The organism is Hyphomicrobiales bacterium (genome assembly GCA_017642935.1).
GTDB lineage: Bacteria > Pseudomonadota > Alphaproteobacteria > Rhizobiales > MH13 > MH13.
In genome coordinates, this window is record JAEPOK010000002.1 from 1,271,714 (window position 1) to 1,328,266 (window position 56,553).

Sequence of the window (56,553 nt, forward strand, 5' to 3'; positions counted from 1 at the left end):
ATCCTGCCCAACGACCAGGACGGTGCATCGAAGCCTGTCACGCCAGTGGCTGGTGATATCGGCCACGTGGTATTCGATCACGTGTCATTCCGTTATGGCGATCTTGGCGGATCGAACACCAGCCAGCCGGTCCTGCGCGATGTGTCGTTCGAGGCTTTGCCCGGTAAAACGGTGGCGCTGGTTGGGCCTTCCGGCGCGGGCAAATCGACGGTGCTTCAACTGCTGATGCGTTTTTACGATGCCGAAAGCGGCGACGTGTTGGTCGATGGCAAGAAGGTGGCGGCGATAGACCCAGTCGCGCTGCGCCAAAAAATGGCGCTGGTGCCGCAGGATGTTGCGATCTTTGCCGCCAGCGTACGCGACAATGTCGCTTTTGCCCGTCCTGATGCCAGCGAGGACGATATTCAAGCTGCCCTGGCCGCAGCCAATGCGTCCGCGTTCGTTTACGGCATGCCGGACGGCATCAACACCATGCTTGGCGAGCGCGGGGTGAACCTGTCAGGCGGTCAGCGCCAGCGGATCGCCATTGCTCGTGCCGTGCTGCAGGATGCGCCCATCCTGCTGCTTGATGAGGCTACCAGCGCCCTTGATGCCGAGAGCGAGCATCTGGTGCAGGACGCGTTGGAACGGTTGATGGTGGGCCGCACGGTGATCGTGATTGCCCATCGATTGGCCACGGTGCGTAGTGCCGACCAGATCGTTGTGCTGGACGAAGGCAAGGTGGTTGAGCGCGGCACGCACGCAGAACTCGCCGCTTCTAATGGGCTTTACGCTCGCCTGGCAGATTTGCAGTTTTCCGATGTGCCGGAGAAGGCGGTGGAAAGGGTTTAAGCTGAATGTCAGCTCCAAGTCCGTAGGCACCGCCAACTCCTAAACGGCCAGGCCCTCGATCAGCTCCTTCAGCGCTGCCGATGCTAATGCAAAACGGTGCTGGCCGTCCGCATCGGCTGCAATCCAGAGTGCGGCATCAATCATCGCGCCATTGATAAGCACGGCGAATGCCATGGCATTGCCTTGTTTGATGATGCCGCTGATCTGCATGGCTTCGATGGCGTCGCGAAGTGGCTCGATGCTGCCCTCCTGATCGATCTGCCGAAGGCGCTGCCCAAGAACGGCGGGACCATCCTTGAACAAGATTTGCTGCACCTCTGGTTCGAGGGCCATCTCAAGATAGGCGACGCAGGTCTTGATGAAACCGTTGAGGCTCTCATCCGTCCCGGCAAGGGTCAGCAGTCGTTCTCCCACCTCATGGTCTATCTGGCGGACAACGGCTTCAAACAGGCCCTCTTTACCGCCGAAATTGTGATAGAGCGCGCCGCGCGTAACGCCAGCCTCGGCGCATAGCTCATCCATCGATGTGCGTGCATAGCCCCGCTCCAGGAAGCTCTTTCTCGCTGCCGCAATCAGCCGGGCAGACGTCTCCGCCTTCTTCTGTTCACGCACCTTCATATCGGTCTCTCTTGACATACGGCGTGTATGTTATATTTTACATACGTGGTGTATGTTAACGACGGAGCGTGTGAAGTGCAATCGATCAGGAAGCGCAAGGGCACAATCGATGATGCCGCGTTTTTAGCGCGGATGGATTATGAGGCCTCGCTGCCGCCGTTCGACCAGTCGTTCTGGGATGAACTTGTCGGCCCAACGGGCAGCACCACGCTGACTTTCCTGGAACAGATGTTCCGCAACAACGCATCCAACTGGGGCAATGCGGAAGACTTCATCATCCTGGAGTTGGACGGAGAGCCGGCAGCGTGCTGTGCGGTCTTCAGGCCGCTGGAGACGCCGCCTTCGCAAGGACTCTTCAATCTCGACAAGCTCCCCCAGATGGCTCGCCATTTGGGTTGGACGGAGGCTTCGAAACAAGCGTTCCGCGCAGCCTATGAAAAGGTGTGGAGCGGAGACACCGGATTTCTGAAGCCACAAGCAGACGTGATCATCGAGACGGTGGCCGTCTCACCTGATGCGCGCGGCAAGGGTCTCGGTCATGCGCTTATGAATGCAGCCTTTGAGGAGGCTCGCGGCATGGGCGCGTCAAGCATCGGCATCATGGTGATCAATGGCAATGATGCTGCGAAGGCTCTCTATGAGAAGCACTTCGAACCCTATGCGACCTTCCACGCTTCGTACTTCGATCACGAATTCCCGGGCCTCACCAAGTACCGGGCGACTCTTGCCGACGAAAGGAACAGACACATGGCAAACACCCCCGCACAGTCCCCCAACGATACGATGATCGTGATGTACAATCTTGCACCCGAACAAGGGCAAGAGGATTTTGAAAAATGGCTGCAAGAGGTCGACCTTCCTGGATATGAGAAGGTCTCGTCTATGAGCGATCCGGTCTATTATCGTGCCGAGGAAACCTTGGAAGGTGGCAAGCCACCGTTCCAATACGTGGTCGCGATCAAATCAAAGCCCGGTGAGCAGGTCGATGAGGAAATGGGCGGCCCTGAATGGGAAGGTTTCGTCGCCGACTTCGAAAATCGCACCCGCGATGCTGTTTACATCAGCGCATCGCGCATCATCGGCTGATGCTTATATAAAGACAAAGCGGGCGATGATCTCTGCTCGCTTTGTTTTTTCCACCTGCCCTTGCCCTACCGTTCGGTCAGCTTGAACTCGATACGCCTATTCCTGGCGAGGCTGTCATCGTCCTCGCCTTCTGCGATGGGCTGAAACTCGCCGAAGCCTGCCGCCATCAGATGTTCCGGCGCGACCCCCTGATCGACCAGGAAGCGCACCACCGAAGTCGCGCGGGCCGTCGATAGCTCCCAGTTGGTGGCGTAAAGACCGGTGCCGGAGAGGGGCCGCGAGTCCGTGTGGCCATCAACGCGGATCACCCAATTGATCTCTTCGGGGATCGCCGCTTCCAGTTCGCGGACGGCCTCGGCAAGGCGAGACAGTTCATCGCTGCCGCCTGGGTTGATGTCGGCGGAGCCGGAATCAAACAGCACTTCGGACTGGAAGACGAAACGGTCACCGACGACACGAATGTCGGAGCGCTGGGAGAGGATTTGCCGCAAGCGGCCGAAAAAGTCGGAGCGGAACTGCGAGAGTTCTTGGACACGCTGGGCCAGCGCAACATTCAACCTGCGGCCAAGATCGGCGATCCGGGTCTGGCTTTCGCGGTCACGGGTTTCTGAGGCATCAAGCGCGTCTTCAAGCGCGGCGATCTGGCGGCGCAGGGCCGAAATCTGCTGGTTGAGAAGCTCCACCTGATTGAGCGCCTCACGGGAGATTGCCTGTTCTTCATCGACCTGGTTTTGCAGCCCGGCAATGATCGACCCGCTGGTGTCTTCGGTCTCTGGGGTTTGCAGAAGGCCGGTCAGACGATCCTGTTCTTCGCGGGCGCTTTCAAGGCTCGCGGTCAGCGTTGCCAGACGGCTTTGCAGTTCCTGGCCGGTCGCCCGTTCCAGCGCCAGCAGTTCAGTAAGCTCGGCGATCTGCGCGTTGAGGCGGTTCAAAACCGTGTCACGCCCGGTGATCTCCTGGCTCAGAAAAAACTGGGCCAGCATGAAGATCGAGAGAAGAAAGATGATGACCAGGAGAAGCGTGGCCATGGCATCGACGAAGCCCGGCCAGTAATCGACCGCTCCGGAGCGCCGACGGGATCGGGAAAGCGCCATATCACCTATTCGCCCGGTTCCTGGCCGCGCCCGCCATTGGACATGGTGCGCGAAACATCTTCCATGACGGTCGCCAGGCGCTTGGTGTGTTCGCCCTGGTCTTCGACCCAATCGCGCAGCATCTGCTGCTCGGAGCGCATGTGCTGGACGAGCGATTGAACGCCGGCCGCGAGGCTATCGATGGATTGTTTGACGGCGGCTTGGTCGCCGGTGCTGGCGGCACTGGAACCGGTCGACGACCCGGTCTGCGAGGAGGATAGTTGGTTCTGCGCCGCAATCTGACGGGCCAGGCGATCGACCGACCGCTCCAGCGATACGATCGCGGTTTCGGTGGAACTGGTTTCCGCGCCTGCCTGTGAGACGTCAACGCCGGCCATGTTGGACATCCAGTCCTCAAGCTCGGTGTAGAAACGGTTCTGGGCTTGGCCGGCCTGCAGGTCGAGGAAACCAAGGACAAGCGAGCCAGCCAGACCGAACAGGGAGGAGGAAAACGCCGTGCCCATGCCGTCGAGCGGGGCGGACAGGCCGGTTTTGAGGTTCTCGAAAATGGTGCCGAAATCGCCAGAGGTGACATCGAGGCCGTCGATCGTGTCCCCCACCGAGGCAATAGTTTGGGTTAGGCCCCAAAACGTACCGAGGAGGCCGAGAAACACCAACAGGCCGATCATGTAGCGCAGGATTTCGCGCCCTTCATCGAGGCGTGTGCCAACCGATTCCAGGATTGAACGCACCGTCTGGGTCGACATGGTGGGGCCGCTGACGCCTTGGGAGTCGCGCAGATAGCTGGCGAGCTGGGACAGCAGGCGCGGATTGGGCTGGTCGAAGCCCGCGCCATAATCGACCAAACGGAAGCCATTGACCCATTTGATCTCCGGCATCAGCCGGATGACCTGAAACACCGCCAGAACGATGCCGAGGATCAAAACGCCGATGATCAGGCCGTTCAGCCCTGGATTGGCGGCAAAGGCAGTTGCGATTGGGCGGTAAAGGATAAGGACGAGAAAGCCGGCTAAGCCAACAAACACGGCCATCAGCGCCAAATAGATCGTCGGGCGGGATAGGCTGTGGGGATCGGCACTGTCAGCCATCGGCATGCCTCATGCTCAACTGCGGTCTTAAGGTCGTTATCGATTCGCGTCCTGGGTCAGCGACCCTGACGCAACCCCTCATAGCGTGTTCTCGGTCCAGACAGAACCTTCAATTGTGACCATCCTTGGGTGGTGCTTAATTGCGGCTCTTTCCATGGATCAGGCGCCCTTTTTGGCGTTGGCGAGCTTGGCCTGCGCCTGCCGGGCTTCGCCGAGCACTTTCAGGATCTGACCAACGATCAAATCATTACCGGCAACGACCGATCCGGTGTCGAAAATCGCCGTACCACCCATCGTGTCGCGGGTAATGCCGCCGGCTTCGCGCACGATTAAAAGACCGGCCGCCATGTCCCAGGGCGAGAGGCCCGCCTCCCAGTAACCATCGAGGCGACCGGCGGCGACCCAGCAGAGATCCAGCGCTGCGGCGCCCATGCGGCGCAGGCCGGCGACCTTGCGCATCATGGTGGCCACTTCGCGCAGGAACAGCGCATGATCGCCGCGTCCGAGATGCGGCATGCCGTTGACGATCACCGAATCTGACAGTCTGCGGCGAGCGGCGACGCGCAGGCGCTTGTCGTTGAGGAAAGCGCCCTGGCCCTTTTCGGCGGAGAACATGTCGTCCGAAATCGGGTTATAGACGAGACCCGCCACCATCTCGCCATCGCGCTCCAGCCCGATGGATACGGCAAAGTGCGGCATTCCATGCAGGAAGTTGGTGGTGCCATCGAGCGGATCGACAATCCAGCGATGCTGCTTGTCCTTGCCTTTGATCTCGCCGCCTTCTTCACCCAGGAAGCCCCATGTCGGGCGCGCTTCCTGCAACACTTCATAGATGCGCTCTTCAGCGCGGCGATCAGCGTCGGACACGAAGTCGCTCGGGCCCTTGGTGGAAACCTGCAGGCGTTCCACCTCGCCAAAATCGCGCGTCAGACCACGCCCGGCCTTGCGCGCCGCGCGTTCCATTACGGTGAGAAGGGCTGATTTTGCCATTGTGGTTGTTCTAGTCCGCGCGCTTCACATAGGTGATTTCGGCGGTGTCAACGATGATCCGCTCACCGGACTTGATGAAGGGTGGCACCATAACCTTCAGCCCGTTTTCCAACATGGCCGGCTTATAGGACGAAGACTGCGTCTGGCCCTTGACGACAGCGTCGGCCTCGACAATTTCCAGCGTCACTTGGCTTGGCAGTTGGAAGCCGATGGGCGTTTCATCGTGCAGCTCGACCATCACCTGCATGCCGTCCTGCAGGAACGCGGCGCGGTCGCCGACAAAATCCTTGGACAGATTGATCTGCTCATAGGTTTCAGAGTCCATGAAGACGAGCATGTCACCCTCTTCATAGAGATACTGAAAATCCTTGGTGTCGATGCGGGCACGCTCAACGCGCTCGTCAGCGCCGAAGCGGTTGTTGAGCTTGCGGCCATCGATCAGGTTTTTCAGCTCAACCTGGTTGTAGGCCGGGCCCTTACCGGGCTTCACCGCGCCGGTTTTCACCACCGCCCACAGGCCGCCATCGTACTCGATGACCATGCCAGGCCGGATTTCATTGCCATTGATTTTCATGGGAACTGTACTCGTTGCTGGGATGTTCGTGCGCGATCGCGCCGGGCTTTGTGGGCTGTGGACCACACTCAGCCATGCAAGGCAACTCTTGTTGCCGTGCCGGTGCGCGTGTGGCCGCGTCGTGTTGGGTCAGTCCAGAGGGTTGTCTGGCGCGCGGTCGCGGGCGATGCGGTCCTGGGCCTCTTGGCGCTGCGCTTCCGGCAAGGCGCTGACAAAGGCATCCAGACGCGCATCCGACAAGCCACCAGCCACGGCGCGGGCGTGATAGTAGGCCGCTTCAACCGGGTCGAGCGGAACGCCGAACCCTTGGCTGTAGGCATGGGCGAGGCGGTTTTCAGCCACCGGATTACCTGCTTCGGCGGCCCGGCGGAACCAGAAGATCGCGTCCTCGGTGCGCCGTTCTTGTGTGAGGTCGGGGTCGCCTGCATCGCCGGTCAACAGGCCAAGGGCCAGTTCGATCTGCGCCTCGGTGTTGCCGCGCCGAGCGGCGCGGTCGAACCATTCATAAGCCTCGCGGGTATCCTGACGGACGCCTGCACCTTCGGCATAGAGAATGCCGAGCGTATAGATGGCGGTGACATTGCCTTCGTCAGCCGCCTCGCGCATCAGCTGCGCGCCGCGGTTCAGGTCACGCTCAACGCCGCGGCCTTCCAAATGCAGCATGGCAAGCATCTGTTTGGAGTCGGTGTGCCCCTCGGCGGTCGCCGTTTGTAGAAGGCTGGCGGCTTCCTCTTCGTTGCGCTCGATGAACGCGCCATCAAGGATCATGGTGGCGAGCAGGAACTTCGCTTCTACATCGCCGGCCTGCGACGCCAAGCGGTACCACTGGGCAGCTTCTTCCTGGTTTGCATCGACTCCGAGCCCAGCTGAATACATCTGACCGAGCAGTCGCATCGACGGGGCATCGCCGCGCCCGGCAAAGGTGACTGCCAAGTCGAAGGCGCGCGGGTAGTTGCCAGCAAAAAAGGCTTCGAACGCAACCAACGGGTCGAGCGCAAAGATGTCTTCGGCTTCCGTCTCGGCTTCTGTTTCAGCCTCCAGATCGACGGGCTCCGGATTGGGCGGCGTTTCGGTGTCCTGCGCCATGGCAGGCGACGCCAGCAGCAAAAGGGTAAGAAGGGTGCGCAGCATCAGGCAGCCGCCTCCGCGCGCTTGTGGGCGATAGCGTCGAGTATCGTGTTCAACCGTGCTACTTCGGCGCCAGGATCTTCGGCGGTCCAGATCTGCTCACGCACGGCGAGAAATTCCACGCCGGCTTCAGCCAAGGCGGTGAATGCCTCATCGGATGTGCCGGACAGCGCCACGCAAGGGATTTTCATCATCTGCGCCCACCAGGTGGCAAGCGTCACGGTTTTGGGATGAGTTTCTTCGGTAGCGTCGCGGTCGGTGCGACCGAAGAACAGATAATCCGGCTCGCGCTCGCCGACCTGTAGTGCCAAATGACGGGTGTTGATGCCGCCAATGCCGACGATCATGCCGCGATCGGCCAGTTTGGCTTGCCCGTCTTCATCCAGCTCCTTTGGATCGGTGAGGTGGACGCCGTCAGCATCGAGGCGATCAGCCAAACGGCTGTCGTCGGCGACCAGCACGGCGACATTGGCGCTTTGCGCGGTCTGCACATACGGCGCGGCCATGTCTTGGAAAGCGCGTTCGTCACTTTGATCGCCGTCTAACAGCAGGCAGCCAATGTCTCCACCGGCGAGGGCGCTGGCAAACCGTTCAGAGAAATCCTCCGGAAGGTCACGCAGCGTGATCAAAAACAGGCGGGAGCGGAAGTCGAGAAAAGCCATGAATGGTCCTGGTGGTCATTTCTGGCCAAAAGAGCGGGAATGAGGGCGATTTTGTGGAAGTCGCGGGATCACACCACTGGCGTCATTCCTGTGGGTCCGCTAGCCGCGGGTCTCGCTTCCATCACAGGAATCCACTCCACCAGCCTATTGGTGCGTTTTGCAACGCTGAGCGCGATGGAATGGAACTCCGTGATAACGGCAAGGGCGAAGCCGCCGTCTTATCCAGCCACTGATGCAGCGTAGATCGAGTCGATGGTCGCGGCGATGGTGCTGTTGAACTCGTCGTCGCTCTGCTGTGCCGAAAGCCCTTCGCTGAGCGCGCGCGAGAAGCTTGCAATCACGCCCGTGTTCTTGGCGAGGATGGCATTGGCTTCGTCGCGCTCGTAGCCTCCCGAGAGCGCCACAACCCGCATGACCTTGGGGTGGTCAACCAGCGGCTTGTAGAGGTTGGTTTTGGTGGGCAGGCTGAGCTTCAGCATCACCTTCTGACCGTCCGGCACACCGTCCAGATGTTTGATGATAGAAGCCAAGAGCAGGTCCTCTGCCTCAGCCTTGTCGGCGATCGAGATTGTGACTTCAGGCTCGATGATCGGCATCAGACCATGAGAGAGAACCTGGGCGCCCAATTCGAACTGCTGGGCGACGACAGCGTCGATACCGCTCGCTGACGCCTTGTTGATAACGGAGCGTTCCTTGGTACCGAAGATGCCATGATCGACCGCGCGTGACAGCAGGTCGTCCAAGCCCGGGATTGGTTTCAACAGCTGGACGCCGTCTGCCTCATCCGCCAAACCCTTGTCGATCTTCAGGAACGGTACGACGCGGCGATCTTCCCAGAGATACTGGGCCGATGGCTTGCCGCCCATCTCGCGATCCATCGTCATTTCGAAAAGGATCGCGCCGATCACCTTGTCGCCGGTAAAGGCTGGGGCGCTGGCGATCCGGGTGCGCATGGCATGGACGAGGTCAAACATCTCAGCCTCGGACGAATAGGCGTCCTCTTCGATCCCATAGAGCTTAAGCGCCTTGGGCGTTGACCCGCCGCTCTGGTCGAGCGCGGCGATGAAGCCCTGGCCGTTGGTCATCTGTTCGGTCTGTTGGTCGTTGGGCATTGGTTCCCCCGATGTTTGATTGTCTTGAAAGGTCGTTTTTTTTAGCGCTTAGACGCTGGGTCAGTCTGTCTGCGCCGCTTCCAGCGCCGCTACCCCCGGCAGTGTTTTGCCTTCCAGCCATTCCAGGAAGGCTCCACCGGCGGTCGAGATGTAAGTGAAATCATCTGAAACACCGGCATGATTAAGCGCAGCGACGGTGTCGCCGCCACCGGCCACCGAAAGCAGCGTGCCGGCCTTAGTGGCTTCGGCCGCGCCTTGGGCAGCCGCCACCGTGGCGGCATCGAAGGGTGTGATCTCGAACGCGCCGAGTGGTCCGTTCCAGACCAGGGTCTTGGAGGCCTTGATGGTGGCCACGACGTTGGCGACGGTCTGCGGGCCTGCATCGAGGATCATCGCATCGGGGGGGCATTCATCGACGGGAACCGTCTTGTTCCAGGCGTTGGCGGCAAATTCCTGCGCGACGACGATGTCGATCGGCAGATGAATGGTGCAGTTTTCGCTCTCCGCCTTGTCCATGATGGCGCGGGCGGTGTTGGCCAAATCGTGCTCGCAGAGCGATTTGCCAACCTCGACCCCCTTTGCGGCGAGGAAGGTGTTGGCCATGCCGCCGCCGATCACAAGATGGTCGACCTTGGCGAGCAGGTTGGAGAGCAGGTCGAGCTTGGTGGAGACTTTTGCGCCGCCGACCACAGCAACCAGCGGATGCTCCGGTGATTTCAAAGCTTTGCCGAGCGCGGTCAGTTCGGCCTCCATCAAGCGACCGGCACAGGCCGGCAGCATCCGCGCGACGCCCTCGGTGGAGGCGTGGGCGCGGTGAGCGGCGGAAAACGCATCGTTGCAATAGACATCGCCAAGCGAGGCGAGGAACTGCGCCATTTGCGGGTCGTTGGCTTCTTCCATCGGCGTGAAGCGGGTGTTTTCCACCAGGATAACTGCGTCGGCCGGCGCGGCTTCCAGCGTTGCACGGTCTGGACGTTCGATGAACGTAATCGATTGGCCGAGCGCGGCTTCGAGCGCCGGCACGGTGATCCGCAGCGAGAACTCCGGCTTCGGCTCGCCCTTGGGCCGACCGAAATGGGCAAGCAGCACGGGCTTGCCGCCCATCTTTTGAATGTCCTTGATGGTCGGCACGATACGCTCGATGCGCGTTGCATCGGTTACCTTGCCATCTTCAACCGGCACATTGATGTCGACGCGGGTCAGGACAATTTTGCCGTCAAGGTCCATATCGTCGAGTGTATTGAAGGACATATTGCCTCTCGCTTCCAGTCGTTTTTTGTTGGCTTCGCGTTCAGCCAGCGTGTCGCTCAGGCGATCCAACTTGCCAAAAGAATGGCTAAGCAGGCGAATGACGAGCCAGGAATAGAAAAGGAGCGCGACAATGCCTGCGCCAATCAGAATGTTCTGCAGCATTGCCTAGTCTCCATCACCGCCATCGCCCCGGTCAGGTTTGTGCATGGTGTCCTTCAGCATGAAAGCGAAGGCGCCAATGAAAACCAACGCAATGACCAGTTTGATCGCAAGGTATGGTTCCATCCGGCAACCCTAAAGAAAACGGGCGCGGCTTTCGCCACGCCCGTTCGGTATTGCACTAGATGAGTTTTGCCATCGCAACGGCGGTGTCGGCCATGCGGCAGGAGAAGCCCCACTCATTGTCGTACCAGGAGAGGACCGAGACGAACGTGCCGTCCATGACCTTGGTCTGGTCCATGTGGAAGATCGAGGAGTGTGGGTCGTGGTTGAAATCAACCGAAACCAGCTTCTCTTCGGTGTAGCCCAGAATGCCTTTGAGCGGACCCGATGAGGCGGCCTCTTTGATGGCGGCGTTCACGGCTTCCACCGATGTGGCGTTCTTGGCGATGAACTTCAGGTCGACCACCGAAACGTTGGGCGTTGGCACGCGCATGGCGAAACCATCCAGCTTGCCGTTCAGTTCTGGCAGCACCAGGCCGACCGCTTTGGCAGCGCCGGTGGAGGTTGGGATCATCGACATCGCCGCAGCGCGGGCGCGGTAGAGATCCTTGTGCATGGTGTCCAGCGTTGGCTGGTCGCCCGTGTAGGAGTGGATCGTGGTCATCATGCCTTTTTCGATGCCGATGGCATCGTTGAGCACTTTGGCGACAGGCGACAGGCAGTTGGTGGTGCAGGAAGCGTTGGAGACGACCAGATCGTCGGCGGTCAGAACATCGTGGTTCACACCGTAAACGATCGTCTTGTCGGCGCCGGCCGCCGGAGCAGAAACCAGGACGCGTTTTGCGCCAGCCTCAAGATGCAGAGAGGCTTTGTCTTTGGCGGTGAAGATGCCGGTGCATTCCATCACGATGTCGATGCCCATTTCGCCCCAGGGCAACTTGGCCGGATCGCGTTCGGCGAGCACTTTAAAGCTGTCGCCGCCTTCGATTTTGATGGTGTCGCCATCGACTTCCACCGCTTTGGGAAACTTGCCGTGCACCGAGTCGTAGCGCATCAGATGGGCATTGGTTTCCACCGGGCCAAGATCATTGATCGCGACGACGTCGATGTCCTTGCGGCCTGATTCATAAATGGCGCGCACGACATTGCGACCGATGCGTCCAAACCCGTTGATGGCAACTTTAACCGTCATTCCTTGTCTCCTAGACCCTTAGTGTTGGTGTTCTTGGTGAGGCCGATTGTCAAAACCGCTTCCGGTGCTCCGGCGCGCGGCGTCAGCTCACTTTTGCGCCCACAGTATGACGCCTTTGCATGACAATAAAGGGCTGATCGCGCGCGCCAGCTATGCAGCACGCGACCAGCAAAGCCGTTAATCCTCGGCCAGGGCGGCCTTGGCAGCTTCGGCGGCCGCTTCGGCGGTGATGCCGAAATGGGCGTAGACTTCCTTGTAGGGGCCAGAGGCGCCGAAGGAGTCCATGCCGATGAAGATGCCGTCGGTGCCGATAAATCGATCCCAACCCATACGGATCGCCGCTTCGATGGCGATGTTCACTGGAGCCTCGCCGATGGTTGAAGCCTGGTAATCGGCCTCTTGCGCTTCGAAAAGCTCAAAGCAGGGCACGGAGACCACGCGGGCGTTGATGCCAGCGTCGCGCAGCAGTTTGCGCGCCTCCATCGCGATCTCAACTTCGGAGCCTGAGGCAAAGAGGCTCACCTGCGCGTCGCCGCCAGCCGAAGCCAGTTCATAAGCGCCCTTGGCAGAGCGGTTCTTGCCGCCATTGTCGGTGCGCAAGGTCGGCAGGCCCTGGCGGGTGAGGGCATGGACGCTGGGGCCGTCCTCATTGAGCAGCGAGAGATGCCAGCATTCGGCCGTCTCCACCACGTCTGCCGGCCGGAAGACTTTCAGGTTCGGGATCGCGCGCAACGCTGCCAGATGTTCCACCGGCTGATGGGTCGGACCGTCTTCGCCAAGACCGATAGAATCGTGGGTGAGGACGTGGATGACGCGTTGATGCATGATCGCCGCCAGACGGATGGCCGGGCGCGAATAGTCGGAAAACACCAGGAAGGTGCCCGACATCGGGATGATGCCACCATGCAGCGCCATGCCGTTCATCGCAGCGGCCATGCCGTGCTCGCGGATGCCCCAATGGACGAAATTGCCGGCGTAATCGCCGGGCGCAATCGGCACCATGGTGCTGGTCAGCGTGTTGTTGGACCCGGTGAGGTCGGCCGAGCCGGACACCGCTTCGGGCAGGTGCGGGATGATGGCTTCCAGCGCCATTTCGGACGCTTTGCGGGTGGCGACTTTGGGCGCATCCTCGGTCACCTGCGCAATGAAGGCTTCGACAGCGCCATCCAAGTTGGCCGGTAGGTCACCGCGCATGCGCCGGTCGAACTCTGCGCGCGTTTGCACATCGGCGGCGTCGTGACGCTTGTCCCACTCGGCGCGTTCGTGCACGCCTTTCACGCCAACGATCCGCCAAGCATCAAGCGTATCCACTGGTACCTCGAAGGGTGGGTGATCCCAGCCCAGTGCCTCCCGTGTGGCGGCGATCTCTTCATCGCCGAGCGGCGATCCGTGGGCTTTGGATGTGTCTTCCTTGTTGGGCGCGCCAAAGCCGATCTTCGTTTTACAGGCGATCAGGCTTGGCTTGTCGCTGCCGCGCGCACGCTCGATCGCGGCTTCAATGTCGGCGGCGTTGTGGCCATCGATACGCACTGTGTCCCAGTTGGCGGCCTCGAAACGCTCCAGCATGTCGCCGGACTCCGACAGGGTGACGCGGCCATCAATAGAGATGTCGTTATCGTCCCACAGAACGATTAGCTTGTTCAGCTTCAAATGCCCGGCGATAGAAATCGCTTCGTGGCTGATGCCTTCCATCAGGTCGCCATCGGAGGCGAGTACATAGGTGTAATGATCGACCAGGTCGTCGCCGAAATCGGCCGCCAGCATACGTTCGGCCAGCGCCATGCCGACAGAGTTGGCCAGGCCTTGGCCCAGCGGTCCAGTTGTGGTTTCGATCCCACCGGCAAACCCATACTCAGGGTGGCCAGCGGTTTTGGATCCGAGCTGGCGAAAGCTTTTCAGATCATCCAGCGTCATATCCTCGACGCCAAGAAGATAGAGCAGCGAGTAGAGCAGCATCGAGCCGTGACCGGCTGAGAGTACAAAGCGATCACGGTCAGGCCAGTTGGGCTCGGTCGGATCGAACTTCATGAACTTGGAAAACAGCACGGTGGCGATGTCCGCGGCGCCCATTGGCAAGCCTGGATGGCCGGAGTTGGCCTTTTGAACGGCGTCCATGGAAAGAAAACGGATGGCGTTTGCCATGGCCGTATGGCGGTCGGTCTCGGTCATAATGGTGATAAGCCGTCTGATCGTGCGCGGCCTGAGCCGACGCTATTTGCGTTTTCGCTGGATGCGGAGGCGTCTTAAAGGAGCCGGGCGCGGTTGAAAAGACATGCCCGGAAAGACTGGCACGCCGAAGTGCCGAAATCCGCCTGCGATCCGTTGACGGCGCTTAGCGCTGCTCCCTACATTGGCGGCGGCGACGCAAAGGATGGCGCAATGCACACTTGGCGGTTCTGTGAACCTTGGCGGAGAGGAATGCGCAAGATGGGCGAATGTGATGGCAGGCAGTGATCTTCAATCGGCGTTTGAGCGGCTCGATCGAGCGATCACCGCCGTGGAAGCCGAAACCGGACATCGCCGTGCTTTGCTGGAAGAGCGCGAAAAACTCTATGCTGAGGTGGCGCGCCTCTCTACGGACCGGGCGCATCTGGCGCAACTGCTGGACAGCGCGCGAGCTGAGACGCGTGCCATGGAAGCGGCCAACCAGGCTGTCTCGCAGCGGCTGTTGGATGTTATGGAAAACATACGCACCGTTTTGGCTGGCGATTCGACCGCTGGTGGGCCAGCGGGGTCACAAGGCGCAGCCGGCTGATCGGTCGCTTTGCGTTGACGTGTTTGTAGGACGGGTATGGGTCAAGTTGTCGTCACCATTGCCGGGCGTTCGTTCCGGTTGGCCTGCGAAGATGGCGATGAGCCGCGTCTGACGGCCTTGGCACAAACCTTTGATGCGACCGTTGATGAGCTGCGCGGATCGTTCGGCGAGGTGGGTGACACACGCCTTGCCGTCATGGCCGGGCTCGTCATGACCGACAAGTTGGGCGATGCCCAATCGCAAATCGAGCGGCTTTCGGCGCAGATCGCAGAGTTGCAGGCCAATCTGTCGCTGGCGCAAAACAGCAATGCTGGAACCGACGACAAGGTGCGCCAGAAAGTAGAAGAACTGGCCGGACGGTTGGAACACATCACGCAATCGGTGCAATCCTCTTAAGGCGCGACCGAATTGCATTGAAGTTCGGTTGGCCGAAGCTTATCTTCCGGTTCGAAGCTGCGCTTCTCGTGCATCGGCATTTTCCCTGGGGCCTTACCGATCCTTAAGGGAGCTGTCCCTGGACCGGTCCGTGGACCGGACTACACGGCGCCCACCTACTTTGTAGGTTTCCCAGGATCGACGCTGACACGGTTGTTGCGGCTTCACTTTCTTCTTTTGGCGGTCGTTCCATGCCGCAGGCATTTCCAAGTAAATCCGAACTGCGTGGTAGCGCACTTGCGCGGCGCGACGCTTTGCCTGTCTCGGGCCGTCAGAGCGCTGCCAAGGCGCTGGCTGAGCAGACGTGGTTCAAGGCGGGGGATCAGGTGGTGTCGGCCTACTATGCCATCGGCTCGGAGATCGATCCTGCGGCTTTGTTGGAAGCCCTGAACAAGACAGCCGCTCAGCTCGCCCTACCGGTGTTGCTCGATGCCGAAACCATGGTGTTTCGGGCGTGGGATCGTTCCAAGCCGCTGGTACCGGTGGGTTTTGGCACGTTGGGGCCGGATGCTGACCAACCCGAGGTCTTACCCAATCTAGTCCTTGCGCCGCTGGCGGCATTTTCCTCCACGGGCCAGCGCATCGGCTATGGCAAGGGGCACTATGATCGGGCGCTGTCAAAGATGCAGGCCCAAGGCCACCGCCCTGCCTTTGTCGGACTCGCCTTTGATGAGCAAGAAGTGCCGTCTGTCGATGCCGAGGCCCATGACGTTCCGCTTGATGGTGTGCTGACGCCCTCCGGCCTGCGTGTTTTTGACCATGGCCGCGAGGCGCTTCAGCCCTTTCTGGTCTGAGTATTGCCTGCTAAGGCGCCTCCATGAGTTTCAATCTTCTTTTCCTCGGCGATGTGGTGGGCAAAGCCGGCCGTGAGGCCGTTGCTGACCATCTCCCGGACCTGTTGGCTCGCTACCCGATCCACTTCGTCGTCTGCAATGGCGAGAATGCCGCGCATGGGTTCGGCATCAACGAAAACATCTGCGAGCAACTGTTCGATCTTGGTGTTGACGTCATTACTCTGGGCAATCACGCCTTCGATCAGCGCGAAACACTGGTTTACATCGAGCGCCTGCCCAATCTGCTGCGTCCGGTGACCTTTCCATCTGGAACGCCCGGGCGCGGGGCGGGTCTGTTCAAGGCGCGCACGGGCGAAAATGTTCTGGTGATCAATGCGATGGGCCGGCTCTTCATGGATGCAATGGAGGACCCGTTTGCCGCCATCGACCGTGAGTTGGACGCCTGTCCGCTGGGCACGGTTGCCGATTTTGCGATGATCGATTTTCACGCCGAAGCGACATCGGAAAAGCAAGCCATCGGCGCTCATGTCGATGGACGGGCCACTTTGGTCGTCGGCACGCACACCCATGTGCCGACTTCCGATCATCGGGTGTTGCCGGGTGGCACGGCTTATCAGACCGACACGGGCATGTGTGGCGACTACGATTCCATCATCGGCATGGACAAGGGCGAGCCGGTCCAGCGGTTTCTCACCAAAGTTCCGCAAGCTCGGTTTTCGCCGGCCGAAGGCGATCCGACATTGGCGGGGATTGCCGTTCAGGCAGACCCGAAAACTGGGCTCGCCCAGGCTTGCGCCCCGGTACGGATTGGCGGGCACTTGGAGCCCGCCATTCCAAGATTCTGGAGTGTATGACCGGCCGGTTAAATGGCGCGAACGGTATTGATGAAGTTGGCGATGGCCGTGTTCATATCGTGCGCCTGCTCGCCGAGCTGACCGGCGGCCGTCTCCACCTGGTTGGCTGCCGCTCCGGTTTGATTGGCGGCATCTTGCACCTCGACCATATTGGCCGACACATCGCGCGTGCCTGCTGCCGCTTCGGTGACGTTGCGGCTGATCTCGGCGGTCGTGGCGCTCTGTTCTTCCACGGCTGCCGAAATTGAGCTGGTGACGTTGCTGATCTGATCGATGGTGGTCGAGATTTCCTCGATCGCTGATACCGCATCCCCGGTGGCATCTTGGATGGCGCTGATCTGCGTCGTGATCTCTTCGGTTGCCTTGGTGGTCTGACCGGCAAGGGTTTTGACCTCGCTTGCCACCACCGCAAAGCCACGCCCAGCTTCGCCGGCTCGGGCGGCTTCGATAGTGGCGTTAAGGGCCAGCAGGTTGGTTTGTTCGGCGATATCGGAGATCAGTTTCACCACGTCGCCGATGCGCTGCGAGGCGTTGGAGAGCTCACGTACCGTCTCGTTGGTGGTCCGCGCCCGTTCCACTGCGCTTTGCGCGACCTCTGAGGATTTGGCCGCCTGTTCGGTGATCTCGCCGATGGAGGCGTTCAACTCCTGTGCGGCATGGGCTACCGTTTCAACATTGACAGTTGCTTCCTCGGCGCCGGCAGCGGCGCCAGTGGCGCTGTTTGTGGAAGTCTGAGCGGTCTGCGTCATTTGAGCCGCCGCCGCGCTCATTTCGGTGGCAGCCGTTGTCAGATGGGACAGTGAGGTTTGCGTTTCGGTCTCAAAGCCATCGATGGCGTTGGTGAGTTCGGTCATCACAGACCAGGTGACCATCGCACCGGTGTAGTTGCCCTGCTCGTCGTGCAGCGCACCGACCTTCAGCGCGAGCGTTTCCGGACCAAGTTTGATCTTGGCGTTCCACGGAAGATTGCTTGGATCGGCAAGGATCTTGCGCTGATGCTGCGGGTTCTTGTGGAAGATATCGATGTTGACGCCGTCCATATTGTCTGGATCGACGCTGCCCGGCAGCAGATGGCGGATCGTGTGCAGCGTCTCCCGACTGGCGTCGTTGGCATAAATGATATCGCAGGTTTGTGGATCGGCGACCATGACGTTGATCGGCATCTGATCCAGCATCGCATTGAGTACGACCCGTTGGTCGCGAATATGCAAAGAAGTGGGTTCAGGCGCGCTCTGCGCCTTGCGTGAAAGTCCAAACATTGTTTCCCCCGAAACTCGGATGGCTTGGCACCCCCGCGCCAAAGCCAATCCGTAATAGTGCGTATAAAATAACTCGCAATAGTTGCAGTTATGGAAACAAGTTGTGCTCCTGATACGTTAACGGAACGTTGTTCTCACTTAATCAAATCGCATCTGGGCTGCGGCAAACGTTTGCCAATTGAGCTGGACCAGTGCTCTTGGCGCCGCAGCCCGAGCGGCAGCGAGGCGACTGGATTTTCGGCCCAAGCCGTTTTAAGAGCCGAACCCAAGGCGCAACGCCATTCCCATTCCTATCGTGTTGAAAGTTGAGGCTTCGATGGCCGGACACAGTCAGTTCAAAAACATCATGCATCGCAAGGGGCGGCAGGATAAAGCGCGCTCCAAACTGTTCTCCAAGCTCGCCAAGGAGATCACGGTCGCAGCCAAAATGGGTATGCCCGACCCGGACATGAACCCGCGTCTACGCCTGGCGGTGCAGAACGCCAAATCGCAGTCCATGCCGAAGGATAATATTGAGCGGGCGATCAAGAAATCGCAGGCCGGCGAAGGCGATGATTACGAGGAAATCCGCTACGAAGGCTACGGTCCGGGCGGCATTGCTGTGGTGGTCGAGGCGATGACCGACAACCGCAATCGAACGGCCAGCGCGGTGCGCTCCTACTTCACCAAAAGCGGTGGATCGCTGGGCGAAACCGGCTCGGTCTCGTTCATGTTCGACCGGGTTGGCGAGATCGTCTACGCCGCCGAGGCAGGCGATTCCGACACGGTGATGGAAGCGGCCATTGAAGCAGGGGCTGAAGACGTCATCTCCGACGAAAACGGTCACACGATCTATTGCGCGTTTGAAGACATCAATGAGGTTTCGGCGGCGCTGACGGCATCCCTTGGCGAACCGGAATCGGTCAACCCGATCTGGAAACCGCAAAACACTATTGAGGTCGATGCCGACAAGGGCGCCTCGCTGATGCGTCTCATCGACACGCTGGAAGATGACGATGATGTTCAGACGGTCTATGCCAATTTCGAAATGTCCGACGAGGTGATGGCGGCCCTGTCCGACGCCTAGGCACGCAGCAGCGGGTCAAGCAGCGGCAGCGATGTGATCGCTGCCAGCAAGATGATCGCGAACGCAATTCTTCGGAACAGCCTGTTATCGGCGCTTTGAAATAATCTCGCGCCAAGAAAGATCGCCAGCCCATAGGCTGGGGCGAGCCAGAGCGCCAAAGCGACCGTCTGCGCGGTGAACACGCCGTTGGCGAAAAACGCTCCCAGGCTTCCAAGCGTTGCGAAAAAGAAAAAGCAGATCAGGTTTGCCCGAATGACCTCTGCCGGGAATGGGCCAGCCGACCAATAGGCGACCAATGGTGGCGCCGAGACCTGGCTGATGCCGCCAAGCACGCCAGCAACCGTCCCGACGCCCAGCGAGATCGGTGGTTTTGGGCGGGCCGTGTAACGCCAACCCGACAGCATCACGCAGACCATCAGAATGATGATGAGGCAGATGGTCCAGCGCAGCGCAAGCGCGTCGGTTGTCGCCAGCAGATAAGCTCCAAACCAGACACCCGCCCACGACCCGATGGCGCAGGGGATGACGGTGCGCCAATCCCAATGGCGCAGTGCGTTGGCGACAAGGGGCAAGGTGATGCTCGTGTCGATGATGAAAAACGCAACCACGGCAAGGCGCGGATCAAACAGGATCGTTGCGAACGGCATGAACAACATGGCGCCGCCAAAGCCTGCAAAGCCGCGCACCATGCCCGCCAGTCCAACAGCGAGAAGGGCAGGGATGAGCACTGGGTGATCGGCGAGCGCCAAGACTGCGCCTTGGATGGCCTGGACTAAATCGGGCATGGGTAGGCGGCACTTTTGGCTGTGGCTTGGACGGCGTTCGGCAAGCTTGACGCTTTAGCGGCGAAGCCGAGTGCGGTAGCTGAGATGGAATGGAACCACAAGCGATTCGCATCTTTGGCATCGATCCCGGCCTGCGCCACATGGGGTGGGGCGTTGTTGAGTTGGCTGGAACGCGGCTTTCCTATGTTGCCAGCGGCGTCATCTCGCCGTCGGCGAAAGACGAATTGCCGGTACGGTTGGCCTCTCTCTATGCCGCCCTGGAGACGCTTCTGGGTGAGCATCAGCCCGACGAGGCGGCCGTCGAAGAGACCTTCGTCAATAAGGACCCAGCCTCGACCTTGAAGCTTGGGCAGGCGCGCGGCATGGCCTTGCTTGCGCCGGCGCGTCTCGGCATCCCGGTCGGGGAATACGCCGCCAATCAGGTGAAGAAAACGGTGGTCGGTGTTGGTCATGCCGACAAAAAACAGGTGCAGGCCATGGTGAAAGTGCTTTTGCCGCGCGCTGATTTTTCCTCCGCCGACGAGGCTGATGCGCTGGCCATTGCGATTTGCCATGCGCACCAAAGGCCGACGGTCCAAATGCGGGTGGCTGCGCGATGATCGGCAAGCTGAAAGGCCGGGTGGATGCGGTGCTGGAGGACAGTCTGATCCTGGATGTTCAGGGCGTTGGCTATGAAGTCTTCGGCTCATCGAAATTGCTCGGCCTCTATCGCGGCGGCGAAGAGAGTGTGGAGCTTTGGATCGACACGTTGGTGCGCGAGGATCTGATCCGCCTCAACGGCTTTTCCAGCCAGCAGGAACGGCAATGGTTCCGCCTGTTGCAGTCGGTGCAGGGCGTCGGCGCCAAAGTGGCGCTGGCCATTCTCGGCACCTTGTCCACCGGTGATCTGGCCTCGGCGATCGCGCTACAGGACAAAGCGATGGTCGCCCGCGCGCCGGGCGTCGGTCCGAAGGTCGCCCAGCGGATCGTTGCTGAGTTGAAAGACAAGGCGCCCACCCTCTCCGGCGACAGCAGTGGGACCATCGGCCTGCAGCAAGAGTTGGGCGAGAGTGTTGCACCATCGGCGGTCGTCGATGCCGTCTCGGCGCTGACCAATCTTGGCTACTCCGCGCAGCAGGCTTCGGGCGCCGTGGCGCAGGCGGTTAAGGACGCTGGTGAAGATGCGCCGGCCGCCACGCTGATACGGCTTGGACTGAAGTCCCTATCAGGTTAGATCACCAGCGCACCAAGGCGGCGAATCTGACTTTGCGTAAACTGGACTCCACACAATGAAGGCCCTGATTATCCTCCTCATCCTGGTGTTTGCCATCGCACCGGCGGGACTGATCCTCGCGCTTGGCATGCGGCGGCGGTTTGAGAACGAGGTGTTTGGCCGTATCTATGTCTGGGACAAGCCATGGGTGCTTGTGACGCAAGACGCCTTCGTCAAACAGCGGTATGAAATGCTGCAACGTCGGGTGATCTGGCTCGGCGGGTTTTTGGTTGTGGTTTTGATGGCGGTGATCCTGATTGTCCTCTGAAACCGAGCAAGCTGAAAGCGTTCCAACGCTGCCGGACAAGCCCTGGCTGCGGTTGGCAGGCATTGTCGTCGTGTTCGTCGTTCTCGGGCCGGCGATCGGCGGCATCACCGGCGGGCTCGCGCTTGCCGTCGCGGCGGCCCTGGGCAGCGATGCCACCCTTCTTGAAGCGATCCTCGCCTTCTTTCCCATCGCGGCATTGTTCTCGCTTTATGGCGCGATCTTTGGCTATTGGCTCGGCTTTGCGCCTGCCCTTGCTGCCGGTCTTTTCATCGGTTGGCACGAAGGCTGGCGTGGCCCGGTAACCGGGTTCAGCGCAGCGCTGCTCGGCATGGCGGTCGGGGCGCTCTACTTCATGTTCAGTGAGTTCTTGGCCTTGGAAGGCGGCACCTATGGCGCGGCTTTCGGCGTGCTGGTGTGCGTTGTGCCAACCTACCTGTTGTCACGGTTGGTGCGTTACTGGGGTCGCGACGATCCACCCGCGATCATAGCCAGCAGGCCAACCGCATGAACGAGGGCCCCATCAGCGCTGGCCGCAAGCCCTGGCGGTTGTTGTTCATCATGACCGGTTTGGCGGTGGTGTTTTTGCCGCCGCTTGCAGGGATCCTGATGCTCGTGCTGCAGGTGCTTGGCGACAGCTCCTACGATCTTTCGCGTCTGGCGTTGACTGATTATCCCCGCGCGGCGTTTGCGCTGCTGACGGCTGGAACGCTGGTTGGTTATCTCTATGGCGTGGTGCCAGCACTGCTCTCTGCTGCGTTTCTTGGCTGGGTGGTCTTGTCCGGTCGACGTCTGACCTTCGGTTGGATTGCGCTGGCGATCCTTGGCGGTGGAGTCGCCGGGTTTGGCGTGATGTCGTTGCTGATTGGCGGCATCACAAGCCTCACCTTGATGGCGACAACACTGCTCGCTGCCAGTCTGTTGTGGTTCACGTTCAAGCCCTATGTGCGGGTGTATCTGACCGCAGCGAGGACAGCTGGCGATGAGTGAGCGCTCCGAGCTTCTCGACGCAGAAAATCGGGACGCCGAAGAGGTGTCGCTGCGCCCCCATGCGCTGGATGATTTCACCGGCCAGGCCGATGCGCGGGCCAATCTGAAAGTCTTCATAGAGGCAGCGAGCACGCGCAAAGAAGCGCTGGACCATGTGCTTTTCGTTGGCCCTCCGGGGCTGGGCAAGACCACGCTGGCGCAGATCGTGGCGCGCGAGCTTGGCGTAAACTTCCGCGCAACTTCTGGACCGGTGATCGCCAAGGCCGGCGATTTGGCGGCGATCCTGACCAATCTGGAAGATCGCGATGTTTTGTTCATCGACGAAATTCATCGCCTCAACCCGGCGGTGGAGGAGGTGCTCTATCCAGCGATGGAGGATTTCCAGCTCGATCTCATCATCGGTGAGGGACCGGCGGCGCGATCGGTGAAGATCGATCTGTCGCGGTTTACGTTGGTGGCTGCGACAACGCGCCTAGGCTTGTTGACCACGCCGCTGCGCGATCGGTTCGGCATTCCGATCCGTCTGCAATTCTATTCGCCGGAAGAGTTGGAGAGGATCGTGCGCCGTGGAGCGCGCCTCTTTGGCGTGCCGATTTCCGATGATGGCGCGCGCGAGATCGCGAAGCGTTCGCGCGGCACGCCGCGTATCGCCGGGCGTCTGCTGCGGCGGGTGCGGGACTTTGCGCTGGTCGAGGGATCGGGGGCCATCGATCGCGACAATGCCGATGCGGCGCTGACCCGGCTGGACGTCGATTCCATCGGTCTCGACATGCTCGACCGGCGCTATCTTGATCTGATCGCCTCGAAGTTCGGCGGCGGTCCGGTGGGCATCGAAACGCTTGCGGCAGCTCTGTCGGAGCCACGCGACGCGCTGGAGGAAATCGTTGAGCCGTTTTTGTTGCAGCAAGGGTTCATTCAGCGCACGCCGCGTGGGCGCCTGATGACGCCAGCGGCCTTTGCTCATCTCGGTATTGCCGCGCCGCGCGACCTCAACCCGGCGCAGATGGCTCTGTTGCTGGACGATGAGGACGATACAGGTCGGTCCTAGGGGGCAAAGCCTAGACGATCAGACGCTGGACGCTGCGGGCCGTTGTTTCTACACTTCGTACCCGTTTCGAGTTTCGTGTCATGCCCGGTCGCTATTACCGCTACGCCCTTGATGATGTTTGTGTCGTCCAGATCCATGATGGCTGGGACCATCACGCGCCTGCCCACGATTATTTCGGCACCAATGTCGACGATCTGACGTTTGACGAGGAGTGCATCTCGCTGGGGACCTCACCGGCGGAGTTCGACTTCCCCGTCACCATGACGCTGATTGAATCGGGCGGAAAGCGGGTGCTGGTCGATGCCGGGTTTGGGCCATCCGGCCCGTCGCACAGCGGTGGTCTGCCGAAAGGCTTGGCGGCGCTGGGCATTGAACCGGACAGCGTGGATGTGGTGGTGATCTCCCATCTGCATGGTGATCATACCGGCGGGCTTTTGGCCGACGACAGCGCACCGCGCTTTCCCAACGCGCGCCATTTGATCGCGGCTGATGAGGCGAACGCTGCGCCTTCTGATCCCGTACTAGCCGCGCTTGGAACTCTGGTCGATCTGGTGGCGCCAGGTCTTGAGGTTCTGCCGGGTATCGCGCTGGTCGATATGCGCGGTCACACGCCTGGCCATCTGGGCGTTCTGATCTCCGGGCGTTCAGGCTCGGTGTTGGTCGCCAGCGATCTTGCCAACCATCCGGTGTGGGCGTTCGCGCATCCTGAATGGCATATGCGCTTTGATGCGGACGGCGAAAAAGCGGCCGCCATGCGCGCGCACTGGCTCGGCCGTGCTGCGGATGAAAAGCTGGTGTTTGCCGGCTATCACATGCCCTTCCCGGCGCTTGGCCGGGTGGAAAGGGTCGGTGCGGCGTTTCGCTATGTGCCGCTTGACTTGGACGTCGCAGGATCGGCCAGCGCCGCTTGACCCTTGGCAAGATAACGCGCCAGCACCATCAAGGCCGAGGCAAGGATCCCCATAAGGACGGATCCGACCACAACCGGCGTGACACTCATATCAAAGGCCGCACCGATCGCAGTGGCGACAGCCACACTGATCAGCGTTTGGATCGATGCGGTGATTGACGAAGCAATGCCGGCGATCTTGCCGAGCGGTCTAAGTGCGATAGCGTTGTAATTGCCAAACGTGATGCCGACGAAGAACAGCGCCACCGAAATAAAGACCATCCAAACCATCAGCGACGGGTTGTCGCCAGTGATGCCGATCAAGGTCAGGAAGGCGAGCGACCAGATCACCTGCAGGCCGATGGCAGAGGCGGTGATCGCTTCCATCGTAAAGCGGTTGAGGAGCCATGCATTGGCCGTGTTCGAAAGGGCGATAAAGGCTGCCGTCGCGCCAAAGTACAAGGCGAACAGCTCGCCGGTTCCATAGAGGTCCTGCAGGATTTGCTGCGAGGACACGATGTAACCGAGCAGCGTTCCGAACGCGCAACCCGCCGCCATAGCATAGAGCATCGAGACGGGTGTCGTGACCACGGTCTTGAAGGCTGCCACCAATTTGTTAGCCTCGAAGGACGCAAGCTCGGTGTGCGTTTCAGGCTGTCGAAAGGTCAGCCATGTTCCGCCGATCAACGCCATGGCGAGCAGCGCGACGAACAGCATCTGCCAGGGTGCGATCAACAGGATCAACTGACCGATGGCCGGTGCAAAGGTCGGCACCAGAATGAAGACCGTCAGAGCGATCGACATCACCTGCGCCATTTGCGCGCCGGCAAACTTGTCGCGGACCATGGCGACAATCACGATGCGCGGGGCCGCGCCGCCAAAGCCTTGTAAGAAGCGCCCGATCAGCAAAACCATAAAATCCTGAGCGATGATGCAAAGGATCGATCCCGCCAGATGGATCGCCAGGCCAATCAGGATAGCGGGCTTGCGGCCGATATAGTCTGACAGCGGCCCGAAGAGGACCTGACCGACCATCAGTCCGGCAAAGATGATGGTGATGATCGCCTGGCGATCATTGTCTTTGGCAAGCTGGAAATGCGCGCTGATGTCGCCGAATGCCGGCAGCATGATGTCCACCGACAGGGCGATAATCGACATCAACATGGCGACCAGCACGACAAACTCGGCCCGACCGGGTTCGGTTCTTTGGCGCAGGTCTGTCTGTTCGGACGTCGTCACGTGATGTTGGGCCTTTGGGTGAAGAGGATTAGCTCCTTCCCACACCGCTATCGCCAAGTCGAGGTGGCGCGCGTCACACAGTTATCACTTTGTGTGGCGTGTCATTCGAACTTTGTTACTGGCGGGGTTGTTTGACAGGGCCAAGTGTTGGATCAGGGGCGTCTGGCTTGTTCTAGAAAATGCCTATCATGATCGGTTTCTGATGCCCCAAAACGACGCCCACCCCCTGGCCCATTCGATCTCGGTGCGTGTCTACTATGAAGACACCGATCTGGCGGGCATCGTCTACCATGCGAACTATCTGAAATTCATGGAGCGGGCGCGCACCGAAACCTTACGCGCCTACGGCATCACCCAAACCGAACAGGCCAAGGACGATGTCTACCTGTCGGTGGTTGCGATGGACATCGCCTTCAAGGCGCCGGCACGGATCGATGACCTTTTGACGGTTGAAGCCGTGCCTGTCTCGACAACAGGCGTACGTGGAACCATTGCCCAACGGGTTCTGCTCGGCGAGCGCGAACTTTGCACCGCCATGGTCACGGTGGTCTGCATGAACGCCAAGGGTCGCCCGGTGCGGATGCCCCAGGTTGTGCGCGACCTGTTTGCTTCAACCGAAGGCTGATCCGCTAACCCTTGGTTAACCATGCCTTAGGGTTGGGTGGTTAGGCTTACCTCCAAAGCCGTGACGGCTGAGCCGCCTGATGTGCGGCGCAGCATAGCGTCCTGATGATGCCACAATCGCAGCGCACCAGCGCCCGCCAGCTCGACCACCACTGTTTATCAAGACCTGAGGAACCCCATGGACGGAACGGACGTTCTTACCACCGCCTTGAACGCGCAGAGCCACGATCTGTCGCTTTATGGCCTCTTCATCCAGGCCCATATCGTGGTGAAGATCGTGATGATTGGTCTGGTGATTGCCTCGGTTTGGTGCTGGGGCATCGTCATCGACAAATATCTGATGTTCTCGCGCAACAAGAAGGCGATGGATCGCTTTGAGCGTGTGTTCTGGTCCGGTCAGTCGCTGGAAGAGCTTTACACCGTTACCGCGCAGCGCACGAACACCACGATGGCCGCCCTTTTTGTTGCGGCGATGCGCGAATGGAAGCGCAGCCATGAGCGCAACGCTCGTTCGATTGTCGGCCTGCAGACCCGCATCGAAAAGGTGCTGGATGTTACGATCGCGCGCGAGTCGGAGAAGTTGGAGAACGGCCTTCTGGTGCTGGCCTCGGTCGGTTCAGCTGGTCCGTTCATCGGTCTGTTCGGCACCGTCTGGGGTATCATGACGGCCTTCCAGGCCATCGCGGCGACGGAAAACGCCAACCTGGCGGTTGTGGCGCCAGGCATCGCCGAAGCCTTGTTTGCGACAGCGCTTGGCCTCGTTGCGGCCATTCCGGCGACAATTTTTTACAACAAGTTCGTGGCCGATGTCGCGCGGCAGACAACGCGCATGGAAGGCTTTGCCGACGAGTTTTCGTCCATCCTTTCGCGCCAGATCGATGAGCGCGCCGCAGCGCGCCCCGCGGCTGCGCAGTAAGGACGCCAAGATATGGGAATGGGTATTGCCAGCGGTGGTTCAGGTGGCTCGCGCCGTAGGCGTCGGGCGCGTCCGCGCGCGATGAGCGAGATCAACGTCACGCCATTTGTAGACGTGATGTTGGTGCTTCTGATCATCTTTATGGTCGCCGCCCCCTTGCTGGTGGTCGGCGTGCCGATCGATTTGCCGGAGACCTCGGCCAACGCGCTGGAAAGCGAAGAAGAGCCGATCACCGTCTCGGTGACCGCCGATGGTCGGGTGTTCCTCCAAGAAACCGAAACCACGCTTGATCAGTTGCTTGCGACTTTGGAGGCGATTGCCGGCGAGGGCGTCGATACCCGTATTTTCGTGCGCGGTGACCGCGGCACCGATTACGGCACAATCATGCAAGTGATGGCGCGCATTTCCGGTGCTGGCTACCAGCGCTTGGGGCTTGTGACGGCAGAAGAGGAAGGGTCTTAAGCGGCCGGCTTCTGCACGCTGACGGATCAACTATGCGGCTTGGTGTCCCCCTTTCCTTGGTTCTTCATGGCGCGCTTTTTGGCGGGCTGGTGATCAATCTGTCTGAGCCGGAACCTTTCGACATAATTACCGCGCAGGCCGTACCGGTGGATATCCTCTCACCGGAAGAATTCAGTCAGATCACGCGCGGCATGCGCACGGCCGAGCCGCTTCCAACGCCGGAAACGCCGCCGTCAGCCGGGCCATCTGAGGTGGATCGCGGAACCGACACCGGTGGCGAAGGCCGGCAGGATGCCGCCACCGCTGCTGACGATGCGCGGGCAACGCCGGATACGGCTGCGCCGCCACCGCCACCCCCTCCACCTGAACCAGAGCCTGAGCCGGTGGAAGCCGAGCCGGAACCCGCGCCTGCGCCCGAGCCAGAGGTGGCTGAGCCAGAACCTGCGCCTGCCGAAGAGCCGGCGCCGGAACCAGAGCCAACGCAGAGCGCGCGGTTCTCAGCGCCCGCACCGTTGGCGCGGCCCGACATCGCGCCGCAGCCTGTGCAACGGCCCGAACCGGTGCAACAGCCGGATGACAGTCAGTTCAATCCCGATGAGATCGCGGCCCTTATCAACCGCGACGAAAATCAGGGCGGCGGCGGTGCTGCCGATCAGGCCCCAGCGACGCGTGGCGCCGCCGAAGGGCGCGATCAGACGCTGTCGGAAAGCGAAATGGATGCCTTGCGCCGCCAGATCGCACGCTGCTGGAACCCACCCGTCGGGGCCGTTGGTGCCGACGATCTTGTCGTTCGCGTGCAAATGAACCTTGCTGAGGATGGATCGTTGAGAGGCGGGGCCTCAGTGATCAATTCCTCGGGCAACCCAGCCTTCCAGGCGGCGGCTGATAGCGCTGTACGGGCAGTTCGACGGTGCGCGCCATATTCTCTGCCCTTTGAGAAGTATGCTGCCTGGCAGAATGTGATAGTCAATTTCGACCCGCGCGAAATGTTGCGCTAACAACGGCGTGCGGTTTTAGGAGTGAAGTGAATGTCGATGCTGAAATCTGGTACAATCCGCAGCGTCCACCCCTTCGTGTTGGTTTTCGCCATGGCGATCATGGCCTTGTTGGTTTCTTTTAGGCCCGCCCATGCGGTGCTCGAGATCGACATCACGCAGGGCAATCTTGAACCGCTGCCCATTGCTATCCCGGCCTTCACCTCGGCGACCGGCGATGGCGATATTGCGGCGCAGATGAGCCAGGTCATCTCCAACAACCTCAATCGTTCGGGACTTTTTCGAACACTGGACCCGGCTTCGTTCATCGAGCAGGGCCTGACGGTCAGTGCTGGTCCGAATTTCGCCGAATGGCGGGTGATCAACGCGCAAGCCTTGGTTGTCGGCCAGGTGGAGCGCCAAGGTGATGGTCGGCTGCGGGTCGATTTTCGCCTCTGGGATGTGTTTGGCGCTGAATCCATGATCGGCCAGCAATATTTTACCACGCCGGACAATTGGCGCCGTGTCGCGCACATCATTTCCGATGCTATCTATCAGCGCTTGACCGGTGAGAGCGGCTACTTTGACACGCGCGTTGTGTTCGTTGACGAGACTGGCCCAAAAGAGAACCGCATCAAGCGGTTGGCGATCATGGATCAGGATGGCGCCAATGTGCGCTATCTGACCACCGGCAATGATCTCGTGCTCACGCCGCGCTTTTCGCCAGGTCGGCAAGAGATCACCTACATGTCCTATGATGGCGGGCAGCCGCAGGTCTATCTGCTCAACATCGAGACAGGTCAGCGGCGCATTGTCGGCAACTTTCCTGGCATGACCTTTGCCCCGCGCTTTTCGCCGGACGGCGGCAATCTGGTTTTCAGCCTGTTGCAGAATGACGGCTATTCAGACGTCTATCGCTTCGACCTGCAGACGCAGACCACAACGCGCATGACCTCTTCACCGTCCATCGACACGTCGCCGAGCTTTGCGCCCGACGGCCGGCGCGTGACCTTTGCCTCGGATCGCTCAGGTTCGGGACAGATCTATGTGATGAACGCCGATGGTTCCGGCCAGGAGCGTATTTCGTTTGGGTCTGGCACCTATTCGACGCCGGTCTGGTCACCGCGCGGCGATCTGATCGCCTTCACCAAGCAGCAGGGTGGCCGCTTTCTGATCGGGGTAATGAATCCTGATGGGTCAGGTGAGCGCATCCTGACCGAAGGCTTTCACAATGAGGGGCCAACCTGGGCACCCAATGGCCGCGTGTTGATGTTCTTCCGCGATACGCCGGGCGCCAATGGCGGCCCACAGCTTTGGACGATTGATCTCACCGGTTTCAACGAGTTGCGGGTCGATACGCCCTCCTTCGGGTCCGACCCGGCCTGGTCGCCGCTGCTCAATTAAGGCCGACTTGGTCGCCTTCATGCGTGACGTTCTCATCCTCACCACCGGTGGCACAATCGAGAAGGTGCATGACTGGCAGACCGAAGGCTTGGGCTTTGAGATGGGTGGCAAGGCGCAGATCGCTGATCTGTTACACAATGCGCGCTGCTATCACGCCTCGCTGTTTGAGCTGATGATGAAGGACAGTCTGGACTTCACCGATGCTGACCGGCAGGCGATTCTCGATGCAGTTCTGGCCGCCGAGCAGGATGCCATCGTCGTCAGCCAAGGCACGGGCACGATGGAGCTGACCGCGCGTTTCCTCGATGGAGAAGTGGGCAAGAAGACCGTCGTGCTCACCGGCGCCATGCGCCCGCACTCCTTTGGCCGCTCGGATGCTTCGTTCAACATGGGCGGCGCGGTGATCGCGGCGCAGACCCTGCCTTCCGGCGTTTATGGCGTGATGAACGGACGGGCGTTTGCCGCCGCTGACCTTGCCAAAAACACCGGGCTTGGCCGCTTCGATGTGGCGCCCGACGCCATCTGACGGCCTGCGGCGTTTAGCCTTCGTTCACCATAGGTTCATCAAGCCTCGGCCTAGATGGCGCTTGCCACAAAAAAGCCCGCGTTTACCATGAACGACAACCCGCGCTTAACGTTGCTAATGTATGACCAGAATGCATCAATTGGTGCGCTGATGACTTTGGCGGGATCGCCCCGCGACCTTTGAGAAAGACCCTCTCCATGACCCGCCTTTCGGCTCTGACCAATGTCAGCCTTTTCGCCCGCCTTTTCATGGCGACGTTTTTTGCCCTGTTTTTGGCCGCGTGCGCATCGACGACGCCGGATCAATTGCCGCTGTCGCAGCAGGCCGCGCCTCCGGGCAGCGCGCAGGACTTCACCGTCAATGTTGGCGACCGGGTTTTCTTTGAAACCGACTCCACTGTGTTGACGGCGGAAGGTCGGCTGACGCTGGATCGCCAGGCGGCCTGGCTTGCGCAATATGCCCAGTATGCCGTGCAGGTTGAAGGTCACGCCGATGAGCGCGGCACCCGCGAGTACAATCTGGCGCTTGGCGCCCGCCGGGCTGCCACGACCCGCGACTATCTGATTTCGCGTGGTGTCTCGCCAGCTCGTCTTTCGACCGTCTCCTACGGTAAGGAGCGGCCCGTTGCGACCTGCAACGACATTACCTGCTGGTCGCAGAACCGTCGCGCCGTCACGGTGCTGCAGGGCGGCTAAGGCCTCCGCCTTTTTGAGATTGAAAGCCGGGCCCTCGTGTCCGGCTTTTTGTTGCGTGGTTTGACGCGACTACACTTGCGTTCATCGCGACTAACCGGCCGTTTGTCGCGACTAAAACCAGACGGTCTGGCCTGAAGTCGCGACTCTTTTGACCGTGTTCTTGTCCTCACATTTGCCGCCTTTGGGTGGAAACCAGAGCGGCAACACGCCAGATTGGCGCCACGATGTTTTGCGAAGGGTTTCTCTATGACCTCCCTTTCCCGTTTGTTTTGCCTTTGTCTCCTGTCCGGATCGTTGGCCGCGCCTGCTTTGGCGCAAGTCGCGCCCGGCCAGCAGGTGCCCCTGCCGCCCGCGAATGTGCCGGGCACCGTTGGTGGGGCAGGCATTCAGCCGGTCGCCCCTGGCACAGGGTCTACCGGTACGTTCCTTGCTCAGTCCAATCCGGCTGCCGATGCGCAAACCAATCTGCGGGTCGACAGGCTTGAGGGCGAGTTGCGCAATTTGGTCGGGCAGATGGAACAGCTCATGTTTCAGATGCGCCAGCTGCAGGATGAGCTGACACGGGCACGTGAGGACACTGAGTTTCGGCTGCGGGAATTGGAAGGCAATGGCATCACCGATGGCTCAGGTTTTCCGATGGAGCGTGGCGCGAACGATGGCCTGCAAACCAATGGTAATGTGACCGACGAGCAATTGCGCGACGTGCTGTTGGCGCGCGAGCGTGGAGAGCCGCCGCGCGATCTTGGCACTTTGAGTGTCGGCCAGGATGGTCAGCCCGTAGGCGGGACCATCGCCGATCCGAACGGGCCGCTTGATCTTTCCTCGCTCACGCTGAACGCCGCGCCGGAAGTCCGGCCCCAGCAACCCTTGAGCGGTGCAGTGGCAAGCATTGATCCGCTGGAAAGCCTCAGCCCGTCCGACGTCTACGAACTTGGCTATGATCATGTTTTGCGTGGCGATTACGGCCAGGCGATTTCGACCTTCACCGATTTCATCGACATCTATCCAGAAGATCGCTTGCGCCCGAATGCCCATTTCTGGCTTGGGGAATCGCATTTCGCGATGGGATCCTACACACCGGCAGCCGAGCAGTTCTTGGCGGTTTTCAACAACTACCCTGAAGACATCAAAGTGCCCGACGCGCTGTTGAAGCTCGGCATGAGCTTGGAGCGCCTGGGCGCGCAGCAGCAAGCCTGCGCGACCTTCACCAAGCTGTTGACCGACTATCCGCGGGCGCCGCAGATCGTGCTCGACACCGCTCGCACAGAGCAGGGCCTTGCTGGGTGCTAGACCGTCCATCTGCCGCCATCAATGATGCCTGGCGGACGGTCGGCGCCAATCTTTCACGCCATTCCTCTCTCCTGTTGGCGGTTTCTGGCGGCCCGGATTCTCTGGCGATGCTGGTCGGACTGGCCAAACTGTGTGAGGCGGGTTTGCTTGACGCAACCCTGAGCGTCCAAACGATTGATCATGGTTTGCGCCCAGAGTCCGCCGCTGATGCCAAGATGGTTGGCACAGTGTGTGGCGAGCTTGGTGTGAAGTTTCAGGCTACTAAACTCGGTCGCAAACCGTTTGCCCGAAACGCTCAAGACTGGGCGCGGACCGAGCGCTACTGCGCGTTGGCCAAAACAGCCGAAGACACACAATCGGTCATCTTGACGGCCCACACGGCGGACGATCAGGCCGAAACCCTGCTGATGCGCGCTGCGCGTGGCACCGGCAGCGAAGGGCTTGCTGGCATCCGCACCGAAACATTTTTGCAGGGCGCCCGTGTTTTCCGACCGTTTTTGGATTGGTCACGTAGCGACCTTCACGCCGTTCTCGACGGTACGCCATGGCAGCCAGCGGACGATCCTTCCAACCAGGATGAAAGTTACACGCGGGTGCGGTTTCGCCGCTGGCTTGCTGATGCCCCCATGCCCGACGGCGCGCGAAGCGTTGTCGATGGTCTGGCTGATACAGCGCGCATCGCGGGTTTGGAAAACGCGGCGCTGGAACACTACGCCCTACATTTTTTCCAGCAGGTTGGCGGCGCAACTCACGGCTTTGTCGATGGCCGTCTGGCCCTGCGCGCCCAGCCTCTCGCGGTTCAGGCCCGGTTTTTCCGCCTGTCCCTCTCATCTGTCGCCCGCAGCCTAGGCGTACCAGCGAACGATCGTGCCTTGTCTTTCGACTTAGGCCGGATGGTTGCGCTGGCGCGGCGCATCGCTAACGAATCGAAGGGCCGTTGGGTCGGTGGCGGCGCGGTCATGGATTGGCAGCGCGACCAAGACATGGAGCGCATTTCCGCCTTCGGCGAAGCGGGTCGATCAGGTTTCCCAGCGCTCGATTTGGGCCCTGGAGAGAGTGCGCGGTGGGACGATCGCTTTGAGATTTGCAATTGGACCAAACACCCGCTGGCCATTCGAGCATGGCAACCGGGCGATCCTGAGCCCCCACTGGATCGCGATGGTTTGAGTCACGCGATCCTGGCAAGCCTGCCCGTCGCTGAGCATGAGGGCGAGGTCGTTGCCACGGTCGGTGGCCCGAGCCAGGAGGATTGCCGCAAGGCGGGTATGGCCTTCCTTGGCATTTTGCCATCTGAGCTTTTCACATAAGGCGTGTTGGTGCCAAATGGCGACTACCCTTTAACCTCATCCTGCGGAATCTTGTCGCGATTCACCGCTCTTTCCTTGGCAACAGGGTGTTTGGAACCTATCTTCCCTATCAACGGGCTTGTACACGCCAATCTGCTGGCCAGCCCAAACCCTTTTCCTGTCGAGGATTGGACCTTTTATGAACTCCAACTTCCGTAATTTCGCCCTGTGGGTGGTGATCGGCCTGCTGCTGGTGGCGCTGTTCAACATGTTCTCCGGCCCGACCCAGCAAGGCGGTGGATCGGACATTGCCTATTCGCAGTTCCTCTCAGAAGTGGACAATGGACGCATCCGTGACGTGACCATTATGGGCCAGCAGATCACCGGTGTTTACACCGATGGAAGTCAGTTCCAGACCTTTGCCCCGGATGATCCCAACCTTGTGCAGGATCTCACCAATGCTGGCGTGCGCATCAGTGCACGACCGCAGGATGAAGGCTTCTCGCTGTTCTCGGTGCTGATTTCGTTCGGCCCGATGCTGCTGCTAATCGCCGTATGGATTTACTTCATGCGCCAGATGCAGGGCGGCGCGGGTGGCAAAGCAATGGGCTTTGGCAAGTCGAAGGCCAAGCTTCTAACCGAAGCGCATGGCAAGGTGACGTTTGACGACGTGGCCGGCATCGATGAAGCCAAAGAAGACTTGGAAGAGATTGTTGAGTTTCTGCGCGACCCGCAAAAGTTTCAGCGCCTTGGCGGTCGTATCCCACGTGGCGTGCTGCTTGTCGGCCCTCCGGGTACGGGTAAGACGCTGACCGCTCGTGCGGTTGCCGGCGAAGCCAATGTACCGTTCTTCACCATTTCCGGTTCGGACTTTGTGGAAATGTTCGTTGGTGTCGGTGCTTCTCGTGTGCGCGACATGTTTGAGCAGGCCAAAAAGAATTCACCTTGCATCATCTTCATCGATGAGATCGATGCAGTTGGTCGCCATCGTGGTGCCGGTCTTGGCGGCGGCAACGATGAGCGCGAGCAGACGCTGAACCAGTTGCTGGTTGAGATGGATGGCTTTGAAGCCAATGAAGGCGTGATCATAATCGCGGCGACCAACCGCCCCGATGTTCTTGACCCTGCATTGTTGCGTCCTGGCCGTTTCGACCGTCAGATCGTTGTGCCGAACCCCGATATTGTCGGCCGCGAAAAGATCCTGAAAGTGCATGTGCGCAATGTGCCGCTTGCACCGGATGTGGACTTGAAAGTGCTGGCACGCGGAACGCCTGGGTTCTCTGGTGCTGATCTGATGAACTTGGTCAATGAGGCTGCTCTGTTGGCCGCCCGCCGGTCCAAGCGTCTGGTCACGATGAGCGAGTTTGAGGACGCCAAGGACAAGGTGATGATGGGTGCGGAGCGCCGTACGCTGGTCATGACCGAGGAAGAGAAAAAGCTGACGGCTTATCACGAGGCCGGCCACGCCTTGGTGGCGTTGCACATGCCAGCGTCTGATCCGATCCATAAGGCGACCATCATTCCGCGCGGTCGTGCGCTGGGTATGGTGATGCGCTTGCCGGAAAAGGATCAGGTCTCGCTGACACGCGCCAAATGCTACGCCGATTTGGCCGTGGCGATGGGTGGCCGCGTGGCGGAAGAAGAAATCTTTGGCTACGAGAAAGTGACCTCCGGGGCCTCGGGCGATATCCAGATGGCAACCAAACTCGCCAAAGCGATGGCCACGCAGTTTGGCATGTCCGACAAGCTGGGTCCGTTGCTCTATGGCGAGAACCAGCAGGAAGTGTTCTTGGGCCATTCGGTGGCGCAGAACCAGTCTGTGTCGGAAGCCACGCAGCAATTGGTGGATGAAGAGGTCAAAGCCTTTGTCGAGCAAGGCTACCAGACGGCCAAGAAGATCACGCTGGACAATATCGACCAGCTCCACACCATCGCCAATGGTCTGTTGGAGTATGAGACCCTGTCCGGTGATGAGATCAAGGCGTTGCTGGATGGCAAGCCGCCTGTGCGCGAAGATATCGACGATACACCGACGCGCTCGCGTGGGTCGGCGGTACCAAGCGCCGGTCACAAGCCCAAAGACAAGGGCGGCGATGAAGGCGTTGGCGATATGGAGCCGCAGCCAAGCTAGGCGCCCAGTTTACCAAAACCGCAGAAAACCCCGGCAGCGATGCCGGGGTTTTGTTTGTATTGTGTAAAGCTTGGTCACGATCTTTGATGGCGTTTGCGCTTGCGCTAACCGGGCCTTTGCGCGCACACGCTATGGTCTGGGTTTCAATGGTACTGGGTCGCTAGGGGTTTAGCAGTGGTACGGCGTTTTTTCGGGACTGACGGCATTCGCGGGCGAGCCAATGCGGGCAACATGACTGCGGGCGTTGCGATGCAGGTCGGTATGGCCGCCGGCAAACTGTTCACCAATGGTGGCCATCGTCACCGCGTGATCATCGGCAAGGATACGCGCCTTTCCGGATACATGATTGAAAACGCGCTGGTCGCAGGCTTTACCTCGGTGGGCATGGATGTGTTCCTGGTCGGGCCTATGCCGACGCCGGCGGTTGCCATGCTGACGCGCTCGCTGCGCTGCGACCTTGGCGTGATGATTTCCGCCTCGCACAACGCCTTTCACGACAATGGCATCAAGCTTTTTGGTCCGGACGGCTACAAGCTGTCCGATGAGATCGAGCTTGAGATCGAAGCGCTGATGCAAGCGCCGGTTGAGCAGCTGTTGGCTGGCCCGGCACAGATTGGCCGCGCCAAGCGTCTTGATGGCGAGCAAGCGCGTTATATCGAATTCGCCAAGCGCACACTGCCGCGATCAATGAGCCTGTCAGGCCTGCGTATCGTGCTCGATTGCGCCAACGGCGCTGCCTACAAGGTCGCGCCAGCCGTGCTGTGGGAACTTGGCGCCGAGGTGATTACAATCGGTGATGATCCGGACGGTACGAACATCAATGCCGGCTGTGGGTCCACCCAGCCGCAGGCGCTATGCGACAAGGTTCGCGAGCTGCGCGCCGATGTTGGGATCGCGCTGGACGGCGATGCCGACCGCGTCGTTCTGGTCGATGAGCGCGGAAGCATCGTTCAGGGCGATCAGCTGATGGCCGTTGTGGCCGACAGCTGGCGCGCCGATGATCGGCTGACGCAACCAGGTGTTGTGGCAACCGTGATGTCGAATCTTGGCCTGGAGCGCTACCTGGAAAGTAAGGGCCTCGGGCTGGTGCGCACCCAAGTTGGTGACCGCTATGTGGTCGAGCATATGCGCGCCAATGGCTACAATGTTGGTGGCGAGCAGTCGGGGCACATTATTCTCTCTGATTTCGTGACCACCGGCGATGGGCTGGTCTCGGCGCTGCAAATTCTGTCGGTTGTGGCGCGCGAAGAGCGCAGCGTGTCGGAGATTTGCAGCCGCTTTGAGCCGGTGCCACAGATCCTTAAAAACGTGCAGTTTGAAGGCGACAGTCCGCTGGCGCGCGATGCCGTTCAAGAGGCGATTGAGGCGGCCAAGCAACGTTTGGGCAATCAAGGACGGCTAGTTATTCGACCCTCTGGCACCGAACCGCTGATCCGCGTGATGGCTGAGGGTGACGATCCGGCGCTGGTTGAGACGCTGGTTGACGAGCTGTGCGAAACACTTCGCAAAGCCGCCTAACTTTCTGAAAAAACTGAAATTCTCGGCATGATCCTTCCCAAGGGGAAGGGCGGCTTGTCTCGTTTCAACACAAAGCTTCCTTTAAGTATTCACCTGGTGTTAACTTGCCTTAACGTGCCATTTACTTTAATTTTTAACGTTAAAAATCAAGGTTAAGCCTGCTTTAACCTCTGCCCGTCATAGTTGTTCTCGCAAACGGCCCATTGCCACCTTTGGCGTGAGCCCGTTCGACAGCGAAGAAGGAATTGATGTGATGGGTACATCCAAATCTCTGTTCATCGGTGCGCTCGCCTCGACCCTGTTCTCAGGGGTGGCCTATGCAGCCGACTACATTCCACCGCCAATCGTCGATTTCGAGCCGGAATATGAGCTCGAGATCGGTGGCAACCTCTACCTGCGCGGCTATATCGGCTTCACCAACCAGGAAGTTGATGAGCTGGATCCCTCGCGGCTTGGAACTGCCGCCGTGATCGACGTCTTGCACGCACAGTTCGAAGCGGGTGGTCTTGTTGGTGGCGCGGTCGGTTACAGGCTCAACGACTGGTTCCGCGGTGATATCAGTGCTGAGTATCGGATGCGCACGGCCTTTGATGGCCTGGATCGCTACGACACAACTGGCGATGGTACATGGGATGGGACCAACGACTACACCGCTGATAAATCGGAAATCGTCCTGCTTGCGAATGCCTTCGTCGATATGGGCAGTTACCACGGCATCTCGCCCTACGTCGGCGCCGGTGTTGGTGCGTCGTACACGATGATTGACGACATGGTCGATGTGAACACGCCTACTGGCGGCGTTGCTTTTGCAGGTGACAACGGCGAATGGTCGTTGGCGTGGGCTCTCTATGCTGGTCTTGGATTCGAAGTGAACGATCAGCTGACCTTGGACCTTGGATACCGTTATCTTCACATTGGCGACGCTGAATCCGGCGATGTCGATCCATTTACCGGCGGTGCAGTTGTCAGCCCAGTTCTGTTCAACGGCATTTCATCGCACGATGTAACACTCGGCTTCCGTTATGCCTTGGGCGGTTTCGGTGGCGGTGGTGGCGGACACCATTACAGCAGCTACTAAGCTCCCTTTTCCTTACACACGACTTCAAGCCGCTGGTTCTGCCAGCGGCTTTTTTGCGCCAGCTCCAGCCAAAAGCTGGTTGGTAGATTTTCGCAATTGACGGCGCCTTCCTCTTCGCTTAGTGCCGGCGGTGGGACACCTCTCCCCAACGAGAGGCTTTCTATCTGGAAGGATAGCCATCATGAGCACTGCAATGCCCGGCACGCGGCCGGTTAATCCGCATTTTTCGTCCGGCCCCTGCGCAAAGCGCCCCGGCTGGACCCTCGACGGTCTGCAAGATGCAGCCCTCGGACGTTCTCACAGATCATCGGTCGGTAAGTCGAAGCTGAAAGAGGCGATCGACAAGACGCGTGCGATTCTGGACGTGCCGGACGATTATCGCATCGGCATCGTGCCAGCGTCCGATACGGGCGCCGTTGAGATGGCGATGTGGAGCCTGCTTGGCGCCCGCCCGGTGACCATGGTTGCCTGGGAGAGTTTTGGCGCTGGCTGGGTGACTGACGTCGTCAAGCAGCTCAAACTCGACGCCACCAAGGTCGAAGCGGCCTACGGCGCGCTGCCAGACATGGCAGCTATCGACTACAACACCGATGTCGTTTTCACTTGGAACGGCACGACCTCGGGCGTGCGCATGCCAAACGGCGATGCCATCGCCGCTGACCGCCAGGGCCTCACTATCTGCGATGCAACTTCGGCGGCATTTGCGCAGGATTTGCCATTCGACAAGCTCGATGCGGTGACCTTCTCCTGGCAGAAAGTGCTGGGTGGGGAAGCGGCCCACGGCGTTCTCATTCTCTCCCCCCGAGCGGTCGAACGTCTTGAGAGCCACACGCCGGCTTGGCCGCTGCCGAAGATCTTCCGGCTCACCAAAGGCGGGAAGCTGATCGAGGGCATCTTCAAAGGCGAGACCATCAACACGCCCTCCATGCTGTGCGTGGAAGACTATCTGGATGCGCTGAATTGGGCCGAGTCGATTGGTGGATTGAAGGGGCTCATCGCCCGCGCTGATGCCAATGCCGATGTCATCGACACCTTTGTGCAGGCAACGCCTTGGATCGACTATCTGGCAGAGGGTCGCGAAACACGCTCCAACACTTCGGTTTGCGTGAAAATCGTCGACCCGGACATTCTGGCACTCGATCATGCGGCCCAAGCGGCCTTCGCCAAGGCCATCGCCAAGCGCTTGGAAGCTGAGGGCGTGGCGCTCGATATTGCGGGCTACCGCGATGCGCCTGCTGGTCTTCGCATCTGGGCTGGAGGCACGATTGAAGCCTCCGACATGGAGGCGTTGATGCCGTGGCTCGATTGGGCGTTCGCGCTTGAGAAAGCAGCGCTCCAGGCTGCCGCCTGATCGCCATTTCTCTCTTCTATGGTCGGCGCGGAAGCGCCGCCTAACCGTGTTTTGGTGCCAAGTCTGGCGACCATTTCCCCAACTCATTCATGACAATCAGGAGTGCCTCAGATGGCCCCTCGCGTTCTTATTTCTGACAGCCTTTCACCCACGGCCGTGGACATCTTCAAGTCTCGCGGTATCGACGTCACCTTTGAGCCAGGCCTCGGCAAGGACAAGGAGAAGCTACTGTCCATGATCGGCGATTATGATGGTCTGGCAATCCGTTCGGCCACCAAAGCGACTGACAAACTGATTGCCGCTGCCGATAACCTGAAAGTGATCGGTCGAGCCGGTATCGGTGTCGATAATGTCGATATCGCAGCCGCGACCTCGCGCGGCATCATCGTGATGAACACGCCCTTCGGCAATTCCATCACGACCGCCGAGCATTCGATTTCGATGATGCTGGCCTGTGCCCGTCAGATCCCTGCCGCCGATAACTCGACGCAGGCTGGCAAGTGGGAGAAATCAAAATTCATGGGCGTGGAGGTCACTGGCAAGACGCTCGGTTTGATTGGCTGCGGCAATATCGGCTCCATTGTCGCGGATCGCGCGATTGGCCTTAAAATGCGTGTCGTGGCCTATGACCCCTTCCTCACCGAAGAGCGTGCCGTGGAGCTTGGCGTCGACAAGGTTGAGTTGGATGAGCTTCTGGCCCGTGCCGACTTCATTACGCTGCACGTGCCAAAAACCGACAAAACGGCGAACATCCTTTCCGCCGATGCCATCAACAAGATGAAAAAAGGCGTGCGCATCATCAACTGTGCCCGCGGCGGCCTGGTCGATGAGAACGCGTTGCGCGCTGCGCTCGACTCCGGCCACGTGGCCGGTGCTGCCATGGACGTTTTTGCCGAAGAACCTGCCACCGACAATGTGCTGTTTGGAGCGCCGAACCTTGTTTGCACGCCACATCTGGGCGCAGCCACCACCGAGGCGCAGGAGAATGTCGCGCTTCAGGTGGCCGAGCAGATGGCCGATTACCTGACCACTGGTGCGGTCACCAATGCGCTCAACTCGCCGTCGATCTCTGCTGAAGAGGCGCCGCGCTTGGCACCGTTCGTCAAGCTTGCTGAGTTGGTTGGCTCGTTTGCCGGTCAGCTGACGGAAACCGCGATTGAAGGTATCACCATTGAGTACGCCGGGGACATTGCCGAGCTTAACACCCAAGCGCTTTCCTCGGCTGCGCTGGCTGGCGTTCTGCGTCCGCTGCTTTCCACCGTCAACGTGGTTTCGGCCCCAGCGATGGCCAAAGAGCGCGGCATCGCGCTGGAAGAAACCAAGCGTGGTCAGGAGGGCGCCTATGAGACCTATATGCGCCTGACAGTCACCACAGAGCGCCAGAAACGCTCGGTTGCCGGCACCGTGTTTGCCGACGGCAAGCCGCGACTCATCCAGATCAAAGGGATCAACATGGAAGGCGAGTTCGGCGAGCACATGCTTTACGTAACCAACAACGACAAGCCGGGCTTTATCGGTCGCTTGGGCACGCTGTTGGGTGCGGAGAACATCAACATCGCGACGTTTAATCTCGGTCGTGCCGAAAAAGGCGATGATGCCATCGCGCTTGTCCAGGTCGATGAGCCGGTGAGTGATGATGTGCTCAAGAAAATCGAAGAGCTGGAAAATGTGGTTCAGGCCAAGCGGCTGAGTTTTTAACCAGCGAAATTAGATCCCAAAAGCCCCGGACGCCTGAGGCGATCCGAGGCTTTTTTTGTTCAATCCCGCGCCAGGCGCTTGCGCACGTAGCGTAGGGGCCGCCCGTCCAGAACCATCAGCCCAACGCCGATCACCGTTAGCCCAAGCAGTTTCAGCGCATCCATCGTATCGCCGAGAACCGGCACGGCGATGAGCACCGTGAACACCGGCACCAGCAGCGTTACAAGCGATGTGTTGGTTGCGCCGGCGGTCTTCAAAATCTGAAAAAACAGCATGTAGGCGAGTGCGGTGGAGACAATCGCCAGCGCCAGCACCGAAAACACGACCGGCGGGGAGGGCACGCCGATCTCAAGCGGGCTCTCGACGAGGAAGGCCAGCGGCACCATCATGACCGAGGCGGCGGTGAGCTGACCGGTCGCGGTTGCCATCGGGTTTTCGGCGGCAAAACGCCGTCCGAACACGCCGGACAATCCATAGGCGATCGATGCACCGATGATCGCCAGTTCGGCCAGCAAATGATCGCCGAGGCCGAGCAAGTGGCGCGGTCCGATCACCAACACCACGCCAGCAAATCCGATCATGAGGCCGATGATTTTTGTCACCGTAAAGCGTTCGTCGGCCAGGACCAGCCCGGCGATCAGCACGGTGAAAAAGGGAGTGGCTGCGTTCAGGATCGACGAGAGCGAGGCCTCAATGAACTGCTGGCCCCAGAAGATCAGCGAGAAGGCCAGCACATTGTTGAGCGCCCCCATCAGGAAATAGGCGCCCCAGGCCCTGCGCGTGGTCGCCAAGCGTACGCCCATGACCAGACAGGCAATGTGCAGCGTGGTCGCGGCCAAGGAGACGCGCAGCAGGACCAGTGTCAGCGGTGGGATTTCAGCGACGGCCACTTTGCTGAAGACGAAGGAACTGCCCCACAGGGAGGCAAGCAACAGCAGCAGCAGCCAGGCGGTCGTCGACATGGTTTTTTGGGTGGTAGCAGGCATTGGCGTCCGGCAGTTGCAGAAGGTTGGCCGACCTCTAGTCGCCTTTCATCGCCGGTACCACCCGTTTTGCGCCGTTGCGGTCAATTGGCGCGAACGTTGTCTCACGCCATCTCGCTGGCCCGTTGCCTGCCATTTCTAACGCCGTCGTTGACAGAACACCCGCTAACAACCTGCCGCTGGGCTGAGAGCAGCGGCTAATAATCACTGACTAGGAAATGGGTGAATTAAGGTTACTAACTTCTTACTCTGCAATGCAATTCACACTCTGTTAGGTTTCGGCGCCTTTTGCGTAACCGAACCGATGGTTGAAATGACCGCTAGAAAGATCACCAAAGGGTTGTCTGTGACCGCGCTTATGGTTGTCACTTTCGCCTCAGCGCATGCTCAGAACCTAGGTGTCTGTTCACGTACACTCGCCGATGCCGAGCTCGGTGCGCCTGTTTGCGCTGGAAACGCTGCCTATTGTGAGCGTTTTGCTTTCAATTGCCAGATTGCTGGCGGACAGGTTTTGAACCTGAGCGAACCCTATCAATGCCGCAGCGCCTGCTACGTTTGTCAGGGCACACCTGACCCTGTGATCGATCTTTTCTCGGGCAACATCGCCCATACCTGGCTCACCTGCCAAGACGACGATAACGAGGATTCTCCTGAGCCTTCTTCACCGGCGCCGCCCGAACCAAATATTGTTGAGGAAGAAGAAATCGAACCCCAGTAGCCAACTGCATATCCGGCAGACTGGACAACCAGTCGGTTTCGCCCTTTTCGGCTTCGACCGGTCATATGGTGGTGCGCGGGAGATGTCATCAACCGCATTGGCCGTCCACAAGGCATCCTGTTGGCCAAGTCACGGCAAGCCTAGCGCTGTGAGCTGTCTGGCTTGCCATCCTCGTCGTCGGGACGGAAGGTGCCGTGAACGGGGTCAATCGGCTTGATCGAACCGCCCTGGGCTTCATTGATCGCGTGGCGCCAATGCTTGCGGCAGAGCGAGATATAGCGGTCATTGCCGCCGATCTCGACCTGCGCGCCGCCGGTGACTGCTTTGCCGTCTTCGCCGACGCGCACAACCATGGTGGCCTTCGACCCGCACCAGCAAATGGTGCGCACTTCCCGCAGTTCGTCGGCAAGCGCCAGCAGGGCTTTTGAACCAGGGAAGAGTTGGCCGGCAAAGTCGACCCGCAGGCCATAGGCCATGACAGGAATTTTGATGTCGTCAACGATGCGGGCCAGCTGCCAAACCTGTTCCTCGGTCAGAAACTGGGCCTCATCTACCAGGATGCACGCGGGGCGTTCATCGCCGCTCTTGGCGAGGCTCGCCAGGTGACTGACGGTGAACTCGTAAAGGTCTGTTTCACGCGTGTAGGTGTCGGCCGAGGCCTTGATGCCGATGCGTGAGCCGATCACGCCTTCTCCAGCCCTTTGGTCGAGCTGTGCCGTCAGCAAGACCGTCGTCATGCCCCGTTCGGCATAGTTGTAGGCCGCCTGCAAGAGCATCGTCGACTTGCCAGCGTTCATCGTTGAATAGTGAAAGTAGAGCTTCGCCATGGCGTGTTGGTGGCACTATTTGGGAACGGACTCAGGCGTGGTTTGTGCAGCGATGCGGTCGGCACGGCGTTTGCCGGCCCACTCGGCCAGCATGACACCGCTGACCACAAACACAATGCCAGCCGCGTGATAGCTGGCAAAGGCCTCGCCGATGATGAGGACGGCAAGGCCCGATCCGAACACCGGCACCAGATTGATGAACACGCTGGCGCGGCTTGGTCCGATCAGTTCCACGCCGCGCACCCAGAACACCTGGGACAGCAGTGAGGGAAAGATGACGATGTAGGCAAGCAAGGCCGGCACCTTCCAACTCGCCTGCGGGTAGACGCCTTGGGACACCTCCCAGACCGCCAAGGGGAATGCCGTGACCGTCGCGCCAATGGCCATCAGAAGCATGAACACTTGCCAGGGCAGCTGCGGTTTGTAGCGCAACAGAATTGAGTAGAGCGAATAGACAAAGACGCCGATCATCATGATGACGTCGCCGATGTTGAATTCCAGCGCCATCAACCGGCTAAGGCTGCCTTGGCTCACGGTGATCAGGATGCCGATCACGGAGAGCAAAACGCCCAACCCTTGAAGCGCACTGATGCGCTCGCGGTAGATGATGAACATGAGCAGCATCACGACCGAAGGGAAGGCCGATTGTTCGATGGAGACGTTGAGCGCGCTGGTGAAGTTGAGCGCGCCGTAAAGCGCAAAGTTGAAAAAAGAAAACCCGAGCACGCCCAAAAACGCCACGAACAGACCGTGCTTGCGGATCGTGTCGCGGTGCGCAGCAAGGTGTGGGCGGGCGACCACATAGACAATGGAGACCACCAATGTCCAACGCACAAAGGTCAGCGTGAATGGGGGAATCACCCCGGCCGCCAACTTGCCGGCGATGGCGTTGCCAGCCCAAAACAGTGTGGTCAGTGTGAGCAACAGGTAGGGGCGGTCGAAGAATTTCATGCCCGCACCAACACGTTTTGGCATCGCGGCGCAAGGCGTCGGTGGACGCGGGCGTGCATTCGCCTTGGTAGGGGCTTGCATCCTCTGAAGATGTGCTAAGGGAAAGCGAACGCCCCGGTGGTCGGTTGAGCCTTCAATCATCATGCGGGGCGCCTTTGTGTTTGGCACAAACAGACGTGCGCCAAAAACGGGAATGGATGAGAATGGCAAATGTGGTGGTGGTCGGCTCGCAGTGGGGCGACGAGGGCAAGGGTAAGATCGTCGACTGGCTGTCGGAGCGTGCCGATGTGGTGGTGCGATACCAGGGCGGGCACAATGCCGGTCATACGCTTGTTGTTGGCGAGACCGTCTACAAGCTGTCGCTTTTGCCGTCAGGCATTGTGCGCAAGGGTACGTTGTCGCTGATCGGCAATGGTGTGGTCATCGATCCGCACCATCTGGTCAAAGAAATCGCGACGCTTGAAGATCAGGGCGTTGCGATCACGCCAGAGCGGCTGCGCATCGCCGATAACGCCACACTAATCCTGTCGCTGCATCGTGAGCTGGACGGCATGCGCGAAAGCGCTGCCACGCAAACCGGCACGAAGATCGGCACCACGGGGCGTGGCATCGGCCCCGCCTATGAGGACAAGGTTGGCCGTCGGGCGATCCGCGTGATGGATTTGGCCAATCCAGCTACGTTGCCGGCCAAGATCGACCGCCTGCTCGCCCACCACAACGCGCTGCGGCGCGGGCTGGAAGCGCCGGAGATTCAGGCGCAGGCTGTGCTCGATGAGTTGCTGCAGGTTGCCGACAAGATAACGCCTTTTATTGATCGGGTTTGGCAGGTGCTGGATGAGCACCGTGCCAAAGGTTCACGCATCCTGTTCGAAGGCGCGCAGGGCGCGTTGCTAGACATCGACCACGGCACCTATCCGTTTGTCACCTCCTCCAACACCGTGTCAGGCCAGGCCGCGACCGGCTCGGGCATTGGTCCAGGCGGGATTGACTATGTGCTTGGCATCACCAAGGCGTACACCACTCGGGTGGGCGAGGGGCCTTTCCCAACCGAGCAGCTCAACGAGATCGGCGAATTTCTTGGCACCAAGGGCCATGAGTTTGGTGTCGTGACCGGGCGCAAGCGTCGTTGCGGCTGGTTCGATGCCGTGCTGGTGCGCCAGACGGTTAAGACATCCGGCATTACCGGCATCGCGCTTACAAAACTCGATGTGCTCGACGGCATGGACGAGTTGATGATCTGCACCGGCTATGAGGTGGACGGCGAGGTGATCAACTATCTGCCAGCCAGCCAGGGCCAACAGGCTCGGGCCAAGCCGGTTTACACGCGCATGGAAGGCTGGTCCGACACGACGGCAGGCGCGCGCAGCTGGGCTGATTTGCCGGCCCAGGCGGTGAAATATGTGCGTCTTGTCGAAGAGCTGATCGACGCGCCGGTGGCGCTGCTTTCGACCAGCCCACAGCGCGATGACACAATTTTGGTCCACGACCCTTTTAAGGATTAAACGGTATTGTGTCGGGCTGCGTCCTTAACAATGTGGTCGGCTTTGATGTGCTAAGCCATTGATCTGGCAGATTGTCCGCGTGCAAGCCATTGACCGGCACTGTGTTCATTGGGCATTACTGGCCGGGAGAGGTGCGCGTGACGGGTATTCGCGCAGGTGGCGGCACGCTTCTAGATTGGTGTGAGTATGGCAGATTTTGATGCAATTCTGCGCAAGGCGCTGGCTTCACGGCCTGGTGCGCCGGGCGAAGAGCGTCGCAAGATTTATGAGCGTGCGCGGCAGGCGCTTGTCCGTCAGTTAACCGGCTTTGAACCGCCGCTTCCTCCGGAAGACATTTCGCGCCAACGACTTGCGCTTGAATCGGCCATCCGCAAGGTTGAAGCTGATGTGGCTGCCAATGGTGGTATTTTACCAGGCGCCCCGGCTGCTGCACCGTCCGCACCCGCCACGCCGCCAGTGGCAACACCTGCCACGCCTGCGCCAACACCGCCGGCGCGGCCAGCACCGGTCTCGCGGGCAACACCGGTTGCGCCACCGCCGACCACGCCAGGCATTGCGCCCACGCCAGCCAGACCGCCTGCTCGGCCTCCTGCGCAGCCTGCGCCAGTAACACCTGCAGCACCGGTCTCGCCGCCTACGGCTCCGTCGGCCGCCACACCAGCTGTTGCTGTGCCTGCGGCTGCCGAAGGACCACGGTTCGATCCGCCACCGACGTTTGACGATCCGCAGCCGGTGACTGTTGACGAACCGGCAGCGGCCGATCTGCCTGATTTTGAACCTGAGCGCAGCCAGCCTGAAACCAAGCCCGCCAAGAAACGCAGCGGCATGGCCGGCATGCTGGTTGGCGTGATTGGTCTTTTGGTTGTTGCAGGCGGCGGCATTGCCGCCTGGCAGCTCGGCTTGCTCGACCCCTATTTGACGCAGGATGAACCTGGCGAGGAGGTTGCGGTCATCGCCGAAGAGCCGCTTGAAGAAGCGCCGGAGGTTCGCACCGTAGGGTCCGACCCAACGCGTTCCAGCGAACGCCTTTTGCCCGACAACCAGGGAACGGTTGAACAAGTGCCGGCGGAGACGCCGAGCACAACGCCTGAAGTGGCCAGCACCGAGCCGACTGGGTCAGGTCTACCAGTTGCGCAAACTGCGATCCTTTATGAGGAAGGTTTGACGCCTGATGCTGACGGCTTCACGGCGCCTGGCCGTGCCGTATGGCGCCTGGAAGAAGGTGACAATCCGGCAATCCTCGGCACGATCGAAGTGCCGGCGCGCGGCATTCTCATGAACATGCGCATCAGCCGCAATCTTGATGATGCCCTGCCTGCGACCCACTTGATCGAGTTTGATTTTGAACTGTCCGAAGCGTTCCCCGCGACAAGCATCGCCGAGTTGGTCGGTGTTGTCGTGAAGCCGCAGGAACAGTCTGGTGGCGATCCGCTTCGCGGCGCCATCGTCGATCTTGGCGAGGGTGTTTTCTGGCAGGCTCTGGCAGCCGGTGAAGCCGATCAAGCGGTCAATGTTCCACTGCTCCGCGATGGTCGCTGGTTCGATTTGCCGATCCTTTACGACGACAATCGCCGGGCCATCATCACCTTCGAAAAAGGCAATGACGGTGTGGCCGTGTTCCAGCAGGCGCTGAACGCCTGGTCGAATTAGGGTTCATTGGTTCGCCATTTTGACGACGTGGACGGTGACTGGCTGACGGCGGCCTTTGACGAGGTGGTCACCTGCGCCTTCCAACAAGTCGCCCAAGCTGGGATCGTACGACAAGGCGTCCTGCCGCGTTTGATCGGTGATCAGGATGGTGCGGTTGAGCGTGCCGGTGAGTGTTTCGACCCGGGCGGCGAGATTCACGCTGTCGCCGATGGCTGAATAGGCAAAGCGTCGCTTCGAGCCCATGTTACCGACAAAAGCTTCGCCGGTGTGGATGCCAACGCCCATAGCGAGTGGCTCGGCTCCTTGCGCCTGACTGGCATTGTAATGCTGGATTGCGTCGACCATCGCGAGGCCTGCGCGCACGGCGCGTGCGGCGTGGTCGTCCTGATCAAGTGGGGCGTTCCAAAATGCCATCATCCCATCGCCCATGAACTTGTCGATCGTGCCTTCCTCGGCAAGCACCGCTTCGGACAAGGGTTCCAGCAAGCTGTTGAGCAGATCAACGGCCTGGGTGGGTTCCATGGTTTCGGAGCGCGAAGTAAAGCCGCGAATGTCCATAAAGAGCACGGTGACGGTGCGCCGTTCGCCGTCGAGTTTCAGGGCGCTCGGATCGCTCTCCAGACGCGCCAAGACCGGTTCAGCGAGATAGTGGGCAAAGGCGTTGCGTATGAACCGTTGGCGTTGATCGGTCCCGATCAGAACGGGCACGGTGACCGCACCAAAGGTCAACAAAGTCAGCGCGATGGGGAAGCTGGCGTCGACAAGCATCAGCCTAGCGGAGAACGCCCACCAGGAGCCGGCGCCAAGTGCGATGAGCGTTAGGACGGCGATCAGGGCAGCGCCGATCGGGCGAAGTGCCAGGGCCGCGGCGATCACGATCAATCCTGCGATGGCCATCAAAGTGAGTTCCAGGCCCACGGTCCAATCCGGCCGGGCAAGATGGGTACCAGCAACGACATTGGCGATGGCCTGCGCGTGCATGGTGACGCCAGGTACAATGGTGCCAAGTGGGGTGGCACGCAGATCAAACAGGCCGGGCGCGGAGGTCCCGACAAGCACAATGGTGCCGCCCAAGCGCGAGGCAAGTTCTGATGGATCGGATCGAGCGGCGAGCACTTCGGCGGCTGGAAGGGTGAGGGTGGGATCGAGGGTGCCATAGCGGATGCGATAGGTGCCATCGGCGGTCAGCGGTGCCGTCAAAGCGCCGACCCGCAAGTCTTGAGGAATGCCGATTTCCGGCGCGGTGGGTGAAGGATTGGTGCGCACAAGCAGGCTCTGAGCGCCTTGCGCAACCCGCAGCGCTTCGATGAACAAGCTGGGTAGCATTGATTGCTCATCGCCATCGCCCACCCTTGTCAGCGCGGGGATGCGGCGGACGACAGCATCATCATCGCGTGCCGAGACATGGATGCCACCAAGGCCTTGGACGGCTCTTTCCAGGATTGCCAAGTTGCCGACGACCGCGTTGGTTCCGGTAAGGGCGTCAGCGGGCGTCGGGCCCACCATTGCCAGGCCGGCAATCGGCTGGAACTCAGATCCTGTTTGCGCCGTCGCGACACCCATTACGCTTGGTGAGGCCTGCAACGCGCCTGCAAAAACCTCATCATTGGTGGGCAGGCCCGTAAGCGCAGACCGCAACTCGTTTGCCAGTTCACCCGGTAGTGCCAGGCCTTCGACAGCGCGCAAAGGACTTGTGCGATCGGGCTCGGGAAACAGCATGTCGAAGGCGATCACGGCTGCACCGGCATCGCGCAACGTGTCCACCATGTCGGCTAGGAGGGTCCGCGGCCACGGCCATTGGCCGAGCGCAGCCAAAGACGCGTCATCGACGTCGATAATCCGCACCGGCACCTCGGCGCCGAGTGTCGGCGGATCGACGCGTTGGTAGAGATCGAAGACGCGCTCGCGAACAATTTGGACAAAGCCAGGGTCTGCCGCCCGGATCACAAGGCCTCCGCTGAGACAGCCCAATCCAAGAATGATGGGGACGAGAAGGCGGGCAAGGCGCTGCATGGCCTATCGTTAGCGGCCAAACGCGCGTTTCGTCCAGCCGATTGTCCGAGCGGCACAATTGCCTGGCTTTTCGCCTTCGGGCCCTTGCTGTGCGCTGAATCGGCAACAGTCCTGCGGTTTTCCGAGCAGAGAACGGGTCAACTGGCTACCGGGTACTTGCCCGTACGTCCATTTCTTACCAAAAGGTTAAATCAGGGCTTGCGACACGTTACGGTGGTGGGGCGCGCGTCATTGGCCTGGCCTTTTCGGGGTGAGATGGATGCGTATCGTGGGTGGAGTGCTCGACCGTTTGGTGCTGGCGTGTTGCTTGGCTATCGGCCTTGCCATGCTTCTGCCCGCCGATGGTTTTGCGTCCAGTGCGCGCGTGCAAGCGGCCTATGATGCTGTGCTTGCCAACCCCGACGATCTGCAGCGAAATGTTGATCTGCTAGAGGCGCAGCTAGCCGAGAGCGACTTCGAAGCGGCCTCCGTCACGCTGCAGCGCATTCTTCTGCAAAACCCGAACTTCGACGAAGCGCGGCTGGTCCGCGCGGCAGTTTTCCTGCGGTTGGGTGATCATGCTGGCGCAGCCAGTGACTTGGCCTATCTGGAAAACCGGCCGCTCTCGCCAGATGATCGGGCTGAGGCGGCGCGTTTGGCGGCCGAGGTTCGCGCCGATCCATCGGCGGCGACACTGGACGGGGTTATCCGGTTCGGCGCGGTCTATGACAGCAACCCGGGACAACGACCCGGCACCTTCACCCTCGGCGGCCAAAATTTTGCCTTTCCGGCGGAAGGCGCCTTTGGTGGGTTCGGCGAACTGCAGTTCGTCGGCGAACTTCCGCTGGGCGGCGAAGGCCACAGTTTGCGCGTCGAAGGCCATGGCTTTGCTCGCGCGCATGTCGATGACTCGCGTGGCCATTCCTATGCGCGCCTTGCGGCCGGTCCGCGCATCGATCTGGGTTTTGCTTTTTTTGATCTGATGGCCTTGGCGCAGGCTGAGTTCGTCGGCGGTCACTTTTATGGCAGCCGGTTGGGCGGACGTGCGCAGCTCATCGTTGATGTGTCCGATCGCGTGTCGGCGAGCGTGCGGGTGGAAGCGGCGCATGACCGCGCTGATGTGAACCTCTTCTCGACCACCAATGTCGGTGATGGCGATGGCTGGGAGTTCTCCGGCACGCCTTCGATCACCTATCGCATCACTGATAGTTGGGACGTCACGGCCCACGCGCTTTACGCCACCAAGGATGCGGGAAGCGCCTGGTTCAGTTACGATGCTTATGGCGGCGGACTTTCGGTGCGGTACCGCAATGCATCGGGCTACCAAGTACGATTGGGCGGGTCGGTGCGGGACGTCTCCTACGATGCGATCAACCCCAATGTGATCCCCGCCACAGTGGCGCGCGATGAACGGCGCTACACTTTCGATGTGGCCGTTGCTGCGCCGTTTAATTTGATCTTCGATCATCTCGGCGTTGATGGCGACCGCAGGTGGGCGAGCGGATGGTCGTTGGAGACCTTTGGCCGCTACGAAATCAATGACTCGAACATCCCTGTCTATGACAGTGATAACTGGACCGTAGGGCTTTCCTTCGCCCGCCGGTTCTCCCTATGACGAGGCGCAAAACGATGACGCGCAGAACGATCACTGAGGCGATCCAGCATCCCATGACGCTGTTTGCGTTCATCGGTCTTGTCGGCGCTTTGCTGATTGCCGTCGTCGCGCCGGTGCAGTCGCAACAGTCGCAGGTTGGCGTGGCTGCCGCCGTCCGCGGTTCAGTCCAGGTGCAGTCAGGCGGCGCGGCGCGCGCGCCGTCGGGTGGCGAGGCGATGCTTCTGGGCGATCGCGTCGTGACGCAACGCCAATCGGGAATGCAGGTGCTGTTGCTCGACGAGAGCGTGTTCACGATCGGCGAGAGCAACGATCTGGTGATCGATCGATTTGTCTATGACCCTGATCGCTCGGTTGGTGAGATTGCAGCCCGATCAACTCAAGGTTTTTTGCGGTTTGTCTCCGGTGGTGTCGGCGCCATTGCACCGCAGAACGTGTCCATTGAAACGCCCTCGGCGACCATTGGATCACGAGGGACAACGTTTGATGTGGTCGTCGGGGCGGAGGCCGTCGCGTTGGCACAGGCGGCTGGTATGATCCCGCCGGGAACGGTGGTTGATCCTGCGATCGCCGTCTTCGTCGTCTTGCGCGGACCCTCGACAAGCTATGGTGGGATTACGCAGCGTGGACGGGTAATTGTTCAAACGGCTGGCGGATCGGTGGAAATTCGGCGCCAAGGGTTTGGCGTGTTTGTCCCGGCCCGTGGTGCACCGCCGATCGGTCCTGCGCCTGTGCCTGGGGCAGTCCAATCGCAGATCATCGCATCGATTGAGCTGCCTTCTGTCGGCACCACCCGCACGGTCAACGGAGTCACACTGACGGAGCTGCCAAGCATCGACACGCTGCCATCTGACTTACTCCCTGGCCCCAATGGCAACAACCCAGACGTGACAGGGCCAGGATTTGACTACCCTTGCAACAAGATGAAGGGCGGTGCATCGGCCAAGCAGTTGAGCACCTACGATCCTGTCACTACACCGTCATCGCCATGCTGAACCGATAGCGCGAAAAAAAGGCCGCCCGATATTCCAAGGAATGTCGAGCGGCATTTGAGGGTGCGGTTATTGCTGGGTTGGGCGCTACCGTGCGTCCATGCCGCCTTCTTCCAGCATGGCTGAGGCGGCGACAACGGCTTCCTGAACCTTCTCGAACGCTCGCACTTCGATCTGACGTACGCGCTCGCGGCTGACACCGAACTCCTGAGACAGTTCCTCAAGCGTCATCGGATCATCCGACAGGCGGCGCATTTCAAAGATGCGGCGTTCGCGATCGTTGAGCACGTCCAGGGACTCACGCAGCATCGCGCGGCGGTTGTCCTTTTCTTCGCTGTCGATCAGCATGACTTCCTGGCTGTCGGAGTCATCCACCAACCAGTCTTGCCATTCCAGGCTCTCGGAGTCCTGCCGCACCGTGGCGTTGAGCGAGGTGTCGCCGCCGAGCCGACGGTTCATCGAAATCACCTCATCTTCCGACACGTTCAGTCGGTTGGCGATTTCTGCCACCTGCTCGGGCTTCAGATCGCCCTCTTCAAGCGCAGAGATTTTGCCCTTCACCTTGCGCAGGTTGAAGAACAGCCGTTTCTGATTGGCTGTGGTTCCCATTTTGACAAGGCTCCAAGAGCGCAGAATGTACTCTTGGATCGAGGCTTTGATCCACCACATGGCATAGGTCGCCAAGCGGAAGCCCTTGTCCGGGTCAAACCGTTTGACCGCCTGCATGAGGCCGACATTGCCCTCCGACACGACTTCGCCGATCGGCAAGCCGTATCCGCGATAGCCCATGGCGATCTTGGCGACGAGCCGCAGATGGCTGGTCACCAGCTTGTGGGCGGCGTTGGCGTCTTGGTGTTCGACAAAGCGCTTGGCCAGCATGAACTCTTGGTCCGGCTCAAGCATTGGAAATTTACGGATTTCGGTGAGGTAGCCGGAAAGACCACCATCAATGGACGGTAGGGTGGAAACTGATTGTGCCATGTTTGACTGCACGCTCCCTTTTTAGTCTCTCCCGATAGAGGCGAGAGAAAAGCGGGCCCTTTTTGATAAAGCGACCCCATTTTGAACGTTGGATATAGGTATTGATTTGGCCAAAACAGGGGCTGGTTGCATTACAGTTTGTTCACGGTGCGGTGAGCAAAGCCTCAAGTTCTTGTAATTGCTTGTCTAATTCCACTTCGAAGCGCATGATTTCACCGCTTGTCGGGTGGGTGAACTGCAGTGTTTTGGCCTGCAGAGCCTGCCTGGGGAAGGCCAATATCGCCTGTCTGACGGGTTCTTCGAAGCGGTTGGCGCGCGTGCGACCGCCGCGTCCATAGTCCGGGTCGCCAACCACACCATGGCCGATATGCGCCATGTGCACCCGGATTTGGTGGGTACGACCGGTTTCCAGGCGGCAGGCGATCTTGGTGATGGCGGGATTGTCTGAATCGCCAAAGCTCGCCAGTCTCTGACCATGAGTGATGGCTTCGCGGGCGTCTGGACGTTTGGAGACGGCCATTTTCAGCCGGTTGGCCCGGTCCCGACCGATTGGCGCATCGATGGTGAACTGCGCTTTGGTGCCGCCCCAGACAAAGGCGGTGTAAATCCGTTCCAGATCGTTGGTGCGGCCATGGTCGGCGAACTGCGCTGAAAGGTGTTGGTGCGCCTGGTCGGTCTTGGCCACGACCATGACGCCAGAGGTATCCTTGTCCAGGCGATGGACAAGCCCCGGTCGCTTGACGCCGCCAATGCCTGACAGGCTATCACCGCAATGATGCAGCAACGCGTTGACCAGAGTACCGGATGGATTGCCGGCACCGGGATGGACGACCAGACCTGCTGGTTTGTTGATCACGATGAGCGTGTCATCTTCAAACAAAATATCCAGCGGGATCGCTTCGGGTTGCGGGTTCGGATCTTCGGCCTCGGGAACGGTTAGGACGATGGTTTCGCCGCCTCGCAGTTTGACGGCGGGGTTAGTGTGTGGCGCACCGTTGAGAACGCAGTGACCGTCCTTGATCAGTGCCGTGATGCGGCTGCGCGACAGGCCTGTTCCCTCGGATATGGCGGCCAACGCGGCGTCGAGCCGCTTGCCCCGGTGCTCGTCAGATGCTTGAAGGCGCAGCACATCGCCTTCCTTACCTTTTTCCAGGATTTCATCGCTCATGGCGTCTCAAAACCCCAATGTTTCCCAGTCTCCCGACGAGGAAGAACCGCTCGACCCGCGGCTTGAGGCGGTCGCGCACAAGATGCGGCGTCTGTCGTTGGTCTCATCAGGGATCATGTTTCTGGGTGTTTTTGCGGTGCTTGGGGTCATCCTCTACCGCTCCCTTGCCGATCCGTCGAGCGATGGGCAGGTGTCTGCCTATCCTCCCAATCTGACCGCTGGCGACGTGCGCACAGTCGTTGTGGAAAATGTGCCCGGTGCCATTGTCGATGGCATGAGCGTGGACAACCGCTCGCTGTTTGTCAGCGCGCGTGGTGAGGACGGTCCGGTGATCCTAGAGATCGACCGGGCGACCTGGCAGATTGTCTCGACGGTGCGGTTCAGCGACTAATTCGTGGAAAGAGTGCGCTTCACCGCATCGTGCCAACGGTCCATGTGGAACTGCCGGGTTTCGGCGTCGAGATGCGGCGTGAACTCCGCGTCCCTCTTCCAGGTGGAGGCGAAAGTCTCAAGGTCCGGGCAAAGCCCGGCTTTGAGTCCGGCCAGATAGGCCGCGCCTTTTACCGTAGTTTCCAGATCGTCAGGGCGTTCAACCGGGGCGTCGAGAATGTCGGCAAGCAATTGCAATGTCAGGTCCGATTGCGTCATGCCGCCATCGACGCGCAGCACCGAGCGTTCGCCTTCGGGCCAGTCGCGGGCCATGGCGTCGAGCAGATCGCGCGTTTGGAAGGCAACACTTTCCAGCACCGCGTGGGCGAAGTCTTCCGGCCCGGTATCGCGGGTGATGCCGTAGATCGCACCGCGCGCATCGGGGTCCCAATATGGCGCGCCGAGCCCGACAAAGGCCGGAACCAGCGTGATCGCGCCACGAACGCCTTTGTTGGCCAAATCGTTCACCTGCGGCGCGTTCTCGATCAGTTTCAATCCGTCGCGAAGCCACTGCACAGCCGCCCCAGCGATGAACACTGATCCTTCCAGCGCGTAGGTGGGTTTTCCATCAAGGCGATAGGCGAGGGTGGTGAGCAGGCGGTTTTTTGACTGAATGCGCTCGCTACCCGTGTTGAGCACGGCAAAGAGGCCCGTGCCATAAGTGGCTTTGACCATGCCGGGTTTGAAACAGGCCTGGCCAATCGTCGCGGCGTGCTGGTCGCCGGCGCAGCCTAGGATCGGAACGGATGCCCCGAACACGGACGGATCGGTCGTGCCAAATTCATCAGCGCAGTCGAGCACCTCCGGCAGAAGGGCGGATGGAATGTTGAAGAGTTTCAACAGATCATCCGACCACTCTTGTGTTCCGATATCAAAGAGGAGCGTGCGGCAGGCGTTGCTGGCATCGGTCACATGGCGCTTACCGCCGGTGAGCCGATAGATGAGAAAACTGTCGATAGTGCCAAAGGCCAGTTCACCATTGCTCGCCCGGGTGCGCAGGCCTCGATCCTGATCAAGCATCCAGGCGAGTTTAGAGCCAGAGAAATACGGGTCGAGAAGCAGGCCGGTTTGCGCTTGAACCATTGGCTCAGCGCCATCGGCTTTCAGGCGGCGACAGGTTTCGGCGGTCCGTCGGTCCTGCCAAACGATGGCGTTGCCGATGGGTTTGCCGGTCGTGCGATCCCAGAGCACAACCGTCTCGCGCTGATTGGTGATGCCGATGGCGGCGATGTCAGAGGGTGTCTTGCCGGCCTTGTCGAGCGCGCTTTTGACCGTTGACTGCACCAACGACCAGATGACCTCGGCATCGTGTTCCACCCAGCCATCGGCCGGATAGATCTGCGGCAGCTCTTCTTGGGCGCTGGCGAGCACCTGCA

55 protein-coding genes and 1 other RNA gene (2 of these 56 only partly in view) are annotated in these 56,553 nt (G+C 60.2%); 35 read left to right on the forward strand and 21 right to left on the reverse strand.

Annotated elements, in window-relative coordinates; all coding sequences use genetic code 11:
- Positions 1–831, forward strand: the 3' portion of a protein-coding gene (locus tag JJ917_15435; GenBank protein ID MBO6700220.1) for an ATP-binding cassette domain-containing protein. Its footprint begins 1,011 nt before the window's first position; only the last 831 of its 1,842 coding nucleotides appear in the window; its start codon lies off the left edge, out of view; it ends in the stop codon at positions 829–831.
- 39 nt (positions 832–870) lie between these two features.
- On the opposite strand, the gene JJ917_15440 is transcribed toward JJ917_15435, so the two are convergent.
- Positions 871–1,449, reverse strand: coding sequence for a TetR/AcrR family transcriptional regulator (locus tag JJ917_15440; GenBank protein MBO6700221.1), 579 nt, complete (start codon positions 1,447–1,449; stop codon positions 871–873).
- A gap of 27 nt (positions 1,450–1,476) precedes the next feature.
- Between JJ917_15440 and JJ917_15445 the strand changes: the two genes are divergently transcribed.
- Complete coding sequence (locus JJ917_15445) at positions 1,477–2,535, forward strand: GNAT family N-acetyltransferase (protein ID MBO6700222.1); 1,059 nt, start codon at positions 1,477–1,479, stop codon at positions 2,533–2,535.
- 65 nt (positions 2,536–2,600) lie between these two features.
- Here the strand turns inward: JJ917_15445 and JJ917_15450 are convergent, their stop codons facing one another.
- The 10 genes from JJ917_15450 to tkt all read right to left on the reverse strand — a co-directional run bounded on the left by JJ917_15450 (position 2,601) and on the right by tkt (position 13,957).
- Entirely contained in the window at positions 2,601–3,629 is a 1,029-nt protein-coding gene (locus JJ917_15450) for a peptidoglycan -binding protein (GenBank protein ID MBO6700223.1), read from the reverse strand.
- A gap of 5 nt (positions 3,630–3,634) precedes the next feature.
- Positions 3,635–4,660 carry a MotA/TolQ/ExbB proton channel family protein gene (locus tag JJ917_15455; GenBank protein MBO6700224.1) on the reverse strand — a complete coding sequence of 342 codons (1,026 nt, stop codon included), beginning with the start codon at positions 4,658–4,660 and terminating at the stop codon, positions 3,635–3,637.
- Between the two features lie 216 nt (positions 4,661–4,876).
- A complete protein-coding gene (locus JJ917_15460) occupies positions 4,877–5,707 on the reverse strand; it encodes an inositol monophosphatase (GenBank protein MBO6700225.1) in 831 nt (276 codons plus the stop codon).
- A gap of 10 nt (positions 5,708–5,717) precedes the next feature.
- Positions 5,718–6,281 carry an elongation factor P gene (efp, locus tag JJ917_15465; GenBank protein ID MBO6700226.1) on the reverse strand — a complete coding sequence of 188 codons (564 nt, stop codon included), beginning with the start codon at positions 6,279–6,281 and terminating at the stop codon, positions 5,718–5,720.
- 129 nt (positions 6,282–6,410) lie between these two features.
- The gene (locus JJ917_15470; GenBank protein ID MBO6700227.1) at positions 6,411–7,412 is read right to left on the reverse strand and encodes a sel1 repeat family protein; all 1,002 of its coding nucleotides are present in this window, start codon (positions 7,410–7,412) and stop codon (positions 6,411–6,413) included.
- Positions 7,412–8,071: a thiamine phosphate synthase gene (locus JJ917_15475; protein MBO6700228.1), complete on the reverse strand. Its 660-nt coding sequence runs from the start codon at positions 8,069–8,071 to the stop codon at positions 7,412–7,414. The genes JJ917_15470 and JJ917_15475 overlap by 1 nt, the downstream gene beginning before the upstream one ends.
- 218 nt (positions 8,072–8,289) lie before the next feature.
- Positions 8,290–9,183, reverse strand: a complete 894-nt coding sequence (locus JJ917_15480; protein MBO6700229.1) for a fructose bisphosphate aldolase — start codon at positions 9,181–9,183, stop codon at positions 8,290–8,292.
- A gap of 60 nt (positions 9,184–9,243) precedes the next feature.
- Positions 9,244–10,434, reverse strand: a complete 1,191-nt coding sequence (locus JJ917_15485) for a phosphoglycerate kinase (GenBank protein ID MBO6700230.1) — start codon at positions 10,432–10,434, stop codon at positions 9,244–9,246.
- Between the two features lie 340 nt (positions 10,435–10,774).
- Entirely contained in the window at positions 10,775–11,788 is a 1,014-nt protein-coding gene (gene gap / locus JJ917_15490; GenBank protein MBO6700231.1) for a type I glyceraldehyde-3-phosphate dehydrogenase, read from the reverse strand.
- A gap of 177 nt (positions 11,789–11,965) precedes the next feature.
- Positions 11,966–13,957: a transketolase gene (gene tkt, locus JJ917_15495; GenBank protein MBO6700232.1), complete on the reverse strand. Its 1,992-nt coding sequence runs from the start codon at positions 13,955–13,957 to the stop codon at positions 11,966–11,968.
- Positions 13,958–14,228: 271 nt separating this feature from the next.
- On the opposite strand from tkt, the gene JJ917_15500 reads away from it, so the two are divergent.
- The 5 genes from JJ917_15500 to JJ917_15520 all read left to right on the forward strand — a co-directional run bounded on the left by JJ917_15500 (position 14,229) and on the right by JJ917_15520 (position 16,626).
- Entirely contained in the window at positions 14,229–14,543 is a 315-nt protein-coding gene (locus JJ917_15500; protein MBO6700233.1) for a DUF4164 family protein, read from the forward strand.
- A 36-nt stretch (positions 14,544–14,579) separates the two neighbouring features.
- On the forward strand, positions 14,580–14,939 hold the full coding sequence (locus JJ917_15505) for a cell division protein ZapA (protein ID MBO6700234.1): 360 nt from the start codon (positions 14,580–14,582) through the stop codon (positions 14,937–14,939).
- A 51-nt stretch (positions 14,940–14,990) separates the two neighbouring features.
- Positions 14,991–15,147: non-coding RNA, 6S RNA (gene ssrS / locus JJ917_15510), on the forward strand.
- A 22-nt stretch (positions 15,148–15,169) separates the two neighbouring features.
- Positions 15,170–15,772: a 5-formyltetrahydrofolate cyclo-ligase gene (locus JJ917_15515; GenBank protein MBO6700235.1), complete on the forward strand. Its 603-nt coding sequence runs from the start codon at positions 15,170–15,172 to the stop codon at positions 15,770–15,772.
- A gap of 23 nt (positions 15,773–15,795) precedes the next feature.
- Positions 15,796–16,626 carry a TIGR00282 family metallophosphoesterase gene (locus JJ917_15520; GenBank protein MBO6700236.1) on the forward strand — a complete coding sequence of 277 codons (831 nt, stop codon included), beginning with the start codon at positions 15,796–15,798 and terminating at the stop codon, positions 16,624–16,626.
- 8 nt (positions 16,627–16,634) lie between these two features.
- On the opposite strand, the gene JJ917_15525 is transcribed toward JJ917_15520, so the two are convergent.
- Positions 16,635–17,885 carry a methyl-accepting chemotaxis protein gene (locus JJ917_15525; protein ID MBO6700237.1) on the reverse strand — a complete coding sequence of 417 codons (1,251 nt, stop codon included), beginning with the start codon at positions 17,883–17,885 and terminating at the stop codon, positions 16,635–16,637.
- Between the two features lie 316 nt (positions 17,886–18,201).
- Here JJ917_15525 and JJ917_15530 point away from each other — a divergent pair, with 316 nt between their 5' ends.
- Positions 18,202–18,951 (forward strand): YebC/PmpR family DNA-binding transcriptional regulator, encoded by a 750-nt coding sequence (locus JJ917_15530; protein ID MBO6700238.1) that lies wholly within the window; start codon positions 18,202–18,204, stop codon positions 18,949–18,951.
- Here the strand turns inward: JJ917_15530 and JJ917_15535 are convergent.
- Positions 18,948–19,736 carry a sulfite exporter TauE/SafE family protein gene (locus tag JJ917_15535; protein ID MBO6700239.1) on the reverse strand — a complete coding sequence of 263 codons (789 nt, stop codon included), beginning with the start codon at positions 19,734–19,736 and terminating at the stop codon, positions 18,948–18,950. The two genes, JJ917_15530 and JJ917_15535, sit on opposite strands and share 4 nt — an antisense overlap.
- Before the next feature lie 89 nt (positions 19,737–19,825).
- On the opposite strand from JJ917_15535, the gene ruvC reads away from it, so the two are divergent.
- The 7 genes from ruvC (at position 19,826) to JJ917_15570 (ending at position 24,202) form a co-directional block, all read left to right on the forward strand.
- Positions 19,826–20,335 (forward strand): crossover junction endodeoxyribonuclease RuvC, encoded by a 510-nt coding sequence (ruvC, locus tag JJ917_15540; protein ID MBO6700240.1) that lies wholly within the window; start codon positions 19,826–19,828, stop codon positions 20,333–20,335.
- A complete protein-coding gene (ruvA, locus tag JJ917_15545; protein ID MBO6700241.1) occupies positions 20,332–20,949 on the forward strand; it encodes a Holliday junction branch migration protein RuvA in 618 nt (205 codons plus the stop codon). The genes ruvC and ruvA overlap by 4 nt, the downstream gene beginning before the upstream one ends.
- Positions 20,950–21,004: 55 nt before the next feature.
- Entirely contained in the window at positions 21,005–21,256 is a 252-nt protein-coding gene (locus tag JJ917_15550; GenBank protein MBO6700242.1) for a hypothetical protein, read from the forward strand.
- Positions 21,246–21,764, forward strand: coding sequence for a hypothetical protein (locus JJ917_15555; protein MBO6700243.1), 519 nt, complete (start codon positions 21,246–21,248; stop codon positions 21,762–21,764). Before JJ917_15550 ends, JJ917_15555 begins: the two co-directional genes overlap by 11 nt.
- Positions 21,761–22,243: a hypothetical protein gene (locus JJ917_15560; protein ID MBO6700244.1), complete on the forward strand. Its 483-nt coding sequence runs from the start codon at positions 21,761–21,763 to the stop codon at positions 22,241–22,243. The genes JJ917_15555 and JJ917_15560 overlap by 4 nt, the downstream gene beginning before the upstream one ends.
- Entirely contained in the window at positions 22,236–23,291 is a 1,056-nt protein-coding gene (ruvB, locus tag JJ917_15565; protein MBO6700245.1) for a Holliday junction branch migration DNA helicase RuvB, read from the forward strand. Before JJ917_15560 ends, ruvB begins: the two co-directional genes overlap by 8 nt.
- A gap of 80 nt (positions 23,292–23,371) precedes the next feature.
- Positions 23,372–24,202 carry an MBL fold metallo-hydrolase gene (locus JJ917_15570; protein MBO6700246.1) on the forward strand — a complete coding sequence of 277 codons (831 nt, stop codon included), beginning with the start codon at positions 23,372–23,374 and terminating at the stop codon, positions 24,200–24,202.
- On the opposite strand, the gene JJ917_15575 is transcribed toward JJ917_15570, so the two are convergent.
- Entirely contained in the window at positions 24,154–25,419 is a 1,266-nt protein-coding gene (locus JJ917_15575; protein ID MBO6700247.1) for a multidrug effflux MFS transporter, read from the reverse strand. The two genes, JJ917_15570 and JJ917_15575, sit on opposite strands and share 49 nt — an antisense overlap.
- A 238-nt stretch (positions 25,420–25,657) precedes the next feature.
- Here JJ917_15575 and JJ917_15580 point away from each other — a divergent pair, with 238 nt between their 5' ends.
- The 14 genes from JJ917_15580 (at position 25,658) to JJ917_15645 (ending at position 41,372) form a co-directional block, all read left to right on the forward strand.
- Positions 25,658–26,044 (forward strand): YbgC/FadM family acyl-CoA thioesterase, encoded by a 387-nt coding sequence (locus JJ917_15580; GenBank protein ID MBO6700248.1) that lies wholly within the window; start codon positions 25,658–25,660, stop codon positions 26,042–26,044.
- 177 nt (positions 26,045–26,221) lie between these two features.
- The gene (gene tolQ / locus JJ917_15585; protein MBO6700249.1) at positions 26,222–26,959 is read left to right on the forward strand and encodes a protein TolQ; all 738 of its coding nucleotides are present in this window, start codon (positions 26,222–26,224) and stop codon (positions 26,957–26,959) included.
- A gap of 12 nt (positions 26,960–26,971) precedes the next feature.
- Positions 26,972–27,421: a protein TolR gene (gene tolR / locus JJ917_15590; GenBank protein ID MBO6700250.1), complete on the forward strand. Its 450-nt coding sequence runs from the start codon at positions 26,972–26,974 to the stop codon at positions 27,419–27,421.
- 32 nt (positions 27,422–27,453) lie between these two features.
- The gene (locus JJ917_15595) at positions 27,454–28,419 is read left to right on the forward strand and encodes a cell envelope integrity protein TolA (protein MBO6700251.1); all 966 of its coding nucleotides are present in this window, start codon (positions 27,454–27,456) and stop codon (positions 28,417–28,419) included.
- A 36-nt stretch (positions 28,420–28,455) separates the two neighbouring features.
- Positions 28,456–29,799: a Tol-Pal system protein TolB gene (gene tolB / locus JJ917_15600; protein ID MBO6700252.1), complete on the forward strand. Its 1,344-nt coding sequence runs from the start codon at positions 28,456–28,458 to the stop codon at positions 29,797–29,799.
- A gap of 19 nt (positions 29,800–29,818) precedes the next feature.
- On the forward strand, positions 29,819–30,325 hold the full coding sequence (locus tag JJ917_15605; GenBank protein MBO6700253.1) for an asparaginase: 507 nt from the start codon (positions 29,819–29,821) through the stop codon (positions 30,323–30,325).
- 197 nt (positions 30,326–30,522) lie between these two features.
- On the forward strand, positions 30,523–31,020 hold the full coding sequence (gene pal / locus JJ917_15610; protein MBO6700254.1) for a peptidoglycan-associated lipoprotein Pal: 498 nt from the start codon (positions 30,523–30,525) through the stop codon (positions 31,018–31,020).
- 246 nt (positions 31,021–31,266) lie between these two features.
- The gene (gene ybgF / locus JJ917_15615) at positions 31,267–32,310 is read left to right on the forward strand and encodes a tol-pal system protein YbgF (protein ID MBO6700255.1); all 1,044 of its coding nucleotides are present in this window, start codon (positions 31,267–31,269) and stop codon (positions 32,308–32,310) included.
- Positions 32,304–33,617 (forward strand): tRNA lysidine(34) synthetase TilS, encoded by a 1,314-nt coding sequence (tilS, locus tag JJ917_15620; GenBank protein MBO6700256.1) that lies wholly within the window; start codon positions 32,304–32,306, stop codon positions 33,615–33,617. Before ybgF ends, tilS begins: the two co-directional genes overlap by 7 nt.
- Before the next feature lie 178 nt (positions 33,618–33,795).
- Complete coding sequence (gene ftsH / locus JJ917_15625; protein MBO6700257.1) at positions 33,796–35,727, forward strand: ATP-dependent zinc metalloprotease FtsH; 1,932 nt, start codon at positions 33,796–33,798, stop codon at positions 35,725–35,727.
- Positions 35,728–35,901: 174 nt separating this feature from the next.
- Entirely contained in the window at positions 35,902–37,245 is a 1,344-nt protein-coding gene (locus JJ917_15630; protein MBO6700258.1) for a phosphoglucosamine mutase, read from the forward strand.
- Between the two features lie 253 nt (positions 37,246–37,498).
- Positions 37,499–38,323, forward strand: a complete 825-nt coding sequence (locus JJ917_15635; GenBank protein MBO6700259.1) for a porin family protein — start codon at positions 37,499–37,501, stop codon at positions 38,321–38,323.
- Positions 38,324–38,504: 181 nt separating this feature from the next.
- Positions 38,505–39,674, forward strand: coding sequence for a phosphoserine transaminase (locus tag JJ917_15640; GenBank protein ID MBO6700260.1), 1,170 nt, complete (start codon positions 38,505–38,507; stop codon positions 39,672–39,674).
- A 111-nt stretch (positions 39,675–39,785) separates the two neighbouring features.
- A complete protein-coding gene (locus tag JJ917_15645) occupies positions 39,786–41,372 on the forward strand; it encodes a phosphoglycerate dehydrogenase (GenBank protein MBO6700261.1) in 1,587 nt (528 codons plus the stop codon).
- A 59-nt stretch (positions 41,373–41,431) separates the two neighbouring features.
- Here JJ917_15645 and JJ917_15650 read toward each other — a convergent pair whose 3' ends face one another.
- Entirely contained in the window at positions 41,432–42,358 is a 927-nt protein-coding gene (locus JJ917_15650; GenBank protein MBO6700262.1) for a DMT family transporter, read from the reverse strand.
- A 310-nt stretch (positions 42,359–42,668) separates the two neighbouring features.
- On the opposite strand from JJ917_15650, the gene JJ917_15655 reads away from it, so the two are divergent.
- Positions 42,669–43,073 (forward strand): hypothetical protein, encoded by a 405-nt coding sequence (locus JJ917_15655; GenBank protein MBO6700263.1) that lies wholly within the window; start codon positions 42,669–42,671, stop codon positions 43,071–43,073.
- Between the two features lie 140 nt (positions 43,074–43,213).
- On the opposite strand, the gene JJ917_15660 is transcribed toward JJ917_15655, so the two are convergent.
- A complete protein-coding gene (locus JJ917_15660) occupies positions 43,214–43,900 on the reverse strand; it encodes a thymidine kinase (GenBank protein ID MBO6700264.1) in 687 nt (228 codons plus the stop codon).
- A gap of 15 nt (positions 43,901–43,915) precedes the next feature.
- Positions 43,916–44,851: a DMT family transporter gene (locus JJ917_15665; GenBank protein ID MBO6700265.1), complete on the reverse strand. Its 936-nt coding sequence runs from the start codon at positions 44,849–44,851 to the stop codon at positions 43,916–43,918.
- 203 nt (positions 44,852–45,054) lie between these two features.
- Between JJ917_15665 and JJ917_15670 the strand changes: the two genes are divergently transcribed.
- Entirely contained in the window at positions 45,055–46,353 is a 1,299-nt protein-coding gene (locus tag JJ917_15670; protein MBO6700266.1) for an adenylosuccinate synthase, read from the forward strand.
- A gap of 186 nt (positions 46,354–46,539) precedes the next feature.
- Positions 46,540–48,003 carry a hypothetical protein gene (locus JJ917_15675; protein MBO6700267.1) on the forward strand — a complete coding sequence of 488 codons (1,464 nt, stop codon included), beginning with the start codon at positions 46,540–46,542 and terminating at the stop codon, positions 48,001–48,003.
- A gap of 3 nt (positions 48,004–48,006) precedes the next feature.
- On the opposite strand, the gene JJ917_15680 is transcribed toward JJ917_15675, so the two are convergent.
- Positions 48,007–50,016 carry an adenylate/guanylate cyclase domain-containing protein gene (locus JJ917_15680; GenBank protein ID MBO6700268.1) on the reverse strand — a complete coding sequence of 670 codons (2,010 nt, stop codon included), beginning with the start codon at positions 50,014–50,016 and terminating at the stop codon, positions 48,007–48,009.
- 268 nt (positions 50,017–50,284) lie between these two features.
- Here JJ917_15680 and JJ917_15685 point away from each other — a divergent pair, with 268 nt between their 5' ends.
- Both JJ917_15685 and JJ917_15690 read left to right on the forward strand, forming a co-directional pair.
- Positions 50,285–51,610 (forward strand): hypothetical protein, encoded by a 1,326-nt coding sequence (locus tag JJ917_15685; protein MBO6700269.1) that lies wholly within the window; start codon positions 50,285–50,287, stop codon positions 51,608–51,610.
- 14 nt (positions 51,611–51,624) lie between these two features.
- On the forward strand, positions 51,625–52,602 hold the full coding sequence (locus JJ917_15690; GenBank protein ID MBO6700270.1) for a FecR domain-containing protein: 978 nt from the start codon (positions 51,625–51,627) through the stop codon (positions 52,600–52,602).
- An 84-nt stretch (positions 52,603–52,686) separates the two neighbouring features.
- Here the strand turns inward: JJ917_15690 and rpoH are convergent, their stop codons facing one another.
- Positions 52,687–53,580, reverse strand: a complete 894-nt coding sequence (gene rpoH / locus JJ917_15695) for an RNA polymerase sigma factor RpoH (GenBank protein MBO6700271.1) — start codon at positions 53,578–53,580, stop codon at positions 52,687–52,689.
- Positions 53,581–53,722: 142 nt separating this feature from the next.
- Complete coding sequence (locus JJ917_15700; protein ID MBO6700272.1) at positions 53,723–54,748, reverse strand: RluA family pseudouridine synthase; 1,026 nt, start codon at positions 54,746–54,748, stop codon at positions 53,723–53,725.
- Here JJ917_15700 and JJ917_15705 point away from each other — a divergent pair.
- Positions 54,747–55,139 carry a hypothetical protein gene (locus JJ917_15705; GenBank protein ID MBO6700273.1) on the forward strand — a complete coding sequence of 131 codons (393 nt, stop codon included), beginning with the start codon at positions 54,747–54,749 and terminating at the stop codon, positions 55,137–55,139. The two genes, JJ917_15700 and JJ917_15705, sit on opposite strands and share 2 nt — an antisense overlap.
- Here JJ917_15705 and glpK read toward each other — a convergent pair.
- Positions 55,136–56,553 carry the 3' portion of a glycerol kinase GlpK gene (glpK, locus tag JJ917_15710; protein MBO6700274.1) on the reverse strand. The gene runs 67 nt beyond the window's last position, so 1,418 of the gene's 1,485 nt are visible here — the last part of the coding sequence; the start codon falls outside the window, past its right edge; its stop codon occupies positions 55,136–55,138. The genes JJ917_15705 and glpK overlap by 4 nt on opposite strands.

What these genes read in the sequence shown, in the direction of transcription:
- JJ917_15445 (MBO6700222.1), top strand. Translation starts at nt 1,477, where the DNA reads ATGTTATATTTTACATACGTGGTGTATGTTAACGACGGAGCGTGTGAA.
- JJ917_15635 (MBO6700259.1), top strand. Translation starts at nt 37,499, where the DNA reads ATGGGTACATCCAAATCTCTGTTCATCGGTGCGCTCGCCTCGACCCTG.
- JJ917_15520 (MBO6700236.1), top strand. Translation starts at nt 15,796, where the DNA reads ATGAGTTTCAATCTTCTTTTCCTCGGCGATGTGGTGGGCAAAGCCGGC.
- JJ917_15670 (MBO6700266.1), top strand. Translation starts at nt 45,055, where the DNA reads ATGGCAAATGTGGTGGTGGTCGGCTCGCAGTGGGGCGACGAGGGCAAG.
- tolR (MBO6700250.1), top strand. Translation starts at nt 26,972, where the DNA reads ATGGGAATGGGTATTGCCAGCGGTGGTTCAGGTGGCTCGCGCCGTAGG.
- JJ917_15480 (MBO6700229.1), bottom strand. Translation starts at nt 9,183, where the DNA reads ATGCCCAACGACCAACAGACCGAACAGATGACCAACGGCCAGGGCTTC.
- pal (MBO6700254.1), top strand. Translation starts at nt 30,523, where the DNA reads ATGACCCGCCTTTCGGCTCTGACCAATGTCAGCCTTTTCGCCCGCCTT.
- JJ917_15530 (MBO6700238.1), top strand. Translation starts at nt 18,202, where the DNA reads ATGGCCGGACACAGTCAGTTCAAAAACATCATGCATCGCAAGGGGCGG.
- tolB (MBO6700252.1), top strand. Translation starts at nt 28,456, where the DNA reads ATGCTGAAATCTGGTACAATCCGCAGCGTCCACCCCTTCGTGTTGGTT.
- JJ917_15640 (MBO6700260.1), top strand. Translation starts at nt 38,505, where the DNA reads ATGAGCACTGCAATGCCCGGCACGCGGCCGGTTAATCCGCATTTTTCG.
- JJ917_15665 (MBO6700265.1), bottom strand. Translation starts at nt 44,851, where the DNA reads ATGAAATTCTTCGACCGCCCCTACCTGTTGCTCACACTGACCACACTG.
- JJ917_15645 (MBO6700261.1), top strand. Translation starts at nt 39,786, where the DNA reads ATGGCCCCTCGCGTTCTTATTTCTGACAGCCTTTCACCCACGGCCGTG.
- JJ917_15500 (MBO6700233.1), top strand. Translation starts at nt 14,229, where the DNA reads ATGGCAGGCAGTGATCTTCAATCGGCGTTTGAGCGGCTCGATCGAGCG.
- JJ917_15680 (MBO6700268.1), bottom strand. Translation starts at nt 50,016, where the DNA reads ATGCAGCGCCTTGCCCGCCTTCTCGTCCCCATCATTCTTGGATTGGGC.
- tkt (MBO6700232.1), bottom strand. Translation starts at nt 13,957, where the DNA reads ATGACCGAGACCGACCGCCATACGGCCATGGCAAACGCCATCCGTTTT.
- JJ917_15550 (MBO6700242.1), top strand. Translation starts at nt 21,005, where the DNA reads ATGAAGGCCCTGATTATCCTCCTCATCCTGGTGTTTGCCATCGCACCG.
- JJ917_15505 (MBO6700234.1), top strand. Translation starts at nt 14,580, where the DNA reads ATGGGTCAAGTTGTCGTCACCATTGCCGGGCGTTCGTTCCGGTTGGCC.
- JJ917_15535 (MBO6700239.1), bottom strand. Translation starts at nt 19,736, where the DNA reads ATGCCCGATTTAGTCCAGGCCATCCAAGGCGCAGTCTTGGCGCTCGCC.
- gap (MBO6700231.1), bottom strand. Translation starts at nt 11,788, where the DNA reads ATGACGGTTAAAGTTGCCATCAACGGGTTTGGACGCATCGGTCGCAAT.
- rpoH (MBO6700271.1), bottom strand. Translation starts at nt 53,580, where the DNA reads ATGGCACAATCAGTTTCCACCCTACCGTCCATTGATGGTGGTCTTTCC.
- JJ917_15560 (MBO6700244.1), top strand. Translation starts at nt 21,761, where the DNA reads ATGAACGAGGGCCCCATCAGCGCTGGCCGCAAGCCCTGGCGGTTGTTG.
- JJ917_15675 (MBO6700267.1), top strand. Translation starts at nt 46,540, where the DNA reads ATGGCAGATTTTGATGCAATTCTGCGCAAGGCGCTGGCTTCACGGCCT.
- JJ917_15650 (MBO6700262.1), bottom strand. Translation starts at nt 42,358, where the DNA reads ATGCCTGCTACCACCCAAAAAACCATGTCGACGACCGCCTGGCTGCTG.
- JJ917_15705 (MBO6700273.1), top strand. Translation starts at nt 54,747, where the DNA reads ATGGCGTCTCAAAACCCCAATGTTTCCCAGTCTCCCGACGAGGAAGAA.
- ftsH (MBO6700257.1), top strand. Translation starts at nt 33,796, where the DNA reads ATGAACTCCAACTTCCGTAATTTCGCCCTGTGGGTGGTGATCGGCCTG.
- JJ917_15595 (MBO6700251.1), top strand. Translation starts at nt 27,454, where the DNA reads ATGCGGCTTGGTGTCCCCCTTTCCTTGGTTCTTCATGGCGCGCTTTTT.
- JJ917_15450 (MBO6700223.1), bottom strand. Translation starts at nt 3,629, where the DNA reads ATGGCGCTTTCCCGATCCCGTCGGCGCTCCGGAGCGGTCGATTACTGG.
- tolQ (MBO6700249.1), top strand. Translation starts at nt 26,222, where the DNA reads ATGGACGGAACGGACGTTCTTACCACCGCCTTGAACGCGCAGAGCCAC.
- JJ917_15700 (MBO6700272.1), bottom strand. Translation starts at nt 54,748, where the DNA reads ATGAGCGATGAAATCCTGGAAAAAGGTAAGGAAGGCGATGTGCTGCGC.
- JJ917_15440 (MBO6700221.1), bottom strand. Translation starts at nt 1,449, where the DNA reads ATGAAGGTGCGTGAACAGAAGAAGGCGGAGACGTCTGCCCGGCTGATT.
- ruvC (MBO6700240.1), top strand. Translation starts at nt 19,826, where the DNA reads ATGGAACCACAAGCGATTCGCATCTTTGGCATCGATCCCGGCCTGCGC.
- JJ917_15655 (MBO6700263.1), top strand. Translation starts at nt 42,669, where the DNA reads ATGACCGCTAGAAAGATCACCAAAGGGTTGTCTGTGACCGCGCTTATG.
- JJ917_15455 (MBO6700224.1), bottom strand. Translation starts at nt 4,660, where the DNA reads ATGGCCGTGTTTGTTGGCTTAGCCGGCTTTCTCGTCCTTATCCTTTAC.
- JJ917_15475 (MBO6700228.1), bottom strand. Translation starts at nt 8,071, where the DNA reads ATGGCTTTTCTCGACTTCCGCTCCCGCCTGTTTTTGATCACGCTGCGT.
- ruvA (MBO6700241.1), top strand. Translation starts at nt 20,332, where the DNA reads ATGATCGGCAAGCTGAAAGGCCGGGTGGATGCGGTGCTGGAGGACAGT.
- ruvB (MBO6700245.1), top strand. Translation starts at nt 22,236, where the DNA reads ATGAGTGAGCGCTCCGAGCTTCTCGACGCAGAAAATCGGGACGCCGAA.
- JJ917_15525 (MBO6700237.1), bottom strand. Translation starts at nt 17,885, where the DNA reads ATGTTTGGACTTTCACGCAAGGCGCAGAGCGCGCCTGAACCCACTTCT.
- JJ917_15660 (MBO6700264.1), bottom strand. Translation starts at nt 43,900, where the DNA reads ATGGCGAAGCTCTACTTTCACTATTCAACGATGAACGCTGGCAAGTCG.
- JJ917_15485 (MBO6700230.1), bottom strand. Translation starts at nt 10,434, where the DNA reads ATGTCCTTCAATACACTCGACGATATGGACCTTGACGGCAAAATTGTC.
- JJ917_15460 (MBO6700225.1), bottom strand. Translation starts at nt 5,707, where the DNA reads ATGGCAAAATCAGCCCTTCTCACCGTAATGGAACGCGCGGCGCGCAAG.
- JJ917_15690 (MBO6700270.1), top strand. Translation starts at nt 51,625, where the DNA reads ATGACGCGCAGAACGATCACTGAGGCGATCCAGCATCCCATGACGCTG.
- JJ917_15470 (MBO6700227.1), bottom strand. Translation starts at nt 7,412, where the DNA reads ATGCTGCGCACCCTTCTTACCCTTTTGCTGCTGGCGTCGCCTGCCATG.
- JJ917_15515 (MBO6700235.1), top strand. Translation starts at nt 15,170, where the DNA reads ATGCCGCAGGCATTTCCAAGTAAATCCGAACTGCGTGGTAGCGCACTT.
- JJ917_15605 (MBO6700253.1), top strand. Translation starts at nt 29,819, where the DNA reads ATGCGTGACGTTCTCATCCTCACCACCGGTGGCACAATCGAGAAGGTG.
- ybgF (MBO6700255.1), top strand. Translation starts at nt 31,267, where the DNA reads ATGACCTCCCTTTCCCGTTTGTTTTGCCTTTGTCTCCTGTCCGGATCG.
- JJ917_15570 (MBO6700246.1), top strand. Translation starts at nt 23,372, where the DNA reads ATGCCCGGTCGCTATTACCGCTACGCCCTTGATGATGTTTGTGTCGTC.
- efp (MBO6700226.1), bottom strand. Translation starts at nt 6,281, where the DNA reads ATGAAAATCAATGGCAATGAAATCCGGCCTGGCATGGTCATCGAGTAC.